Genomic DNA, 57671 nt, shown 5'->3' with positions numbered 1-57671 from the left:
TTGATGATGTGATGTCATACGGCCCCCTCCGCTGGGGCCGTTTTTGCATATGCTACATTTCAGCGCTTCACGTTGACGCGATACCCCTCGCACGATGGCTCGCGCCATGCCACCTCCAAGCCATGAGATACCTGCCCGCGCTGCTCGCCCCCGCCGTTCTTGCCGCCTTGGCCTATGCGTTCAACCTGCCTCAATCGCTGGGCGCCCATCCCTGGTGGTCACAAACGGTGACTGTTATCGGGCTGATCCCCGGCCTCGCCCTGGCCGCTATCCTGAATCGGATAGGTCTCTCGCGTGTAACCGCTATCGCGGGGACCGGCGCTGCCATGCTTGCCGCTGGTGTCATCGCCCGCACAGGACAGACGCGCTTTGCGGCCTCCTATGCCGAGGACACGCTGGCCGGTCAGATGTGGTACTTTGGCTGGATCGCGACCTGTGGCCTTGCCGCCGCACTGGTGGCCGCCGCCCTCTGGCCCGCGCGCGCCAACCATTGATTTTCGCACGGTTTCGGTAAGAATAGAGAGCCGAAACCGCCCTTTCATGTGAGGCTCCCCCATGCTGTCCCGCCGCAATTTCCTGACCACAAGCGCCGCTGCATCGGCGGCGCTGGCCCTGCCCAATCTGGTTGAGGCCGAAGACTACATCTTTGATCCGACACCACAGGAGGTGCGCATCAAAAAGGAGTTTCTGCCCGGTGAAATCCTTGTACTGCCGAGGTCCTATTACCTTTATTGGGTGACCGAGCCACGCAAGGCGCTGCGCTATGGCGTAGGCGTGGGGCGCGCGGGCCTCGAATTCACCGGAAGCGCCACGATCGACCGAAAACACGAATGGCCCACATGGCGGCCCACTACTGAGATGATCGAACGCGAGCCACACCGCTATACCGAATTCATCGACAACAGCTACATCATGCCCGGCGGACCGGGTAACCCGTTGGGCGCACGGGCGCTCTATCTATACCAGAACGGGATCGACACCTATTTCCGCATCCACGGCACCACGCAACCCAACAGTATAGGAAGCTCTGTCTCGAACGGCTGTATCCGGATGCTCAACGCGCATGTCATTGATCTTTACGACCGAGTTCCCGTCGGCACCAAGGTCACTGTTCTGTGACGCGCCGCCTCAGAACACCACCCGCCACAGCAGAAGGCTTGGCAGCAAGAACGCGAACCCGATGCAAAACATCGCTGCCAGCTTGCCACCTCGCATATAAAGATCATCCTCGGTCATGCCACCCTCGGCCGCGATACGGGCACGCTGTTGGTCCTGTTGCAGCCTGAGCTCGGCGTCGAGATCTTCCATCCGGGACATGTCGTCTCCCCCTCTTGTCGTGTCGTCTTTGAGATGGGTCCGTTTCGACAAATGTCCACGCGACAGGCGATGATTGGCCTATGGGTCCTCCCAGTTCACGTTGGTTGCCTCCTCAACTCTCAGTGATCCATCGGGCCAGGGCCGCATCAGCGCGGCCACGTCCTGCGGTGATCCGCTGAGCCAGAGCGGGATGCGCACCGTTTCCAGAATGACCGCCATGCGGTGATGAATGTCGCGCACATCCGCACTGGGCTCGCAGGTCACAGCCGCCAGTTGATGCAGACGCGTCCCTCCCGGCGCCGTCCAGATGTCGGTTATCGCGGCGAACCACAAGAACCCACCGTCCTGTGGCGTGATGCGCCATGGCGTTTTGCGCCGCCGCTCCCCGGTCCACTCGTACCAGCCGTTAACGGGCATCACCGCGCGTCCGGTTCCGGCATAGGCCGACTTATCGAACAGCGTTTCAGAGCGGGCGTTGATGATCGTCTCCATCACCGGGCGACCGCGTGCGTTGACCCGACCCACCGGGATCATCCCCCAACGCATGCGGCTTAGACCTTCGGATGTCAGCGCGACAACCTCCTGCCCGGGTGCGATGTTCTGGCGGGGCGCTTCATCCGCGACCGGCGCGGGCGAAACACCCAAGGCCGCGGCCAGCTCCGCGATCGGCGCGGTGAGAAAAACCCGCCCGGGCATTCACCCCTCCCCGGTGCGCGTGATCAAGTCCAAAACAGAGGGTCCGATCCCTTCGACGATCCGGGCCACCCCCGCGGCATTGGGATGAATGCCATCGCTTTGCATCACATCGCCCAACATCGCCGGGTTATCCGCGGCCTCGCCAAGGCCCACAAAAAAGCTAGCCAGGTATAGCGTTCCATAAGCCTTGGACAGTTCCGGGTAAATCGCGTCGAAAGCGGCCTTGTAGTCAGGTCCGTAATTGTTCGGGGCCTCGATCCCGACCAATAATACCTCGACGCCTTGCGCCTGCGCAGTGCGAAGGATCGCCTCGATGTTGGCGCGGCTCGTCTCCGGGTCGACCCCGCGCAACAGGTCATTGCCCCCCAGCGCCACGATCATCGCATCGACATCGGGCGTCAGTGTCCAGGCCACGCGGGCCGCGCCACCTGCGGTCGTATCGCCCGACACACCTGCGTTGATCAACGTGACATCCACCTGCCGCGCGTCCAGCCAGCGTTGCAGTTGCGGCACGAACCCGTCCTCTTGCACCAACCCATATCCCTGGGTCAGACTGTCACCCAATGCGGCGATTGTGACACCCTCTGCCCGGGCCGCGACGGCCGAGACCAGCAAAACAATCAAAACCCACGCCTTGCGCATATCGTGTCACGCTCCATATCCATCAGCAACGCGGACCCGAAATATGGACCCATGTCTGAAATTATACTCTCCCTTAAAGATGCCTCTTTATCGCTGGATGGCAATGCGGGCCGTGTGGATATCCTCCACCGCATCACCCTGGATGTGACGCGCGGCGACACGCTGGGGCTCATCGGGCCGTCCGGCTCTGGCAAATCCTCGCTCTTGATGCTGATGGGCGGGCTGGAGATGGCCACGAGCGGCACGATCACCGCACTGGGGCACGATCTGACGGCGATGGATGAGGATGCCCTGGCGCGGTTTCGCCGCGATCATATGGGCGTCGTGTTCCAGTCCTTTCACCTGATCCCGACGATGACCGCTTTGGAAAATGTCGCGACGCCGCTGGAATTGGCCGGTCACGCCGATGCCTTTGAGCGGGCCGAGGCCGAACTGGAGGCCGTTGGCCTGGCGCACCGCGCGGGCCACTATCCCACCCAGATGTCGGGCGGCGAGCAACAGCGCGTGGCGCTTGCGCGCGCTTCGGCGCCGCGCCCCGACATCCTGCTGGCGGATGAACCCACCGGCAACCTCGATGCGGCCAACGGATCGGCGATCATGGACCTGCTCTTTGATCTGCGGGACAGGCACGGCGCGACCCTGGTTCTGGTGACCCATTCGCGCGCTCTGGCCGCGCGCTGCAACCGCGTGATCCGCCTGCGCGATGGCCGGATCGACGATACCGCCATGCCAGAGGCCGCCGAATGAGCCTGCGCATCGCCGCCCGGTTCGCCCGGCGGGAACTGCGCGGCGGTCTGTCGGGCTTTCGCATCTTTCTGGCCTGTCTCGCCCTGGGCGTGGCCGCCATCGCTGCGGTGGGCACCGTGCGCGCCTCAATCGAGGCAGGATTGGCCCGCGAGGGGGCCTCCCTTCTGGGTGGCGACGCGCAGATGGAGTTCACCTATCGCTTTGCCTCCGAGGCCGAGCGGGCCTGGATGGCCGACACCGCGCGCACCGTCTCGGAGGTGACCGATTTCCGCTCCATGGCGGTGGTCGACAGTCCCGACGGTCCCGAACGTGGGCTCACACAGGTGAAGTCCGTCGATGACGCCTATCCGCTGATCGGAGAGGTCGGACTGTCGCCCGATATCCGGCTCGACACCGCACTGGCGGGCGAAGACGGCCTGCCAGGGGCCGTGATTGAGCGGGTCCTCATCGACCGGTTGGGCATGGAGATCGGGCAGACCTTTCGCCTGGGCACCCAAGAGTTCATCCTGATGGCAGCCCTGGTCCGCGAACCTGACAGCGGCGCCAGCGGCTTTGGTCTGGGCCCGCGCAGCATCGTACGAACCGAGGCGCTTGCGCAATCGGGGCTTTTGGAGCCGGGCACGCTCTTTTCAACACAATACCGCCTGGATCTGCCGCCGGGCGCGGATCTGGCTACCCTCGCGGCCGAGGCACGGACCCGGTTCGAGGAAAGCGGCCTGCGCTGGTCGGATGCGCGCAACGGGGCGCCGGGGATTTCGGAATTCGTCGACCGGCTGGGCGCATTTCTGGTGCTTGTCGGCCTGTCAGGACTGGCTGTGGGCGGTGTCGGTGTCTCTGCGGCCGTGCGGGCCTATCTTGCGCGCAAGACCTCTGTCATCGCCACATTGCGCACGCTGGGCGCGGATCGGGCCACGATCTTTCAGACCTACTTCCTGCAAATCGGGGCGCTGTCTTTGGTCGGGATCACAATTGGCCTGATCCTGGGGGCAGTGATCCCGGTCCTTCTGTCACCCATCATCGAGGCGCGTCTGCCCATACCGGCGGCCTTTGCGATTTATCCTGCCCCACTGTGGGAAGCCGCGATCTATGGCCTTTTGACCGCGCTGATCTTTACCCTCTGGCCATTGGCCCGCACCGAAGAGGTGCGCGCTGCCACGCTGTTCCGCGATGCGCTGTCGACCGCGAAACTGCTGCCACCTCTGCGTTATCTGCTGGTCACAGCGCTGGGGCTGGCACTGCTGATCGGGCTGGCGGGACTGTTCAGCGAGGCGATGACGCTGACGCTCTGGACGGCTGGCGGGATCGCCGGGTCGCTGGCCCTGCTGGCCGTTTCGGCCATCGGGATCCGCGCCCTCGCCCGCCGCTCCGGCCGGGCCGCGCGGGGCCGCCCCGCCTTGCGCTGGGCGCTAGGCGCGATCAGCGGCCCGCGCGAGGGGGCCGCCTCGGTCGTGCTGTCGCTGGGGTTGGGCCTCTCGGTTCTGGCAGCGGTGGGTCAAATCGACGGCAACCTCCGAAACGCCATTTCCGGCGATCTGCCAGAGGTCGCACCGTCGTATTTCTTTGTCGACATCCAGCGCGACCAGATGCCTGGCTTTACCGAGCGGCTGACAAACGATCCCGCCGTCTCGCGCGTTGAAAGCGCGCCGATGCTGCGCGGCATCATCACCCGAATCAACGACCGCCCCGCGCGTGAGGTGGCGGGCGGGCACTGGGTCCTCGAAGGCGATCGCGGCATCACCTATTCCGAAGAGATGCCCGACAACACCCGGCTGACCGCTGGGCAGTGGTGGGAACCGGGCGACCAAGGCCCGCCACAGATCAGTTTCGCCGCCGAAGAGGCGCTGGAGATGGGCATCGGCGTCGGCGACACGCTGACGGTCAACATCCTGGGCCGCGATATCACGGCCGAGATCACATCCCTGCGCGAGGTCGATTTCTCCTCCGCCGGTATCGGGTTTATCATGTCGATGAACCCCGCAGCACTTGCAGGCGCGCCGCACAGCTTTATCTCGACCGTTTACGCCGAAGAGGCGGCGGAGGCACAGATCCTGCGCGATCTGGCCGGGCAATTTCCCAATATCACAGCGATCCGGGTTCGGGATGCGATCGACCAGGTGACCGACCTGCTCGCAGGTCTGGCCGCGGCAACATCCTATGGCGCGGCCGCTACGTTATTGACGGGCTTTCTGGTCTTGATCGGCGCGGCTGCGGCGGGCGAAGGCGCGCGCACGTATGAGGCGGCCGTGCTCAAGACCCTGGGCGCGAACCGGGCCCGCATCCTGCGCAGCTTTGCGCTGCGCGCCGCAATTCTCGGCGCGGCGGCAGGCCTCGTGGCGCTGGCCGCGGGGATCGGCGGCGGCTGGGCAGTGAGCTATTTCGTGATGGATACCGGGTTCGACATCATCTGGCCGTCCGCCCTCGGGATCGTGGGAGGCGGCGTGCTGGCCACGCTGCTGGCTGGCCTGGCTTTTGCCTGGAGGCCCCTGGCCGCACGGCCCGCCCAAGTGCTCCGGGCGCGCGAATGATTTAGCGCGTGCAGACCACGGGATTGAGGATTTTCAGCAACGCACCGTTGTCGCAAACCAGCGATTCCAGCGTGATCTCATCCAGATGCGCGTAAAATGCCTGGGCTGCATCGGCCAGAGCCAGCTTGAGTCGGCATGCGTTGACCAGCGGACAGGTATTGTCGGCATCCGCAAAACATTCGGCAATCGGAAGATCCCCTTCGACATCGCGAAATACATTCCCGATGACGATATTGCTGGCGTCGCGGGCCAGGGTCATACCCCCGTTCCGCCCCCTTTGCGTATGAAGATAACCTAATTGACTCAATTGGTTAATCACTTGAGCGAGGTGGTTCTCGGAAATGTTGCAGATCTTCGCAATCTCTGATTTGGTCACCAACCGATCCTGGTTGGCGGCACAAAACATCAGCAGTCTGACGGCTATATTGGTTCGTTTGGTAATGCGCACGAACGTTGTCCTCTCTCCGACCGGATGGAGTACGGTTGCATATTCACAGAAATGATTGTTTGACATACATCAATACAGCGCAAGGAAAGATTTTGCATGTCCGCCCCTTATTTTTTTGGCTATGGCAGTCTTGTGAACCTGGCCACGCATGATTTTCCCGGCCCTCACCCGGCCCGGCTCACGGGCTGGAGACGTGCGTGGCGGCACACTGATTTGCGCCCGGTGGCCTTTTTGACGGCAATCCCGGATCCCGATTGCGAGATAGACGGGATGATCGCGCATGTACCGCACGATGACTGGCAGGCACTGGATGCGCGCGAATGGGCCTATGACCGGGTCGCGGTGACGGAGCGCGTCGCACATCCCGTCAAAGACCCGGTCGAGATCGCGGTCTATGCGGTGCCCGAAGACCGCCACACGCGGCCAAGCGAGGAGTATCCGATCCTGATGAGCTATCTCGATGTGGTCATCCAGGGCTATCTCCGCGCTTTTGGTGTGGAGGGTGTAGAGACGTTTTTTGACACGACCGACGGCTGGGGGTCGGTCATCGTGAATGACCGCGCGCGCCCGCGTTATCCCCGGCATCAGGTGCTGAGCGCCGAAGAAACCGCCATTGTTGACGACCATCTGGCGCGGCTATCTGCGGTGATAAAACATCTGGAATAGGCGAGCCTGCGGAAATCCAGGGGCGGCCTCGTCTGACGGGCCGATGCCGCGCATGACACGGGCGGCCAGGATCATGCTGAACACGCCAAAGATCACCCCACCCACCGCCTGACCGATCAGAACGCCGGGCGCGCCCAACCAGGCCGAGAATGCAATCACCAGAGGGATCGTGCCCAGCGTGTGCCGTCCCCAGTTGATCCAGGTCGAATAGAACGGCTTGCCCAGGTTGTTGAATCCGGCATTTCCCACGAAAATCACCCCGTTGAAAAAGAATACCAGCGCCAGCGGGCCACAGAACAAAAACACCAGCTCACGCGTGATACCGGTCGCACTGAAAAGCGCGGCAATCGGCTCGCGCAGCACAAACAACGCCCCCGACATTGCCAACACCACGATAGCCACAAAGACGAGCGCCGCCCGGTAGGTTTCGCGCACCCGCGCCGTGTCATGCGCTCCGTAATTTTGGCCGATGATCGGTCCGACCGCGCCCGAAAGCGCAAAGATCACGCCAAAAGCCACCGGGGTCATCCGCGCGACAATGGCCAGGCCGGCCACCGCCGCCTCCCCATATTCGGCCATGGCGCGAGTGACATAGGCCTGCCCGACCGGTGTGGCAAGCTGGGTCAGGATCGCGGGTACGGCGATGGCCAGAATCGGCCGCAGATCCAGCGCCATGCCCGCAGGGTTGGGTCTGGAAAACCCACCGTGATGCTTGAGGATCGGCAACAGCGACGTGGCCGCGATCACCAGCCGCGCCGCGACCGAGGCAAGCGCCGCCCCGGTCAGCTCCAGATCCAGACCAAAGATCAGGATCGGATCTAGGACGGCGTTGACCCCTCCGCCATAGATCGTGGCCATCATCGCGCGCCGCGCATCGCCATGCGCGCGCAGGATTGCGCCCCCCATCATGCCCACCAGCAGGAACGGCAGCGAGGGCACGATGATCTGGAGATACCAGACCGCAAGCGCGGCGGTCTCTCCGGTGGCGCCCAAAAGGCTGACCAAGGCTCCGAGGTTCAGCCAGACCAGCCCAGAAAAAAGGATGCCGAAAACCACCCCGAAGATCAGCGCATGCGTCGCGCGCTCCCGTCCCTGCTCAAAGCGCCCGGCGCCCAGTGCGCGCGCCACCAGAGCGCCTGCGGCGATGGCCATGCCGATGCCAAAGGAGCTGGTGAAAAACAGGATCGCACCGGCATAGCCCACCGCCGCTGCGAGCTCGGACTTGCCCAGCATGGAGATGAAGATCATGTCGACAAAGTCGACCAGAAACACCGCCATCAACCCGACCGAGGCGGTCAGCGACATGACAGAGACGTGCCGAAAGAGATTGCCCGTCAGAAACTTGGCATTGGCCTGGGTGCTCACCCTGCCACTCTAGTCGCGGGCTTTGACCACCTGCAAGAGCGGCATCACCGCACTCATATCCGGACCATGGCTCTGACCGGTGAGCGCTTTTCTGAGCGGCATGAAGAGGCCCCGGCCCTTTCGGCCGGTCGCCTGCTTGACGGCAGTGGTCCAAGAGGCCCACGTATCGGCGTCGAAGGGACCATCGGGCAGTAGGGCCAGCGCCTGGGCCACGAAGTCCTTGTCTTCATCGTCGATCACCGGATCGGCCCCGTCGCGAAAGAGCGTCCACCACCCCGCCAGATCGTGCAGCGTGGTGATGTTGTCGCGTGTCACGGTCCAGAATTGTGCGGCCAGATCGTCTGGCACGCCAACCTCGCGGATCTGATCGGCGACGGCCTCCAGCGGCAGGCCATGCAGGTAGCGCGCGGTGAGCGGGAAAAGATCGTCCTCATCGAATTTCGTGGGCGCCGACCCGAAGCGGGAGATGTCAAACCCGTCGATCAACCCGGCCATCTCGGTCCTGAGCTCCACCGGGTCCGACGATCCGAGCCGCGCCAGCAGGCTGAGCAGTGCCATCGGCTGCACGCCGCGCTCCCGCAGATCGCGCAGGGCAAGCGTGCCCAGCCGTTTCGACAGCGCCTCTCCCTGCGGGCCGGTCAGCAGCGAATGGTGGGCAAACCGGGGCACGGTGCCGCCCAGCGCCTCGATGATCTGGATCTGCGTCGCGGTGTTGGTCACATGGTCCGATCCGCGCACCACATCCGTCACGCCCATCTCGGTATCGTCAACCACCGAAGCCAGCGTATAGAGCACCTGACCATCCTGGCGGATCAGCACCGGATCGGAGACGGAGGCCGCGTCGATGGAGATATCGCCCAGAATACCGTCGGCCCAGTCGATGCGCGCGTGATCGAGTTTGAACCGCCACACGCCCTGTCCCCGCTCGGCCCGCAGGGCATCGCGTTCCGCCTCTGATAGCGCAAGGGCGGCACGGTCATAGACCGGCGGCTTGCCCATGTTGAGCTGTTTCTTGCGCTTGAGGTCCAGTTCGGTCGGGGTTTCAAACGCTTCGTAGAACCGGCCCATCTCGCGCAATTTATCGGAGGCCTCGGCATAACGGTCGAGGCGGTCGGACTGGCGCTCGACCCGGTCCCAGGTCAGGCCAAGCCACTCGAGATCGGTCTTGATGCCGTCGACATAGTCTTGCTTGGAGCGGTCCGGGTCGGTGTCGTCGATACGCAGGATGAACGTTCCGCCCGCTTTTCGGGCAATAAGATAGTTCATCAGCGCCGTGCGCAGGTTGCCGATATGGAGATATCCGGTAGGCGAGGGCGCGAAACGGGTGGTGGTCATGGGGGTGTCTCCTGTTGGCGCGCTCTTGTCACACGGGGGGGTATTTGTCCAGCGACGGGGGTGAGGGGCCAGCCCCTCACACTCCCCGGGAATATTTTTGGCCAGAAGAAGGATCAGGTCGGGTCTATCCGCCAACGGGTTGCCAAATCGTCAAGGCCCACGCGGATCAGTTCGGCCAGAACGTTGGTATCCACATCCGTGAGCCTGTTGATGTAAAGGCAGGATTTGCCGGTCTTGTGTTTGCCCAGGCGTGTGAGAATCTGCGAGAAATCGGCATAGCCGGGCAAGATGTAGATGCTCAGCGCCGATTTGCGCGGCGAAAAGCCGGTGGCCAGAAACGACCCCTCGCGCCCGCTTGCGTAGCGGTATGCGTAGCGGCCGTATCCCACAATGGACGGCCCCCACATTTGGGGCTGAAAGCCGGTCACGGACTGAAAGAGCCTATCCAGCGCCAGCCCATCAATGCGCCGCCGCTCGGGCGTGGCGGCATTGAGGAATGCCGTCACATCGGCACCGGTCGGAAAGGTATTGGCTTGGCTCATCGCGGGAATATTACCATGAGCCGGGGCGTTTTGGGGCCCATTTCTTGCCCCCGCGTGGCATAGATCGTCACAGGGGCTAGTTGCCCCGTCAGAATTCATGTCCAAAGGGAGATCACCGATATGACCGACGCACCGAAAATGACCCGCCGCACTGCGCTGACTGGTGCGGCTGCCCTGCCGCTGGCGGCAACCGCCGGTTTCGCCTCGGCCGGGGCGCCGATGCTGGGGATGGGCACGGCCCCGTTCAATCGCATCGTGATGGGCGACTACGAGGTGACGACCCTTTTGGCTGGCACCCGGTCGGTCGAGAATCCGCAGACGATCTTTGGCATGAATGTCTCGGAAGAGGCTTTTGCCGAAGCCTCCGCCGCGGCCAGGATCCCGTCCGATGCTGTCCAGTTCTTCTTTACCCCAACCGTGGTCAATACCGGGTCTGAGCTGGTTTTGTTCGACACAGGCCTGTCCGGCGAAAGCATCACCGGTGCGCTCAATGCGGCGGGCTATACCCCCGATCAGGTGGATGTGGTGGTGATCACCCACATGCATGGCGATCATATCGGCGGGCTGATGACAGATGGCGCGCCGACCTTTCCCAATGCGCGCTATGTCACCGGCCGGGTCGAGTTCGACGCCTGGCAAGGTCAGGGCAATGAAGGCTTTGACGGCATGGTGAACCCGCTGGCCGAGCAGATGACGTTTCTCGACGATGGCGGCAGTGTGGCCAGTGGCCTGACGGCGATGGCCGCATTCGGCCACACGCCGGGGCATATGACCTATATGATCGAGGCGGGCGGCAAGCAGGTGCTTCTGGGTGCCGATTTCGCCAATCACTATGTCTGGTCGCTGGCCTATCCCGACTGGGAGGTGCGCTTCGACATGGACAAGGACGCCGCCGCCGCCACGCGCCGCCGGGTTCTGTCGATGCTGGCCACCGACAACATCGCCCTGATCGGCTATCACATGCCCTGGCCCGGGATCGGCTTTGTCGAGACGCGGGGCGACGGGTTTCACTATGTGCCCCATACCTATCAGCTGATGCTTTGACAGACCGGTCTGGCCCGGGCCATATCCGGGCCATGACCGCCTCGCTTGCCGATATCGAACGGATCGCCCTGCGCACCGTTGCCGCCTTGCCCGCAATCTTCCGGGGGGCGGCGTCGGAGGTTGTGATTCAGGTCCAGGACTGGCCGCCGCTGGATCTGCTCGCGGAGATGGAGATTGACGATCCGCTGGATCTGACCGGCCTCTATGACGGCATCCCGATGACCGAGAAATCGGTCATGGACAGCGGGTTTGGGCCCGATATCGTCTGGCTTTTCCGGGAGCCGATCCTGGATGAATGGCGCGCGCGCGAGGTGACGTTGGAGGACTTGGTGGCGCATATCACCATTCACGAGTTTGCCCATCATTTCGGCTGGTCCGACGCGCAGATCGCGGCGATTGACCGGTGGTGGGAATAACCCCTCAGAACCCGCTTTCGGGCCTGACCGGGCTGCCATCGCTGAACCGAGACAGGCGAAAAGCATGCGGATCGACAACCGGCGGGTGGCCCGTGACCAGATCGGCCAAGAGCTGTCCGGCACCCGGCCCGATGCCAAAGCCATGACCGGAAAAACCGGTGCCCATAAAAAGTCCCGGCAGATCGTCCACCGGAGAGATCACCGGGATCGCATCAGGGGTCACGTCAATCATCCCAGCCCAGGCCTGCGCGATCTCGGCGCTTTCCAGCACCGGAAAGGCCCGGCGGGCGGCGGCCCAGCTGGATTTGACGATCTTTCGGACCGGTTCAGGGTCGAGGATACGGCTCCGCTCGAACGGGGTGATGTCGGCGGGTGTCCAGCGGCGTGCCTGGGCGCTCTCCTGCCTCCAGCGATCCGAGACGCGAAAGCGCAGCGATTTCCATTCCGTTTTCAGCGCGGGCAGAAACTGCCGCATCAGACGGAAAGTGTCAGGCACCAGATCGACGATGTTGTAGGTGCCATCGGCAATCGTGTAGCCGCCATCGGCGCGTTTGCGGATCGCAAAGCCCGGAGCCCATGCCGCGGCCTCGGGCCCGCCATCGACCGGCGTGGTGCGCATCACGGTGTTGAGCACCTTCAGCTGCGGCAGCTCGATCCCGGCATTCCCGGCAAAAAGGCGCGACCAGACGCCGCCCGCCAACACGACGGTATCGCAACGAATGCGACCCTTCTCGGTGATCACTCCGGTGACGCGGCCCCCTTCGGTATCCAGTGACCGGACCGCGCAGCCCGTGTGGATCGTGGCCCCTGCGGCACGCGCGCCCTTGGCGATGCCAGGGGCGGCCCATTGCGGTTCGGCCCGGCCATCCATCGGGGTATAGAGCGCGCCTCTGGGCAGCTGGGCATGCCCTGGCAAAAGGGCGCCCAGCTCAGCCCCCTGGATCAAGCGGCATTCGATTTGATGAGGCTGGAGGTGTTGGCTCCACCTGTCATACTCTGCCTGCTCCCGCGCACTGGCAGCGGCAAAGAGGATGCCGGTCTGGGTGTACCCCATACGGTGGCCGGTGCGTGCCTCCATTCCTTCCCAGGCGCGGATCGCGCTGATCATCAGTGGAATTTCCCGGGGATCGCGGCACGAGAGGCGCACCCAGCCCCAGTTACGCGAAGACTGCTCGGCACCGATCTGGCCCTTTTCGCACAAGGCCACCCGCAGGCCCCGTTCGGCCAGTTCCAATGCGGTCGAGGTGCCAATGATCCCACCGCCGATCACCACGCAATCGACGCGGTCAGGCAGATTAAGATCGGTGGGAACAGGATCGAGCGTCGGGCCGGGCATGCGGCACAGTTTGCCCTTTATCGGCGGGGCGTCCAGCCCAATTCAGCCTGCCACCCAGACGTATTTGCAAGCCGGACCCGGCCCGGTCAACCTGGATCGCGCCAGCGGTTCACAATTGGATATCGGCGGTCGAGCCAGAAAGCATGTTTGGTCAACCGTGCCCCTGGTGCCGACTGAAAGCGCTTGTACTCGCTGATATAGATCAGATGCTCCACCCGTTTGGCGGTTTCGACATCGAACCCGGCGGCAACGCAATCGGCGATAGAACCGTCCTGATCGATCAGGATTTCGAGGATCGCGTCAAGCTCGGGATAATCGGGCAGTGTGTCGCTGTCCTTTTGATCCTCACGCAGTTCGGCACTGGGCGGTTTGGTGATGACCCGGTCGGGGATCACGGCACCTGCCGGACCTTGCATCCAATTGCGATGGACCTCGTTGCGCCAGCGGCAGGTTTCGAACACGCGGGTCTTGTAGAGATCCTTGATCGGGTTATAGCCGCCCGCCATATCGCCATAAATCGTGGCATAGCCCACGGCGACCTCGGATTTGTTGCCGGTGGTCAGCAGCATCTCTCCGAATTTGTTGGAGAGCGCCATCAGCAAGAGGCCGCGCAGCCGCGACTGGATATTCTCTTCTGCCAAATCAGGCTCGGTGTCTGCAAAGAGCGGGGCCAGCGTTTCGGTCACCGCCACGCGCGCCTGAGCAATCGGAACCGTGTCATAGCGGCAGCCCAAAGCCTCTGCCACGGCGGTGGCATCCTCCAGGCTCTCGTCGGAGGTATATTCCGAAGGCAGCATCACGCAGCGCACATTCTGCGCGCCCAGCGCATCCACCGCGATCGCGGCAACAAGGGCTGAATCGATGCCGCCCGACAAACCCAGAAGAACCCGTTTGAAGCCGGTCTTGGCCAGGTAATCGCGTACGGCCATCACCATCACATGGTAATCCTGCTCCCACTCATCTGGGTGGTGCGCCTTGGCGCCGTCGACAATCTCCCAGCCCTGCGGCCCACGGGCGAGATCGACATGGGCCAGGGCCTCTTCAAAGACCGGCAGAAGCTGCGCCAGCCTGCCCCCGGGATTGAGCGCGAAAGACCCACCGTCAAAGACCTGGTCGTCCTGCCCGCCCACCATGTTGAGATAGATCAGCGGCAGATCGGTTTCGATCACGCGCGCAACCATGTGATTGAGCCGGGTTTCGAATTTACCCCGGTAATAGGGCGAGCCATTGGGCACCAGAAGGAATTCTGCCCCTGTCTCGACCAATGTCTCGGCGACGTCCTCATGCCAGGCATCTTCGCAAATCGGCGATCCGACGCGGGTGTTGCCGACATTGTAGGGCCCACCCAAAGGGCCTGCGTCAAACACCCGCACTTCGTCAAAGACTGTCTCATTGGGCAAATGATGCTTGAGTTGCGTGGAAGCAATGCGCCCGCCCTTGAGGATATGGTAGGCGTTGAAAAGCTGGGTTCCTTCCGCATAGGGCGCCCCGATGGCCAATGCGGGCCCATCCGCACAATCGCGGGCCAAGTCCTCAACCGTTTTCTGGGCGGCCACATGAAAGGCGGGCTTCATCACCAGATCCTGTGCATTATAACCTGCGATAAACATCTCCGGCAGGGCCACCAGATCGGCACCTGCCGAACGGCCCACGGCCCACGCGTCGCGCGCCTTGGCCGCGTTGCCCCGCAGATCGCCCACCACCGGGTTGACCTGTGCGATTGTGATGCGGAAACGGTCAGCCATGCTGCCCCCCTGGCCCGAGTTTGCCCGGATCATTTAGCAGATCACCGCCGGAGGGAAAGAGAAGACCGTCAAAAGGCGTTGAAGGCCTCGGCGGCTGCGCCTAACCTTTGGGCCAACCCACCGACAGGTCAGGCGCAGATGTACAATCCAATTACACATAAGATCCCAGTCCGCGCAGTCGTCATGGCGCTGGCATTAGCCGCCACACCTGCGATTGCACAGGTCCAGACCAAACAATATGAGGATGGCGGCGTCTATGAGGGGGAGTTTAAGGGCGGGCTCCAGCATGGCACCGGTACCTACACCTTGCCCAACGGCTATGAATATACCGGCGCGTGGGTGGACGGAGAAATTGTGGGCCAGGGCGTCGCACGGTTTCCGAACGGGTCGGTCTATGAAGGTGCGTTTGCCAAGGGCAAACCCAATGGCATCGGCAAGATCACCTTCTCGGACGGCTCGACCTATGAAGGGTCCTGGGTTGACGGGGTGATCAACGGCCAGGGCGTGGCGATCTATGCAAATGGCGTGCGGTATGAAGGGACGTTCCGTAATGCCCAGCATGACGGGAAGGGCGTGATGACCAGCCCGGGCGGTTATGAGTATCGCGGCGATTGGGTCAATGGGGTGAAACAGGGCATGGGCACGATCACCTATCCCGATGGCGCCATCTATGACGGTCAGATCGTCGGCGGCAAGCGTGACGGCCAGGGCACGCTGACCCTGCCCGACGGGCTGACCTATGTGGGGCTCTGGGCCGACGGCCAGATCAGTGGCACAGGCACGCTGACCCAACCCAATGGCGATGTCTACCAGGGTGAGCTTTCCGGCGGACAGCGGCAGGGCCAGGGCCGGGTCGTCTATGCCAATGGCGATGTCTATGAAGGCAGTTTCGAGGATGACCTCCGTCATGGTCAGGGGGTGTTCCAGGGTACCGATGGCTATCTCTACGAAGGCGGCTGGATCGCGGGCCGGATCGAGGGTGAGGGCCGCGTGACCTATCCCGACGGCTCGGTCTATGTCGGCACGTTCCGCAACGATCTGGCCGATGGGACGGGAACGATCACCTATCCCGATGGCTCCACCTATGAGGGCGAATGGAGCGCCGGTGTGATCGACGGTCAGGGGATCGCCACCTATGCCAACGGCGTGACCTACGAGGGCAGCTTTCGCAATGCCCAGAACCACGGGCTGGGTGTGATGACCTATGCCGATGGCTACCGCTATGAGGGCGAATGGCGGGACGGGCAGCGCCATGGCCAGGGGACGGCCACCTACCCTGACGGATCGGTCTATACCGGCGGCTTTGTCGCCGGGCAGCGCGAGGGTGAAGGCCGCATCGAAATGGCCACGGGCTTTGTCTATGAAGGTGAGTGGCAAAGCGGAGAGATCAACGGCCAGGGCGTGGCGACCTACGCCAATGGCGATGTCTACGAAGGCATGTTCCAGGACGGCAAACGGCAAGGCAGCGGCACGATGCGCTATGCCACCGGCCAGGAAGAAAGCGGCACCTGGGAAAACGGCGCGCTGCAAAGCGACGGATGATCCCGCGCGACAGACGCGTTTCGAGGCGCGGTCCTTTTGTTACGGGCGCCCGGCCCGCGCGGCCCGAGCGCAAAAACATCGCGTGCGGCGCAGCCACGCCTTTGGATCGGAGCCCATGTGCTGAGTAGGGGCTTTCCTTGCGGCGGGCGCGCAACTACGCTGCCCTGATCCCGGACCAAAGCGAGACCTCAGTGCGCCTGCCCATCCTGTTCATTGTGATCACCGTGATGCTGGATGCGATGGGGATCGGATTGATCGTGCCCGTCATGCCCGATCTGCTCTTGGAGGTGCAGGGCGGCACGCTGGCCTCGGTCGCGTTATGGGGCGGCGTTCTCTCGACCGTCTTTGCGGTGATGCAGTTCATCTTCGGCCCGCTTCTGGGGGCGCTGTCGGACCGGTTCGGACGCAGGCCGGTTCTGCTGGTCTCGCTTGTGGTGATGAGCCTCGACTATCTGGTGATGGCTGTGGCAGGCTCGATCTGGCTCTTGCTGGCGGGCCGCATGGTGGGTGGGATCACGGCGGCCACCGGCTCGACCGCGGCGGCCTATATGGCCGATATCTCGAAGCCCCATGAAAAGGCCGCGAATTTCGGCCTGATCGGGGCGGGCTTTGGCATCGGGTTTGTTCTGGGACCGGTGATCGGTGGCATGCTGGGCGAATATGGCGCGCGCGCGCCGTTCTATGCGGCAGCGGCACTTTCGGCGATCAATGCGGTCTTTGGCTATCTGGTGCTGCGCGAAACGGTCACCGACGAGATCCGCCGTCCCTTTGACTGGCGGCGGGCCAACCCGTTCGGCGCGTTTCGGCACCTGGCGCGGCTGCCGGGGATCGGACCGCTCTTGCTGGTCTATTTCATCTACCAGGTGGCATTCTATGTCTATCCCGCAGTTTGGGCCTATTTCACGCAGGAACGGTTCGACTGGGGTCCGCAGACCATCGGGCTGTCGCTGGCGCTCTTCGGGGTTATGATGGCGGCGGTTCAGGGTGGGCTGATCCGGTTGATCCTGCGCCGCTGGGGCGAACGGCTGACGGTGATCTATGGCCATGTCTTCGACATCGTGGCTTTTGGGATGATCGCCTTCGTCACCACCGGAACGCTGGCGCTGATCCTCACACCGCTCGCCGCACTGGGCGCTGTGATCACACCAGCGTTGCAGGGGATCATGTCCCGCGCGGTGGGCGATGACGCGCAGGGAGAGCTTCAGGGCGTGCTCACCAGCCTCAACGCATTGGCGATGATCATCGCTCCGCTGGCAATGACCTCGGTCTTTGCCGCCTTCACCGCGCCCGGTGCGCCGGTCTATCTGCCCGGCGCGCCGTTTCTTGTCTCGCTGGTGCTGATGATTGTCGGTCTTGTGGTGTTTTTGCGAAAAGGCAGTGCGTTGGCCGCGCCACGCGGCGATACCGTGGCGTAATTGACCCCGCGCATGGCGGTTTCATGCTTGCAGCGTTTATCCGGTGCGGTAACCCTCTGACAAAACAAGGGAGGCTGCACATGCAGACCATCAAAGCCGCCGTCTGTCATACATTCGGAGAACCGCTCAGCATTGAGGACATCCAGATCTCCGCCCCCGGGCTGGGCGAGGTCGAGGTCACCCTTGATGCCGTCGCGATCTGCCATTCGGATATCTCCTATGCCGAAGGGGCATGGGGAGGATCGCTGCCGGCGGTCTACGGCCATGAGGCGGCAGGTATCGTCACGGCCGTGGGTGACGGGGTCAGCACAGTGCGCCAGGGCGATAGCGTTGTCGTGACCCTGATCCGGGCCTGCGGCACCTGTCCGTCCTGCGCAGGCGGCAAGCCGACGATTTGCGAAACGCCCTATGACGGGGATCAGGGTCCGATCAAGACAGCCGATGGCGGCAAGCTGCATCAGGCCATGGCCTCGGGCGCCTTTGCCGAAAAGGTCGTTGTGGATCAAAGCCAGGTGGTGGCGATTTCTCCCGATATGCCCAAGGATGCGGCCAGCCTGGTGGCCTGCGGCGTGATCACCGGCGTGGGCGCCGTGGTCAATGCCGCCGGTCTGCGCGCGGGCCAGGATGTTGTGGTGATCGGCGCGGGCGGTGTCGGCCTGAATGCCATTCAGGGCGCGCGGATCGCGGGTGCCCGCCGGATCGTGGCCGTCGACATGACCGAGGAAAAGCTGGAAATCGCGCGCAGCTTTGGCGCGACGGACGGGGTGCTGGCCACTGCCAAACGGCCTTGGCGCGACGCGATGAAGGCGATGGGGCGCGGCGCGGATGCGGTGATTGTCACCGTCGGCGCGATCCCCGCCTATGATCAGGCACCTCTTTATCTGGCGCGCGGCGGCAAGGTGATCATGGTGGGCATGCCCCATTCGGGTGCCCAATCGAGCTATGAGCCGGTTATCCTGTCGTTTACCGGTCAGGGTATGGTCGGCTCAAAGATGGGGGACGTGGTCATTCAGCGAGATATCCCATGGATGGTCGACCTTTATGATCAGGGGCGGCTGAAACTGGATGAACTGATCTCCAATCGCTGGAGCCTGGATCAGATCAACGAGGCAATTGCCGATACCAAGACAGGATCTGCCAAGCGCAACGTGATCGTGTTCGACAGGTAACTGCTGGCCGACATCTTGGCCCGATGCGGCGTGCGCTCGGAGGTTGCCGGACCAAAGAGCGGAACGCCGCCGCATACCGGCAGACCGCTCGGATCGGCGCGTTGTCGGCTGTGCTGCCGCTTTCGGGCAGACCCCACACTCGGTGGAAACCGCCACGGACGGTGAGCGGCGGAACCCGGTAAGGTGCCGAACCCTGCATTTTGCGCGGCCAATCTGGCGCCGTCCTGACTGGTACGGTGCCCGCAGAGTGTTTCTGCGTCGGTGTGGACCGCCGGCTCAAAGATCGAAGCGTGTCGATGGCTTCCGCTTCGGCCCCTTGGCTCCCACGGATGCGATCGGCGGCCACTGCCGACCCAAAGCGGCACACAAAGGTCGGTTTCCGGCTTGCCGCGCCCTGCATCGGACGGCAGGGTGGCGCGACCTACCCAAGGAGACGCCCGATGAAACTTGCTGATCTTGATGTCATCATCACATCCCCTCCGGCACCCGGTTGGGGCGGGCGCTATTGGATCCTTGTCAAGCTGACGACCGATACCGGGATTGTGGGCTGGGGCGAATGCTATGCCTCCTCCATCGGGCCCGGGGCGATGACCCATGTGATCCGGGACGTGTTTGCGCGGCATATGGCGGGCGAAAACCCCGAGAATATCGAACTGATGTTCCGCCGCGCCTATTCGTCTGGCTTTACCCAGCGCCCGGATCTGACCGTGATGGGCGCGTTTTCGGGGCTGGAGATCGCCTGCTGGGACATTCTGGGCAAGGATCGCGGGCGGCCCGTGCATGCGCTGATCGGTGGGCGGATGAATGACCGCATCCGCACCTATACCTATCTCTACCCGCTGGCGCATCATGACATGGCCACGTTCTGGACCTCGCCCGAGCTTGCGGCAGAGGCAGCCGCGGACTGCGTCGCGCGCGGCTATACGGCAGTGAAATTCGACCCCGCCGGTCCCTATACACTGCGCGGCGGGCATATGCCTGCGATGTCGGATATCTCGCAATCGGTAGCGTTCTGCAAAGCCATTCGGGAAGCTGTGGGCGACCGCGCCGATCTGCTCTTTGGCACCCATGGACAGTTCACCACCGCAGGCGCCATCCGGTTGGGTCAGGCGCTGGAGCCCTATGCCCCGCTCTGGTTTGAAGAGCCCATCCCCCCCGATGCCGTCGAAGAAATGGCCAAGGTGGCGCGCGCCGTGCGGATCCCCGTGGCCACGGGTGAGAGGGTGACGACCAAGGCCGAGTTTGCGCCGATCCTGCGGTCGGGTGCGGCCACCATCCTGCAACCGGCCCTCGGTCGCGCAGGGGGTATCTGGGAGATGAAGAAGGTCGCCGCCATAGCCGAGGTTTACAACGCGCAAATGGCCCCCCATCTTTATGCGGGTCCCGTGGAATGGGCCGCCAACATCCAGCTTGCCGCCTCCATCCCGAACATCCTGATGTGCGAAACCATCGAAACACCGTTTCACGATCGGCTGATCAAGGGCACGATCCGGGTCGAAGACGGGTTCGTGACACCGCCCGACACTCCCGGTCTGGGCATTGAGGTGGATGAGGCTCTGGCTCGCGCGCACCCCTATACCGGCGACGGTCTGCACCTGCAAATGCAGGAGGCGCCCTGCGACTATGTCAATGGCAATGCCTTTGAAGGCGGTGCACCGGCATACGAGCCTGGCCAAGAAAGGTGAGCGCGGCCGACAGGGTTTGGGCCAGAAGGGCCCGCGCCCCATAGCTCAACCCGAGACATAGCCGGACACCACCTGCAACAGGCGGAACGCGGTCTGCGCGTCGTTCTCGACAACCGCCAGGAATTCCTCTGCGCCGATCCGCAGGCATTTCAGCTCGGTCTCGGCCTTCATGTCCAGGGCGCGGGGTACGTTGCGGATCAGACCCAGCTCACCCACGAGCGTGCCTGGGCCAACCTTGGCGATCAGCTGATCCTCTGCACCATCTCTGGGCTGATAAAGACCCGCTTCCCCCTCGATCACCATATAGGCGCCGTCATTGGGCGGATCGCCTTTGTAAAAGACATAATCCCCCGCAGGGGCATCGTACCAGCGTGCGCCAAAGGCCAGAAGGCGCAATTGCTTGCGGCCCAGTCCCGCAAAGAGGTCGCTTTGCTCGAGCGCGCGCAGCTTGCGCGACAGATCGGCACTGGCCGCGCCATCCTGTTCGGGGCCAGCAACGTCGCCCTGAGAGACCAGCCGCCCTTGTTTGAGATCAAGATGCTGCTCAAACGCCGCGTCCTCGGCAAACCCATCGGCAAGCACCACCAGCGTGGTCTGTGGCAAAAGCGCATGCAGCGCCTCATAGGCGCGCTGGCGATCCTCCCGGTCGCGACTGGCCAGCGCATTCTCCAACACCAGCACATCAGGCTTTTTGACCGCAGCCCGTGCAACCGCCAGCGGTTCGGTCAGCAGTGCCGGCATATTCGCCCCGCCCAAAGGCACAGAGCTGTCGAACACCAGCGCCACCACCAGATCGCGCAGCCCCGCGTCGGCCAGACACTCCGCCACTTTGCGGCGCACCTCATCGGCGCGGGCACCGGCATTGTCCGAGATCTTGCCGAAAAGGGCATTCTCAAGAACGCTCAACCCAGGTGCCCAGGCCGTCTCTGAGAGCGGTGCGTAAAGCTCATCCAGCTTGGCGCGCATGCTTTCCCCGTGGCTGGCGCGCAATTCCAGGATCTGCTTTTTCATCGCGTCCGGGAAGGCCGGGCCGATCTGTTCGGCGGAAATCCCAAAGGGGATCGTCATCAACAGCGCAAGGTTCTCGTCGCTCAGCGCTTCGCCCTCGCGGTAAGCCGACACGAGAGCCGCGACTTCCTCGAACGTGCCCGCCTCAAGACCCAGCTTGTGAAACAACGGATGGTCCGTGCCATCCATACCGAAAATCTGACGCAGCATGTCGATCACATCCCGCGAGAGGGCGATCAGCCCGGCGTCGATTTTCTGGTCTCTGAGAAAGGCCAGAAAATCGGTTTGCTCTGCCAGCACGGTCGATGTGATCGGTTTGCGCGGCGAAGCATAGAGCAGGTTATCGCCCACAGGCAGCGCCGGGTTGTAATGCTCGGCATCCAACCTGTGAACCGCGCGATCAAGCCCCGCCTCTTTCAAGGCCGACCAGAGTTCCGGGCGGGTGGCCACGATCGCCTCGGCCAGCTCCGGCGTCTCGGCCCGCATATCCAGACCGCGCAGGAAGAACGGCGCGGCACTGCCGACCGCATCCAAAATCCGCAGCATCCACTGTTTGAGTGCTGCTTCATCCTCGAACCCGGCACGCCGTGGGTTGAGCCAATCGGCCTCCAGCGGATCGCCGCTGTTGCCCGCACGCTCTGCATCGCGGATCACAGCCTCCATCCCGGAGATGGAGAGAGGCTGAAATTTCAGCGGCATCAGGACATTTTCAAGAAACGTCCCCTGAAACAGGACCGGCCGGGCGGTTGCGTGACCCATCCGTTCGGCCACCACCGATTGGTGCAGCCCGATCAGCGAATGCCCAGCCACCGTGACGGTGCCGCTTGCCGGCTGCACCTCCCGCACCAGCAGTTGCGCCAACGCGCGACGGTCCTCTTCGCTGGGTGCAGTGACCCCGATCAGGCGGCCAGGGGGCATGGTGACGTTGAGGTCCTCCAGAACGCTGTTGCCATCCGCATCCCGCACCGTGACGCCCTTGAGCTCGATCGGCCCGGTCAGGGCCGGTACCTCCTTTGGGTCATCCCTGAACAAGGTTTCATCGGTCATGCCATCCGGGGCAAAGCGTTCAATGATGATCTCCCAGCGCAACGACATGTCCTGCACCTGGTTGTAATAGGCCAAGAGCTCCTTCCAGGGGCTGGCGATATCCTTATAGGCCGCCAGCGCCGCAACCAGCGCGCCGACGGTAATCTCGCCCTGAATCGCCAGATATCCGCCCACCAGATAAAAGAAGAACGGGGTGAGCTGATTGATGAAGTTGTTGAGAAACTTCATGAAGAATTTCTTCTGGTAGATGGCAAAGCGGATCTCAAAGAGACGGGCCAGACGATCAGTGATCATCGCCTGCCGGAACCGCCAGCCACCGTTGGACCGCAAGGTCGAGGCACCCTGCGCCGTTTCGCCGATCTCGGCGGCCAGAGCACGGACCTGGATGATACGTTTCTTATTCAACTGGTTGATCTGACGTTGCAGCATCGGGATCAGCCAGGCCTGCAACGGGATCAGCGCGACCGCCGCCAGACCGAACCACACGGATTGCAAAAACAGAAAACCGAGGATGGTCAGCATCTGACCGGCCTGCAACACCGGCTGGCTGATCGCATCGCCCATCAGCCCACCCATCGGCTCGGCCTCGGAGGTGACCATCGAGACCAGCTCTCCCTGGCTGGTGCGCTCGAAATAGGGCTGAGGGAAGCGCAGCACCCGCGCGATCAAGGTATAGCGGAACCGGCGCAGCATCCGTTCGGCCAGAACGCCCTTCATCGTGTTGATGCGCATTTTCAGCAAACCATGGACAAGAACCGCCAGCAAAAACGCACCGCACAACATCACCAGAAGCGTGACCTGATCGACGGTATAGCCCATGAACTCAACCGGGCTGCGACCTGCGCCAATGGCATCGTTGATGATGCGTTTGGGAAGCTCCAGCGTCAGGTACAAAAGCGGAAACAGCGTCGTCGTCACCGCCAGCAGAACCAGTTGATCCCGTTTGGAGTATTTCCAGATGAATGAAAAAAGTGTGCGTTCTATTGTCTTTATCCGGGTCTTTCTTGGGCCTTGCTCCGGCCCGGTGCTTGGGCCTTGCGACCTCCGCGCGTGCAACGAAATGAACTCAGCGTAACCATGCCGTGCCCTTGCAATCAATCCAATAACATCAAATAGTCAGATAAGGGGGGTCCTCGCGCCCTGCAAACCATGAAAGGAAGCCCGGCGCGTGACCGACTTGGTCCAGTCCGTTCTGATCCTGCTTTGCCTTTTGCAGGTCAAGCATATGTTTGCCGACTACTACCTTCAGACACCAAAGATGCTGGAGGGGCGTGGCGCCTATCTGCATAGCGGACGGGCCCAACATGCGGCGGTGCACATTTTGGGCAGTTTGCCGTGCTTCCTGATCGTAGGCACCCCATGGCCGTTGCTGGCGGTATTGCTGATCGGCGAATGGGTGGTTCATTTCCATATCGACTATGGCAAGGCGCGGTGGTCGGCCACGCATGGGCACACGCCCGCCGATGCCGGGTTCTGGCGCGCGGCCGGGTTCGACCAGGCACTGCATCAGCTCAGCTATGTGGCGATGGTCTGGATCTGGGTGGTCGCGACCTGAGGCGGGCGCGCTAGGCCTTGACCGTTGCGGGTTTGCGGGCGGCAGCAAAGACAGGTACAGGCTCGGCATAGCCTTTCAGCGGGATCGGCGGCAGCTCCTTGAGGGCCAGATCCCCCACCGACCGCGCAGCACGGTAACTGGTGGCGTCGATCAGTACCTGATCGGGCTCGGCCTTGCTGCACAGCCGCGCGGACAGGTTCACCGTGGATCCCAGAACGGTATAGTCCATCCGTTCCCGCGCGCCCATTGCCCCCATCACCACCTCGCCCGACGCCACCCCGATGCCCAAATGCAGGTCGTATTCTGGCTTGTCTCTGAGAAGCGAGACAAGCGCGTCGATGATCTCGACGCTGGCGCAGACCGCACGGTGTTCCTTGTCCGGGCCGTCGAACACCGCCACCAGGGCATCACCGATGAACTTGTCGATATCGCCGCCGTGCCGTTCGACGATATCGCTTTGCAAATCGAAATAGTCGTTGAGCACCTCGACCACCTGTTCGGGCGGCACCTTTTCGGAGAACTCGGTATAGCCGCGGATATCGGTAAAGATCACGGCAACGTCGCGCCGTTCGCCCACGCGTTGCATGCCCTGCTCATCGGCCTGTTGAATGGCAGACATCGTCCCACGTGAGACGAATTTCATCAATTCGAGCCGCTCGGCCAGCTCAGAGATCATCTGATTGATCCGCCGTGACAAATCGCCGATCTCATCGCCTGTGCGCACATTCTCGACACGGGCGTTGAAATCGCCTTGCCCGACCCGTTCGGCCACCGCTCCGATGCTGAGGATCGGGCGGGTCAGGCGCCGCGCAAACAGCAATGCGCCCGCCGTCGCGATGGCAAACCCGATCATCGCCACGATCACGATCTGGCGGGTGATCGCGTTGACCACGGCATAGGCCTGCGCCTCGGAAAGCTCGGTGATCACCGCCCAGGGGAACCGGTCGGGAAAGGCATAGGCGCCCAGAACCGCCGTCCCGTCAGGGCGCGTATAGGGCACCAGCGCATCGGCCCGTGCGCCCGCCACGATCAGCGGCATGGCCAGGCCGACGATCTGCCGGTCTCCCAGCCCCTCGATCTGCCGCCCCAGTACGGTGCGACCGGCCTGGTCGACGACCGTAATCGAGCCACGCGAGGCGAAAGGATGATTCTCGACCATGCGGGACAGATCCGACAGCTCGATCTTGGCCGCGAAGGTCACCTGCCGACCCGCGATCCGGGTCTCCAGCGGCAACGCCAGGGTCGCCAGCCAATCGCCGGTCTCGGGCACGCGGGAGATCAGGGGGCGGCCAAATTGGCCTGTCGCTTCGATAGAGCGGATCACATCAGGCCCGGTCTTGAGAACCTCTACCCCATCCAGCCCCGATTGCGTCAGCCGCGTCTGAAACGCCTCATCCGTTGCTATGATCGGCAGGTCTGACCCTTCGATAGAGAGTTGCAGCGACACGACACTGGGAAGTTCCGACAATCCCAGCGTCAGCAGGGATACTTTTTGCGGCACGTCCAGCTCGGGGCTGTCCAGCCCGTTGCGGATCACCATCAACGGAGACAGCCAGCGCCCCTGAAAGGTGCTGTCGAATTCGGTGCGGATCTGGGCGGCAACATTGGTCAGATCTTCATTGGCGGCGCTCTTCAGCTCGTCCCGCGTCATCTGTTCGAGGTTCACACCCACCAGCGCCAAGGGCGCCACCGCAAGAAGCGCCGCAAAGACAAAGAATTTCAGGCGCAGGGGAAATCGCATTTTTAGACCTATCTACTCCCGGGCCTGCGCATCGACAAACGCCGTGTCTGTGCTGACCCCGCAAGCCAGGCCGGTGCTGTCGCGCGCGGTCACGGTCACGCTGTAGCGGCCCGGGGTTGCATAGCTGTGGCGCACCTGCGCGCCTGTCGCCTGCCCGCCATCGCCAAAACTCCACCCGAGTGCCACACCCTGACCATCGGGATCGCTGGCTGCCGTTGCGTCGAATTCGGCCGCATCGCGTGCCGCGCCCACCGGGACCGTCAGGTCCGGGCCGGCGCTGACCATTGGCGGTCGGTTGACCAGAATGCGCGCGGTATCGGTGCCCGTGTCACAGCTCGTGCCTGTGCCATCGCGCACGGTCAGGGTCAGATCGACCGGCCCGCCCTCGTCGAACGTCCGCTCGACCACCGGACCCGACAGGGTCACACCGTCTGAAAACCGCCAGATCCATTCGCTGATCTGCCCATCGGGATCGGCAGAGGCCCCGGCATCGAAGCTCAGCGTGTCACCGGGACAGATAATCCGGTCGGGTCCTGCTATCGCCACCGGAGCAGCATTCACGCGCTGGTAGATCTCTTCGCTGCGGCGCGCATTTGGCAGGCCCGATCCGTCATCCATCGTAACCGTCACGGGATAGAGCCCGGGCCGATTGAAACGATGCTGCACCGCCGCACCGCTGACACCCACGGTATCGCCGAACTGCCAGGTGACGCCCAGCGCCTCTGCCCCGGAAACCGCCCAGTCGGTGGGCTGGCCCGGACAGACCGGACCAGAGCTGCGCAGAGCTGCAACCGGCGCCGCGTTAACCACGATCTCATGCACGGTCTGCGCACGGGAATTGGCCACACCCGCTTCGTCGCGCACGCTGAGTGTGACATCGTAGCGGCCCGGCGCGGTGTAGCGATGCGTTGCAAAGACGCCCCGCGCGGTGCCGCCATCGCCAAAGTCCCACAGATAGTCGATAATCGCCCCGTCCGTGTCGGTCGAGCCGCTGGCGTCAAACACCACCTCGGCCCGGGCAGCAACGGCGTCGGGCGCCTCGACCACCGCCGAGGGCGCCTCGTTCACCGTGATCTTCTTGACCGTCACCAAAGATCCGCAATCGGCATCCACACCTTCAAGCGTCGTGGTCAGCGTCACGGAATAGACACCCGGTTCGGCAAAGCTGTGCGAGATGGTTTCGCCCTGGGCGGTCGCGCCATCGCCCAGATCCCAGCTGTGCCCGATGACCGTGGCCCCGGCCAGATCCACGATCTGAGCCGACAGGGACAGCGGAACACCGGCCGCGGCCCGGCTTTCTGTCGCGATCTGCTGGCTGGGCGCCTGGATGACCTCGACCACGGCGCTGTCACGATCCAGGGGCGAACACTGCCCTTGGGCATCGCCGGTGATCGTCAGGGTCACGGTATAGGTGCCCGCCCGGGCAAAGGAATGAACCGGATCCTCCCCGCTGCGGGTGTTGCCATCGCCAAAGCTCCACTCAAAGGCGTTGACCGCACCATCGGTATCGGACGAGCCCGAGCCGTCAAACCGCACCTCCTGATTGGTGCAGACGCGCAGATCGGGACCTGCATCGGAAATCGGCCCTTCGCGCACAAGGGCGGCGATCCGGTCCGCCGAGGTGGCCCGCCCCTCCCCGCTTTCGTTGCGCACGGTCAGGGTCACGGGATACACGCCGGGGCGCTCATAGGTCTTGGTGGGGTTGACGATGTCGGATGTGGTGCCATCGCCGAAATCCCAGCCATAGAGCAACGCACCCCCGTCGGGATCGACCGAATCCGAGGCATCAAAGAGGATGGGTTCACCTGAACAGACCTCTCGATTGCCGCCCGCATCCGCCAGCGGACGTGCCCGGATGCGCACCACCGTCGCATCGACCGATGTGGCATTCGACACCCCCGTGCCATCGTCGACCCGCAGCGTCACCGGAAAGCGGCCCGCTTCGGCAAATGCATGCGTCACCACCCGCCCCGAAACCATGGGTGAGCCATCGCCGAAATCCCAAGTGTAAATCAGGCTGGGATCGTCGGCGTCGCTCGACCCGCCGCCATCCAGCGTGACCAGCAAACCATCGCTGACGATATCCGGTCCGGCCTCGGCCACGGGGGGATGATTGACCCGTATCGTCAGTTCGTCGGTGTCGGTGCCGTTCATGACGCCGCTGTCATCTGTAACGGTCAGCTGCGCTGTCCAGACGCCCGCCGTCTCAAACTGACGCTCGGCCACTAGACCTGCCACAGGCTCTGCCTGATCGCTGAAATCCCAGCGTGCCTGCGCAATCGCGCCATCGCGATCAAAAGATTGGCCTCCATCGAGGCGCACTGTATCCCCAGGCGCGATCAGGACATCGGCACCCGCGACCGCGACCGGCTGATCGTTGACAGTGATCAGCACATCGGCGCTGGCGTGCGCGCCGCCACCCCGGAACGTGTCGGTCACCTCAAGCGTATAACGATAAAGCCCCGGCTCGGAGAGGGTGAATGCCGCGCGCTCGGCCTCGACGCTTTGCCCATCGGGCGTAATCCAGCGATAGCTGGCAAGGCTGCCATCGGGATCGACAGACCCGCGGCCGGACAGGACAAATTCCTCCCCCGGTGCCACGGTCAATGGCGGACCCGCATCGGCGATGGGTGCGGCGTTGATCACCACCGTCATGGTATCGCGATCTGTGTTGAGCGGTGCGCCGCTCTTATCCCGTACGGTCAGAGCCACCTCATAGACGCCCGGGCGTGCATAGGCATGGCGCGGACTACGGCCCGTCCCGGTGGCCCCGTCACCAAATGCCCACTGATAGGTCGAGATGTCGCCTTCGGCGTCACGCGAACCGCCGCCATCAAAAAGGACATCGGATGTGTTCACGAACTGATCCGGCCCCGCGTCCGCGACCGGAGCGTCATCGACCAGCACAATCTGGGTCAGGGTCTGGGTTGCCGTCGCCGTGCCGCTGTTGTCGGTCACGGTCAACGTGACCTCATAGGTGCCGGGCCGCGCCCAAGCATAGTTGACGCGCTCCCCGTCGCCCATGGCGCCGTCGCCGAAATCCCACCGATAGGACAAGATCACCCCGTCAGCATCGGCGGAGCTTGTGGCGTCGAGCTCGCCAACCTCGGCCACCGCAAGCGGCCGGTCCGGGATGGTGAACGCGGGAACCGGCGGCGCGTTGACCGCGATGGTCAGGGTATCGCGGGCGCTGTTATTGGCCACACCGCTGTCGTCGGTAATCCTCAGCGCGACGGTATAGGTGCCGGGCTCCTCATAGCTATGTGCGACCTCGACCCCTGTCAGGCGGGTGCCGTCCCCCATGTCCCAGACATAGTCTGACACCGTGCCATCCACGTCATAGCTGGCCGCGGCGGAAAGGTTGACCGTCTGGCCCACGGTACTGTCCTGATTGACGCCCGCTTCGGCCTGAGGCGGGGTATTGACCACAACCTCACGCGTTGCGACGCCAAAATTGCACGGGTGATCAATGCCATCCTCGACCCGCAGGATCGCCCGGTAAAGCCCCGGTGCATCAAAGACATGGCTGGCCCGGGGGCCTTCGGCGGCGGCGCCATCGCCGAATTGCCACAGATAGCGGGTGATCGGGCTGTCAGAGGGCTGAGAAGCCGATCCGTCAAACGCCACCTGATCGCCCGGGGCCACGACGATGCGCGCGCCCGGCATCGCGACCGGGGCGTCCCGCACGTGGACCGGCAGCGTCACCTCGGCCCCGCGACCGGGACCGTCGCCCGCCTCCAGAACCCGCAGACGGACCGCATACCGCCCCGGCGCATCGTACCGGTGCGAGATCACATCGGCGTCGCTGCCTTGCCCATCGCCGAACTGCCAGCCGAAACTCAGCGGCACACGGCCCGTCGTGGCGCTGGCATCAAAGCCGACGCTGCGGCAATCGGCCAAGGGCCGCGCCAGCGCCGCGATCACCGGGCGGGTGGGCAAGGGTGCGCTGCGCGGCGGCATGATAAAGGGCACAAAGGCGTCCTTTTCATCGAAAAGCGTCAGCGTCACGTCATTGGGTGTCTCAAACCCGCCCTCCAGCGCCAGGGCCATCAGCCCTGCGGGAGCCTCGAACCGGTCCACCGTCCAATTGTCCTGGCCCGAAGCGCGCAGGCCGATATCGGCAAAATCGGTTACTACAGACAGATCCGCGCGCGCACCGTCGAAATTTTGCACGGTATAGCTCTGGTCCGTTTCACCTTCGAACCAAAGCCATGTCGCGGGATCGCCCTGACGCCAGCGGATGGTAGGCTGATAGTTGAACATCGACAGATCTTCGGGCGGGCGCGACCGATCCCGGGCCAGGCTGACATCCACCGAAAACCCATTGCCGTCATTGCCGCCAACGCCGAGCGCATCGATGCGGAAATAGCGCTTGTTCCCGCGCTCCTCGCCCTGCGATGCGCGCACCGATCCCAAAGTCACCCAACGCCCGTCGGTCGCGGTGTCGCTTGCAAAAACCCGCTCGGCCAGCACGTCACCGGCGCCGGGCGTAAGCGGCTCTTGCAACAGGCTGGGTTCGCGGGCGCCGTCGGTCTTCTGGGTGAGCCACGCAGAGCCGCTGAAGACCGCATCGCCGCCCAAGATCTGAAAGAGTGTTTCTGAACCGCTCGGGCCGCCGTAGGTGAAATCGTTCTCTCCACCGACTTCCGGATCGAAGATGCGGACATAGATCCGGCCTTCGGTCCCGGCCGGAACGCTGAAAAAGATCTGCTCGCGCCGGTCCACATCGCCTTCGCGGCTGGGCGCGAGCTGGCCATAGACCACCAGCAACGCCTCCGGGTCGGAGCGGGTTTGCGCGCCAAGGCTCAGTGGCCCCCCCAGCAGCCCCGCACAGCCCGCGGCAATCGCCCAACGCAGCAGTCTCACCATTCCAACGTCCTCCTTGCGGAGCATCGCGTCCGCTCAGCGGAACGCGATGTTCCCGGCATAATCTTCCACTGCCAACTCCACGAGGCGCAGGTCGCCCAGCTCGGCCGGCAGCGTTGCGCGGCACAGACCGGCCTGCGCGTCACATTTCAGGTACCCCGTGCGTTCGGTTCCGCCGACCGAAATCACATAGGACGCGGCCTGTCTGAGACCGCTTTGATCTTGCGCCTCGACCGCGATCTCGATCGCGCCCCCGGCCCCGTCAGGGCGCGCCAGACGCACCGCCCCCAGTTCCGGCGGCGTCAGATCCAACCGGGTCGACACGCGCAAGACGCTCACATTTCCCGCAGCATCCGTGGCACTTAGCTCAAAACTGTTGACACCTTCATCCAACTCCAGCTCCAGCGCGAAGGCCCCTTCCCGCAGTGCGGCGGGCATGCCGTCGACCAGCAGCGTGGCGGGCTCGTCGATCTGGCCGGTCAGGTCCAGAACGGCCGCATCCGTGGCCCTTGGCGCGGGCTGATCCAGCGTGATCGTGGGCGGCTGCGCATCGCGGCGCGCCGAAAAGCGCAGCTGCCCTTCGACCGCACCATCGGGCGCCAGCACTTCGACCATGAAACTGGCTGCCGCCGCATCCACCGGGACGTTAAAGGTCAAAAGACCCGCGTCCTGCACATTGACCTCGGACAGAACGGTGCCGCTGGCGTCGGACACCCGGGCATCGCGCCCGGCCTCGGCCGTGGTCATCGCGGTCAACGTCAGCACCTCGGACCGGGTGACCAGATCCGCCCCCTGGCGGGGCAGGTTCAGATCGAGCCGTATCTCAACCTCCTGCGCGGGACGGTACGTCACGCGACCCTGGCGTTCGCTAACATTTCCCGCCGGATCGATGGCGCGCAGCGATAACGTGTTTTCACCGGGCTTGAGCGTGACACCCGCACGAAAGGATCCGTCCTGCTCGACCGTCAGCGGCGTGTCGTTCAAGGTCAGCGCAACATCCGCTTCGGAGAGGCCCAAAACCTCGATCACCGGCGCACTGACCACCGTCTCCGAGGCCGGGGCCAGAAGGTTGAGATAGGGCGGCGTCGCATCGGACTGCACCGTGAAATCCTGAGGTGTGCTCCACCGACCGGGCAGGCCCAACTGATCAAGGGCGGCGACCCGCCAGTGATATGTCCCGGGGTCCAGCGGCCCGGCCTCGAACACCAGATCCCGGATCCCCCATTCCGACACCCGCATCTGGTTGAACCCGGCATCCAGCGCAACCTCCAGCCAATAGCCCTCCGCCCCGTCAAACGCGACCCATTCAAGGCCCACCAGCTGCCGGTACACCGTCATCCCCAGCGCCGGGGCCCGCAGGATCGGTGCATCCAGAACTTCGGTGCGTTGCACAGCCCCTTCCGACAGGACAGCCCCCTCGTTGGCGTTCAATGCAATACTTTCTCCATCGCTCTGAATTTCCAGCGCGGCATCGTCGAAATTCACAAAGCGCGCGCTATCCCCATCGCTCTTGATCCAGAAATCGCTGGAGTTGGTGGTCGACTCCACACCCGGCACCTCGATCTGGAAACTGGATCTGTCGGAGAGCTGATTGAGCAGCGCATAGAAATCCCCGTTCACCAGACTGACCTTGGTGACCTCTCCGCCGGTGATCGGGTCCGAGCGCATTCGCTGGATCGTCGCGTTGGAATTGGGGTTGAGCCGCAACCGGCTCAGGTCGCGGAACGTCACCTGTGTAGTGCTGTCCGACAGGGTGCGCAGCCGCTCGAACTCGACCAGAACGTCATCCACGGCCCGTCCCGACCAAATGGGTTCAGCGGGGTTGCGGCCTTGCACGCTGCCATGAACATCAGACACGATCGCCTCGGCGGACCGGTCCCGCTGGTCCAGAGAAATCTCCAACGCCTCCTTGGCCAGCCCGGTGGCGGAGGAGGCCAGATCGACCACCTGCTGCCATTGCCCTTCGATACGTTTGGCCGCGGCCTCTTCGCGCTGGCCAATCGCGGTTTCGATCTGCCGCGGCGCAAAGATCCGGGCACCTTCGGCGGTGGCCTGCTGGATCGTCAGCAAGGCCTCTGACAGCGCGGTGTCGACAATCCGCACCTGTCTGACCGGCAGCCTCAGTTCGGTCCCGGGCACCACGAGGGCGGGCGAGGCGATGTCGTTGAGATCCAGAACCGCAGGCCAAAGATCGGGATCGCCCAGGGTGCGGCCCACCACGCCACGCAACGTATCGGAGGCGGTAAACACCACGACCTCCAATGGAGCGTTCAAATCGCCTTGCTGGGCTTGCGCCGTACCGAGCCCAAACATCGGCACGAATGCCAAAAACAGCCCGGCAAACGCACAGCGCGTGCCGTGCAACGCCAGCTCAAAATCCCACCAATTCCGCATGTCTGATTCAGACCAGTTATTATTACTTTAAGCCTATAGCACAATCATTCAGAATTTAACAATTATTTAACAGATGTTTAACCATGAACTCTAACGTAACGCCACCTATCAGCCGACCTGTTGACACCGGACCTGTTCATGGGCTGAGCACAGTCGCCCGCTTTATGCTCCGCAAGACGACGTTTGTCTGCGCGCTGGACACAGCAGGCAATCGAAAGAGGAACCCTTCAAGAAAGCGGTTGAAGGCGTCAATATCGGCGGTTAGCACGCGCAGGTGATAATCGGCCTGACCCGTGGTCGCGTAGCACTCCTGCACTTCTGTGCTGGTTTCGACCGCACGGATGAAATCCACAATCTTGTCGGGGTCGTGCCGGGTCAGTTGTACATGTACGATGGCATGGAACTGCAAACCCAGCTTGGCCGGGTTCACATGCGCGGCATAGCGGTCGATCACACCGGCCTCTTCCAGCGCGCGCACCCGGCGCCAACAGGCCGATGCCGACATTCCTACTTTCTGAGCCAGATCAGCATTGGCGATGCGGCTGTCGGTCTGCAAAGCATTCAGGATGTGCAGGTCCTTGTCGGAGAGAGGGATCATCGTGAAACACCATTTCTTCGAATCGTAATACATTGGTGAGAAAAACCATAAACCAGTAGCATACTGGTCAAATCTGAAAAGTCTTTTCAGTTCTGTGATGATAAACAGGGATCACCGCCAGTCCCGCAATCCAGCCCAGAGGCCCGCCGTGACCCAGCCAAATCCGGATTTCACCACCTATCAGCTCTCCGATCGCTATACCCGCCAGACCGGCCGGGTGTTTCTGACCGGCACCCAAGCTCTGGCGCGGATCATGATGGATCAGGCACGGCGGGATCGGGACGCCGGCCTGAACACCGCCGGGTTCATCTCGGGCTATCGCGGCTCGCCCCTGGGCGGGCTGGATCTGGAGCTGTGGCGGGCGCGCGACCGGCTCAACGAGGACCGCATCACCTTTATGCCCGCGGTGAACGAAGACCTTGGCGCCACCGCCGTGCTGGGCGCGCAGCAGGCCAGCCTCGATCCGCATGCAGAGGTCGAGGGGGTCTTTTCCATGTGGTATGGGAAAGGCCCGGGCGTGGACCGGTCGGGCGATGCGCTCAAACATGGCAACGCCTATGGCAGCGCGCCCAAGGGCGGGGTGCTGGTGGTGGCGGGCGACGATCACGGCTGCGTCAGCTCATCCATGCCGCATCAGTCCGATGTGGCCTTCATGGCCTGGTTCATGCCGACGCTCAACCCCGCCTCGGTGGACGAGTATCTGGCGTTTGGCGAATACGGCATCGCGCTGTCGCGGTTCTCGGGCACCTGGGTGGGATTCAAGGCGATCTCGGAGACGGTGGAATCGGGCCGCTCCGTCGCGTTGCACCCGGACCGCACCTTCACCCTGCCTGCGTTCGAAGCGCCGCCCGGTGGGCTGCATGTGCGTCGCGCCGATTTGCCGTCGCCCGAGATAGAGACGCGGATCGAGCACAAGCTGGAGGCCGTCCGCACCTTTGTGGAGGCCAACCCGATTGACCGGCGTATCTATGATATCGCGGAGGCGGGCTTTGGCTTTGTCACCACCGGCAAGGGGCATCTGGACCTGATGGAGGCGCTGCGCCTTCTGGGTCTGGATGAAGAGAAATGCCGCGATCTGGGCATCGACATCTACAAGGTCGGCATGGTCTGGCCGCTGGCGCGCCGCGATGCGCTGGCCTTCATGAAGGCCAAGCGCGAAGTGCTGGTTGTCGAGGAAAAGCGCGGCATCATCGAAAGTCAGTTCAAGGAGTATTTCTATGACTGGCCCGGCGACAAGCCCGAGCGCATGGTCGGCAAATATGACGAGGACGGCGCACCCCTGATCCCCTGGACCGGAGAGCTGAACCCCCGCCTGCTGATGCCGGTCATCGCGGCCCGGCTGGACCGGTTCTTTCCCGCAGAAAACCTGCCCGAGAAAGCGCGCCTGCTGACGCAGACGGAACCGCCTGTTCTGAACGTCCCGGGCGCAACGCGCACGCCCTATTTCTGCTCAGGCTGTCCGCATAACAGCTCCACCAAACTTCCCGAGGGATCGCAGGCCGCCTCCGGTATCGGATGCCACGTGATGGCCAGTTGGATGGATCGCGATACGGCCGGTTACGCCCAGATGGGAGGCGAAGGCGTGCCCTGGGTCGCGGCGTCGAAGTTCAACGGGGGCAAGCATATTTTCCAGAACCTGGGCGAAGGGACCTGGTATCACTCCGGCTCGCTGGCGATCCGCCAGGCTGTCGCGGCGGGCACGAATATCACCTACAAGATCCTTTACAACGACGCGGTCGCGATGACCGGCGGTCAGCCCGTGGACGGCCCCGTGAGCGTCAGCGGCATCGCCCAGACCTGCCGCGCCGAAGGGGTGGAGCGGATCGCGATCGTCTCGGACGATATCTCGAAATTCACCCGCTCGGACTTTCCCGCCGCGACCACATTCGACGACCGCGGCCAACTGGACGTTATCCAGCGCGAGTTGCGCGAGATCCCCGGTGTCACGGTGCTGATCTATGAACAGACCTGCGCCACCGAAAAGCGCCGCCGCCGCAAGCGCGGCACGATGGAGGATCCGGCCAAATTCGTGATGATCAACGATCTGGTCTGCGAGGGCTGCGGCGACTGTTCGGTGGAGTCGAACTGTCTGAGCGTGGAGCCGAAAGAGACCGCACTGGGCCGCAAGCGCAAGATCAACCTCAACAGCTGCAACAAGGATTTCTCCTGCCTGGGCGGGTTCTGCCCGTCCTTCGTCACTGTCGAGGGTGCCACACGGCGCAAGAAAGAGGGTGCGGGTCTGGATGTGCCACGGCTGCTCAACGATGTGCCCGCGCCTGGGGTTCGACCACTGGACACACCCTTTGACCTTTTGGTCACCGGCGTGGGCGGCACTGGCGTTGTGACCGTGGGCGCGCTGATCACCATGGCAGCACATCTGGAGGGCAAGGGCTCCAGCGTGCTCGACTTCACCGGGTTCGCGCAGAAATTCGGCACTGTTCTGAGTTACATACGGCTCTCGGCCAGGCCGGAGACCCTGCATCAGGTCCGCATTGGCGAAGGCGCAGCGGATGCGGTAATCGGCTGCGATATCGTTGTCTCCTCCGCTCCCAAGGCCAGCGCGCATTACCGGGCAGGCAGCCGGGTGGTGCTGAACCGGGCCGAGATGCCGACGGGCGACCTGGTGCTGCACCGCGACGCGCAGCTCAAGGTCGATGAACGCGAGGCGGTGATCGCGCGCGCGGTGGGGCCCGACAATCTGGCGGCGATAGATGCCAACACGCTGGCCGAGGATCTTTTGGGCGACAGCGTGTTTGCCAATGTGATGATGCTGGGCTTCGCGTTCCAGAAAGGGCTTGTGCCGGTGAGCGAACTCGCCTTGCAGCAGGCCATCATCCTCAACGGGGTCGCGGTTGAGAAAAACGCCACCGCCTTTGGTCTGGGCCGGGTGATGGCCGCCAAACCCCAGGCGGTGGAGGCGCATCTGCGACCCGAGGTCATGCTGCCGAAGGGGCTGGACGAGATCATCGAGCATCGCGCGGCGTTCCTGACCGAGTATCAGAACGCGGCCTATGCCGAAAGCTATCGCGCGCGTCTGGCACGGCTGCGCGGCACACTGCCCGAGGAGGTGGCGATTTCCGTGGCCAAAAACCTCTTTAAACTCATGGCGTTCAAGGATGAATACGAGGTGGCGCGCCTGCAAACCCGCACCGGGTTCGAGGCGCAGCTGAAGGCCGAGTTCGAGGGCGATTTCAAACTGCATTACCATCTGGCGCCGCCGTTTCTGGCCAAAAAGGCCGATGCACGCGGACGGCCCGGCAAGCGCAGCTTTGGGCCCTGGATGGGGCGCGCGATGGGGGTCTTGGCCGGGCTTAAAGGGCTGCGCTCCACCCCGCTCGATCCGTTCCGGTTCACCGCCGACGGTCGGCTGCACCGGGAGCTTCTGAGCTGGTATCAGGAGATCCTGGATGCGGCGCAAACCGGCTGGTCTGACGACAGCGCCGATATCTGGGCAGAGGTTCTCGACCTGCCCTCGGCAATCCGGGGGTATGGGCCGGTACGGGACGCCTCTGCCGAGACGGCACGGGCACGATACACCGAGCTGATGGCTGCGCTTGATCGGTGAGAGCGACGGCCAAGCGCCGAAGTCTCAACCGTCTTTGCCATGAGATCAGGCAATCGCCAGTTTGACATCTGACCTTCTGGAAGGTCCGCCGGTATCGGCCTTTTGCAATGGATGCATTCGCGCTGCGCGGGCGTGCCTAAGTGACTGTGAAACGCGGCTTACCCGGCGGCCAACACTTCCTGTACCAGCGGATTGGGAAAGCGGCGCTCAAGCGTCACCGCAAAGAAGGTCTCGGTGATGCGGGGATGTTCTTGCGCCTCGACAAGGCGGCCCGAGGCCAGTTCATCCTGCACCACGATCGGCGGGACCAGGGCAAGCCCGATATCCTCGCGCGCCAAAAGGCGCATCATCGCCATGTCGTCCACCTCGGCGACGATCTGGGGGCGGATACCCAGACGGTTGGCAAGCGCGTCAAAGGCCGCACGCACGCTATTTTCAGGCGTCGGCAGGATCACCGGCTGATCGCGCAAAAGATCGGCCAGCGGGCGGGCGGGATCGAGCCGGTCCGGTGTACCCACCAGACCAATGGCCTGTTCGGCCACACGGTGGGCAACATAGGGCGTGAGGCTGTCGCTGGGCGGCTCGCGGTTCAGCAGAACCAGATCAAGGCTGAGCGTGGAGAGCCCTTCCAGAAGTTCCGCGGGGCTGGCCGAGCGCAGGATCACCTCCACATCCGGGCGCGCCAGGATCGGACGCAGGAACCCGATCTGAAAGTTGCGCGACAGGGTGGCCAGCGCGCCGACGCGCAGCGCCTGGCGGGTGCGCCCGGTCTCCTCCAGCGTCGCAAGCAGCTCCTGCCCGGTGGAAAAGATCGCGTCCGCATGATCCAGCGTGATGCGGCCCGCCTCGGTCAGATGCAGCTGGCGACCACGGCGATCGAAAAGCGCATGGCCCAACCGCCCTTCCAACTGCTTGATCTGAACCGACAAGGCCGATTGCGACAGATTGAGCCGCTGCGCGGTCCGGGTCAGGTTGCCGTCATGAGCCACGGCCCAGAAATAGCGCAGGTGATGATAGTTCAGAGGCATATCGTTCTATTTATGTGAACGAATCCAAAGATACAATGTATTTTTCTTCTGCTTAGCGCCGGTCTATCTCCGCTCAAACAACTGCGACAATCTGACCTTGGGCGAGGGACTCTGCCAATGTTTTATCTTTTTTTGCCATTTCTGGCACCACTGATCCTGCTGGGCGTGGCACTTCATGCGAGCCGCAATGACAGGGTTCGGCCCGGCGCCGTGCCAAAACTGGCCGAAGGGGCCGCTTTCGGGGCCTTTGTGATCTCGGTACTGGCGGCGGGGTTTCTGGTGGCATACGGTCCCGGCACTTCGGCTTTGGTGGGTGTGGCGGGCATCGGGTTCTCGGCCCGCCTGGATGCGGTCAGCGCGATCATGTTGGTTCTGGTCAGCTTTATCGGCTGGATCGTGATGCGCTATTCGGCCACCTATATGGATGGTGAGCCACGGCAGGGCGCCTTTACCGGCTGGATGTCGGCTGCCCTTGCGGCAGTGTTGCTGCTGGTGATGTCGGGCAACCTGGTCCAATTGCTTCTTGCATGGGCCGCGACCAGCCTGGCGTTGCACCAATTGCTGCTTTTCTATCCCGACAGAACCACCGCCGTGCGTGCGGCGCGCAAAAAGGCCGTGACCGCGCGGGTCAGTGAGATTGCCCTTCTTTTGGCGGTCGTGCTGTTGTCGCGGGCCTATGGTACCACCGACATCGCCACCATCCTGGGCGCGGTGCAACCCGATGCGATGACCGCGGCCGCGGGTCTGTTGATTGCGGCGGCGGCGGTTTTAGCCTCGGCGCAGTTTCCGGCCCATGGCTGGCTGACCGAAGTGATGGAGGCGCCCACTCCGGTTTCGGCCCTGCTGCATGCGGGCGTGATCAACGCCGGGGGCTTTTTGCTTATCCGCTTTGCCGATGTGATGCTGGCCGCGCCCGGCGTGATGGCGATTCTGGTGATGCTGGGCGGGTTTACGGCGCTGTTTGGTGGGCTTGTGATGCTCACCCAGCCGGCGGTCAAAACCTCGCTTGCGTGGTCCACCATCGCGCAGATGGGGTTCATGGTGCTGCAATGCGGTCTGGCGCTTTTCCCGCTGGCCTTGCTGCATATCGTGGCGCATTCACTTTATAAAGCGCATGCCTTTCTCAGCGCGGGCGAGGCCGTGGGCAATGTGGCCGCCATCCGCAGGCCCGGCCCCGTCGCCGTGCCCGGCATGGCCAAGGTGCTGCAAGCCTTTGCGGTGGCCATCGCGATCTACGGTGTCGTTGGCCTGATCTTTGGCTTTGACGGCAAATCGGTGCAGGCCATCGCATTGGGCATGATCCTGATCTTCGGGGTAGCCTATCTGCTGGCGCAGGGCTTTGCCGATGCCGCCCCCGCGGCGCTGACCCGGCGCACGGCGATCTATGCCACGGCCACCTCGGTCAGCTATTTCGTGCTGCAAATGGCGGCCGATTACCTGACCGCAGGCACCCTGCCCGCGACCCCGGCACCCGGCGCGCTGGAATGGGCACTGATCATTCTGGCGCTGATCAGCTTTGGCGCGGTGGCGCTGGCGCAGGCCACCTTCCCGCTCTGGGCCTCGCACCCGGCGGCGACAGGTGTCCGCGTGCATCTCAGCAACGGGCTTTACGCAAACGCCATCTTCGACCGCCTGCTGGGCGGATGGTCGAAACGGTCTACATCCTGATCTGACGGGAGATATCAGAAATGTTCATGCAACATGAAACCTACCCCGCCGCCCTGCTGGAGCTTGTGGCCGAAGTCGATGCAGCCACCCGGGCAATCCCGCCGCTCTTTCCGCTGGCCTCCAGCGTTGCGGTCAACCCCTTCCTGGGTCAGACGGACGAACCGCTGGCCGTGACCGCTGCGCGACTGGCACGGGTCGCGGGCACCCGGATCACGCCGGATCGGGCGATCTGGGCCGCCAAAATGGACGCGGGCGAGATCACCGACGAGGATCTGAGTGCGGCGCTGGCCGCAGCGGGCGGCACCTTTGACCGCCCCACGATGCAGGATCTCAAAGACGCGCTCGACACCACACCGGAGGCGCCGCGCGCCCTGCCAACGGTGGCCGAGCTGGCCTCCGAAGTGTCAGGCATTGACTGGTCCGGGCTGATCGAGGACCGGATCGGGGTTTGGGCGGCCAGCCATTTCGACGAGGGTCAGGCACTGTGGCAGCCCTATCGCGCGGGCGGTGCCTTTATCGCCTGGCGGGAGTTTGCCGCGCGGGATCTGACACCGGAAATCCATGGGCTGAAGGGTTTTGGCGCTTTTGTCGCGGCCACCTCCCGCTCTCCCTGGCGGACAATCGGACGCGCATCCGAGACACTGGGCCTCACCACCCAGGCCGCTGGTACCGCCTTCCACCGGATTCTGGTCGATCTGGGCGGCTGGGCGCAATACGCGCGCTATCTGCTTTGGCAGGCCGAGCTCTATGGCGACAATGACAGCACCCCAGCCGAGCTTTTGGCGATCCGGATGGTCTGGGAAGAGGCGCTCTTCGACCTCTACAAGGACAAGATCGCCGCCCGCTGGGCCGAGGTCGTCAAAAACCACGCCTTGCCCGTCACTCCGACCAAGGATCATGTGATCGACGCGGTGCTGCAAGAGGCCGCCGAGCGCGCGCAGCAACGCAAGCTGGGTCTGGCCCTGGCCGAGGGGACGCCCCGCAAGATCGAAGGGCGCCCCGCATTGCAGGCCGCCTTCTGCATCGACGTCCGCTCCGAAGTCTATCGGCGGGCGCTCGAATCGCTCGACAGCAGCATCGAGACCATCGGATTTGCGGGTTTCTTCGGGCTAACCACAGCGCATAAGGCCGCCGGGTCGGATGTGGTCGAGGCGCGCGGGCCGGTCTTGTTGCAGATGGGCCTGAACACCACAGTCGCCGAAAGCGAGGAGGACGACCTGACCCGCCGCTATGCCGCCCGCGCCAGCCGCGCCTGGGGCCGCTTCAAGCTGGCCGCCGTGTCTTCATTCGCCTTTGTCGAGGCAACCGGACCGATCTATGTGGGCAAGCTGGTGCGCGATGCGCTGGGTCTGGGTCATGGTCCGGCCTCAGCCGAACCCACGCCGAAGCTGGATGCCTCGGTCGATCTGGAGGCGCGGATCGGCATGGGTGTCACGGTGCTGAACGCGATGTCTCTGACTTCGAACTTCGCGCGGGTGGTGATGATCGCGGGCCATGGCGCCAATGTGACCAACAACCCGCATGAGAGCGGGCTGCATTGCGGGGCCTGTGGCGGCTATGCCGGTGATGTGAACGCGCGGCTGCTGGCGGGCGTGCTGAACGATCCGCAGGTGCGCGAGGGGCTCAAGGCCAAGGGGATGGAGATCCCCGACGACACTCTCTTTGTGCCCGCTTTGCACGACACGACCACCGATCAGGTGACGCTTTACGATCAGGACTATCCCGCGCCTGACCGCAAGGCGGATCTGGATCAGCTGCGCAGCTGGCTTGAGGCTGCGGGCCGTCTGGCGCGGACCGAACGGGCGGGCCGTCTGCCGCGAGCGGAGATGGACAAAGACGTCGCCCGCCGGGCCTCGGACTGGTCCGAACTGCGCCCCGAATGGGGTCTGGCGGGATGCCGGGCGTTTATCGCGGCCCCGCGCGGGCGCACAGATGGCACGTCACTGGCAGGCCAGTCGTTTCTGCACAACTATGACTGGCGGGCCGATGATGGCTTTGGCGTGCTCGAGCTGATCATGACCGCCCCGGTGGTCGTGGCAAGCTGGATCAGCCTGCAATATTACGGCTCGACCGTAGCGCCGCGCCTTTTTGGCGGTGGCAACAAGCTGTTGCACAATGTGGCCGGCGGTATCGGTGTGCTGGAAGGCAATGGCGGATCGCTCCGCCCCGGCCTGCCCTGGCAGTCGATCCATGACGGCGAGCAGTATCAGCACGATCCGCTGCGCCTGGCCGTGGTGATCGAGGCCCCGCGCGAGGCGATGACGGATATCCTCAAACGCCATGACGGGGTGCGGGATCTCTTCGACAATGGCTGGCTGCACCTGATCGCCATGGACGACGATGGGAAACTGGGCTGGCGCTATGACGGCGATCTGGAATGGTCGCCGATGGATGGGACAACCTCGCAGGGATCGGCGATCGCTGCGGAGTAAACAAGGTAGCCGACGGGAGCGGGGCGTGCCGGGTCTGACCTGGCGCGCCCCATCTCTCCTACATCCGGTGGCGCCTCAGCCAACTGTTGGCGACGCGCGCGATCACCCTCTCCTCATCCGTGCCGATCACCAGAACAGGTGTCGGACCCGCGCCGATCTCACGCGCGTTGCGGGCGTTTGCCTCGGCATCGACCGCAAGCCCCAGAAATCCGGTTTTTTCCAGCACGCGCGTGCGGATCGGGGCGGCGTTCTCCCCCACTCCGCCGGTAAAGACCATCGCATCGACACCGCCCAGAACGGCGGCCATGGCGCCCAGCTCGCGCCGGATGCGGAACGTGTAGTAGTCCAGTGCCTGGACCGCATGCGGATCGTCGCTGGCCAGGAGCGTCCGCATATCATGGGTCAGCCCCGAGAGCCCCTTGAGCCCGCTTTCCTTGTAAAGCAGCGTGGTCATCTCCTCGATGTCCATACCCTGATCCATCAGATAGAGCAGCACGCCCGGGTCGATCTGGCCGCAGCGCGTCCCCATCGGCAATCCGTCGAGCGCGGAAAACCCCATCGAGGAGCCGACAGACCGTCCACCCTCCATCGCGCACATCGAGGCGCCATTGCCCAGATGTGCCACCACCACCCGCCCTTTGTGCAGATCCGGGTAGTCGCGGCGCAGCACTCCGGCGATGTAGTCATAGCTCAGCCCGTGAAACCCATAGCGCCGCACACCCGCCTCATAAAAACGGCGCGGCAGGGCAAACGCGTCGGCCACAAACGGACGGTTGTGGTGAAAGGCGGTGTCGAAACAGGCCACCTGAATGGCCTCAGGGAAGGCCGCGCGGGCGGCATGTACCCCGGCCAGATTATGCGGCTGATGCAGCGGGGCGAGCGGGATCAGCCCCTCAAGTTCGGCAATCGCGGCATCATCGAGATGCACGGGCGCAGAAAACCCGGTGCCGCCATGCACGACACGGTGGCCCACAACCTCAACCCGGCGCCCGTCCAGAACGGGCTCAATCGCGCGCAAGATAGCGGCGACGGCCACCGCATGGTCGGCGGCGCCAATCGCAATCTCTGTCTCACCGATCTCCAGCAAGGCCGCCTCGCCCAGGTTTTCGACCTGCCCATCGATCAGCGCCTGCGGGTCCGCCCCGGCAACGTAGACGCCGAACTTGATCGAGGAACTGCCCGCATTCAGCGTCAGGATCGCACTCATGCTCGCTCCCCCAACGCAGCCAGAGCGGCCACCGCGGCCGAGGCGAGCCGCGCCTTTTCATTATCCGCGCGGCTGTTGAGGATCACCGGGCATTTCGCCCCCATGACGACACCCGCCGCCTCGGCATGGGCGAGATATGTCAGTTCCTTGGCCAGCATATTGCCCGCCTCCATATTCGGGGCGACGAGGATTTCCGCACGTCCAGCCACCAGCGAGCGAATGCCCTTGGTCGCCGCAGCCTCCAGATCGATGGCGTTGTCCATGGCCAGCGGACCGTCCACCAGCCCGCCAGTGATCTGACCGCGATCCGCCATCTTCGACAGAATTGCGGCATCCAGTGTCGACGGGATCGCAGGGTTCACCTTTTCAATCGCAGAGAGCACGCCAACCTTGGGCTCGGCTATTCCCAGCGTCTGGGCCAGATCGATGGCATTCTGGATGATATCGGCCTTGGTCTGAAGATCCGGTGTTATGTTGATTGCCGCATCTGTCACCATCAGCAGATGGTTCAGACCCGGCACATCCATTACAAAGACATGGCTGAGACGGCGACCTGTGCGCAGTCCGCCGTCTTTCTTTAGGATCTGGCCCAGCAGCACATCTGTGTGCAAATGCCCTTTCATCACCGCCTGGGCCTGCCCCTCATGCACCATGCGCACAGCCTGGGCTGCCGCCAGTTTGTGATCGGGCTGATCGATGATTCGATACGGCGAAAGGTCGATCTCTTCAGCCTCGGCGGCGTCAGCGATCTTGGCCGGATCTCCGATCAGGATCGGTGTGATCAACGTATGCTCGGCCGCCAATATGGCGCCAGACAATGCATCTGGCTCCTCGGGCGCCACAACCGCGGTCAGGATGGGTGGCAACGGCTCGGCCAGGGCCAGCAGACGGTCGAAGTGCTGATGGCGCTGAACCGTCAGACCGGGGATGTCATCGGCATCGAAATGCAGCTCTCTTTCGGGCGCCTGGACCTGCGCCTCCCCTTCGACGATTGGCATACCATCGGCATCCTCAACCCAGGTCTCGAACGTCACAAGACGCCCGGGTCCCTTGGCCGTCAGGCGCACCCGCGCGGTCAGCGTATCGCCCGCATGCGCGCGTCCGGGAAACCGCAGCATCTGCGAGTGATAAAGCGTGCCCGGCCCCGGCAGCTTGCACCCCAGTACCGCCGAAATCAGCGAGGCCACCCACATCCCCGGCGCCACGGCCTCTGGCGCGCCATCCCCATCGCCATCCTCCTTGGGCAGGTGCATCGGGTTGAGATTGCCCGACGCATTGGCAAAGACATAGAGATCGTCGGCCCGGCAGGTGCGCGTCTCGGACGCCTCCATCCCGATATCAAGCCGCTCAAAGGGAACATTGTCGATGCGGTGGGTCATGGGTGCTTTGCCTCGTAGCTTGCTTGCTGGATCATGCGCTTGGGATCTCCATATCGCGCATCTTGCGTAACAGCGCGATGAACCCCTCAACCTGATGGGCGCAGGTGGCGCGGCCTTTCTCTGCGGTGGCCAGATGCGCCTCCCCCACCGTACCTTCGGGATTGAGATCGGACGATATCCAGCCATATGAGACCGGACCGGTGGGCGAGATCGGCGAGCTCTCGGCACTGGAGCGGAAATCGCGCGCCTCTTGCATGTCGACGGCATGCGGCTGAAATGCCAGCATGAGAGAGGTTTCCACATCCCCGCCATGGATGCCAAAGCGGCCTTCGCGGTCCGAAAAAAGCCCTGCGGGATAGCCAAACGCGCCCCATTGGCATTTCACCGCCAACATACCGGCCTCGACCCTGAGTTCGCGTGCCAGGATCGAGATCAGGTCGAGGTTACCACCATGCGAATTGACGATGGCGATCCGGCGAATGCCCGCCCGCGCCACCGAAAGACCAATCTCGATCCAGACTGCAAGCGCTGTCTGCGCACTCAGCGTCAGGGTGCCGGGCGCATAAAGATGCTCATTCGATTTTCCGACCGCCTGCATTGGCAGAATGCGCATATCCAGATCGTCGGGACAGGTCCGGCGCAGCTCGGCCAGCATCCCCTCGCCGATCATGGCGTCCGTGCCAACCGGCAAATGCGGCCCGTGCTGTTCGATGGCGGCGGTGGGCAGAACCGCAATGGTTCGGCTCAGATCCGAGGACTGGAACTCTGTGGTGCGATACTCGGCCCAATCTAGGCGGCGGGACATGGCGAACCTTTCATATTCAACTTGGCGCGAAAAAAAGCGGTTTGACCAAGCGCTGGCAAACATGTGGGTCACAAAGGGGGCTCTGCCCCCGGCCTGCGGCCTCCCCCGGGAATATTTTTGGCCAGAAGAAGCCGTAAGCGGATCTTGTGCTTCTTCTGGCTCTAAATATTCCCAGGGTTTGGGACAGCGTCCCAAGGCCCGTGCGGCCGCGCACAAATAGAATAGAATGCGGCGCAGCCGCTCCGATCAGGATGGGCGTTTGTAGATAAAGCATCGGCCCTCGACCGCTGTATCTGGCAGGGGATGGTTCTCCAGCCTGTCAAAGAACATTCGGTCGCTCGACACCATCAGACCGCCCGGCGCCAGCAAGGGCTCGATCAAGGGCGAGGCAAGCCGCGCGAACGCAACGTTCTTTTCGGCGTTATGCCCGCCCAGATCCGCATGGATCAAGCTTGCGCTGGCCCCGAACCTGGCCAGCGCGGCTGGCAGTGTGTTCCGCACATCGCCCAGAATGGTCATATCCTTGGGCGGCGTGCTGTCGGGATGCGAGGCGACGGCCCGCTCGAAGACGTAGATATCCCGCCCGGTGATACGATGGCTCATATGGTGATATGTGCGACCATTGCCCAATCCCAGCTCGAACACAGGTCCGGCCATATCTGATGTGAGCGCGATCGCGTAATCCAGACAGGCGCGTTGCGACACCATCCGGTCGATAAAGAGGTCCAGTCGGGTCATCGCTCGTCCTTTTTTTGATCCCTGCACCGGCGTCATGCCAAACCACGCCGGGAAAGTGTAGTCATCCGTGGCCCCGATGCATTGACGAAACACATATGCCATTGCCAAGGTGTCACAAGACCAGAATCCCTGCCTGCGACGGCAAAGGGACCCACGATCGCCACCGGGGACGAAAGAACGCGTTATGTCTGCATTGCTGAGCGTCGAGGATCTAGGGATCGCATTCGGCACGTCCGACCCTGTGGTCAGCGGCGTCAGCTTTGAGGTTCATAAAGGCCAGACGCTGGCCCTTGTGGGTGAGAGCGGCTCTGGCAAGACGATCAGTTGCCGCGCGATCCTGCGCATCCTACCCAAAAAGGCGCGGCTGTCGTCGGGACGGGTCGTGCTCAACGGGCGCGACGGCCGACAAGAGCTGCATCATTTGACGGAACGGCGCATGCGCGGCATCCGGGGCAATGCGGTTTCGATGATCTTTCAAGAACCGATGCGCTCGCTTTCACCGCTGCACCGGGTCGGCAATCAGGTGATCGAAGCCCTGGTCCTGCATCACCGGGTCAGCGCCGCCACGGCCAAGGCCGCGGCCATCGAACAGTTCGAGAGGGTTGGCTTTCCCGACCCCGAACGCGCGTTCCGCGCCTATCCGTTCGAGCTGTCGGGCGGCATGAGGCAACGCGCGATGATCGCGATGGCGATGATCTCCAAGCCCGAATTGCTGATCGCGGACGAGCCGACCACAGCCCTTGACGTCACGACACAGGCCCAGGTGCTGGGTCTGATCAAGGAGTTGCAGAAAGAAACCGGGACCGCGGTCATTCTGGTGACCCATGATCTGGGCGTGGTCGCCAATATGGCCGAAAGCGTGGTGGTGATGAACAAGGGCCGCGTGATGGAAGCGGGCCCCGCCTCGGCGGTGCTGCGCGCGCCCGCGCATGGCTATACCCAAAAGCTCTTTGCCGCCGCCCCGCAAATCCCCGATGTGGCGCGGGCCGCCCCGCCGCTGCCGCGCGAGGATCTGATCCTAACGCTGAGCGATGTGTCCAAGACCTATCACGTGCGCGGCAATTCACGCTGGAAGCCCGAGATGCTGGTACGGGCCTGTCGCGGAGTCGATCTGGCCGTCACGCGGGGCAAGACGCTGGCCATCGTCGGCGAAAGCGGCTCGGGCAAGACCACGTGTGCGCGGATCGCTCTGGGCGCTGAGCCGCCGGACCCGGGCGGCAAGGTCGCGTTTCGCGCCAGCGCCGATGCCGACCCGATCAAGGTCCACGCAATGTCACGCGCCGCGCGCACCGCGTTTCAGCGCCAGGCCCAGATGGTCTTTCAGGACCCCTATTCTTCGCTCAGCCCGCGGATGCGGGTGATGGACGCGCTAACCGAACCGCTGGAGATCCACGGAATCGGGACCTGGTCGGAGCGGCGCGAGAAGGCCGCCGAGATGCTGCAATGGGTCGGGCTGAAACGCGAGATGCTGTTTCGCTATCCACATGCGTTTTCGGGCGGCCAGCGTCAGCGTCTGTCAATTGCACGTGCGCTGATGCTCAACCCGTCGCTCTTGGTCTGTGACGAACCGACATCGGCCCTTGATGTGTCGGTCCAGGAACAGATCCTGACCCTGCTCGAAGACATCCGCGACCGGGCTGGGCTGTCCTATCTGTTTATCAGTCACGATCTGGCGGTCGTGGCGCGGATCGCCGATGAAGTGGCGGTGATGCGTCAGGGGCTGGTGGTGGAACAGGCCCCGCCCGAGACGCTGTTTTACAACCCCCAGCATCCCTATACCAAGGCGTTGATCGCCGCCCAGCCCGAGCCCGATATCAACAAGCCGATTGATCTGAAACTGGTCGCCAATGGGGCGGGCGCGCCCGAGAGCTGGCCAGAGAGCTTCCGATTCACCCCAGATATCGTTCCGTCCTTGACCGAGGTGGAACCTGGCCACAAGGTAAGGTGTCATGCATAAGCTCTTTCGCAGCCTTACCTTGTCTTGTGCGCTTGTTGGCGCGTCTTTCGGCATGGCCCTCGCCGCTCCGGTCCTTCAGGAGAGCACGTTCTGGGGAGCAGAGGTCGAGCGGGGGGACATGCCCCCCATCGCGGACCGGCTGCCCGAAACGCCGCTTGTCGTGGATCTGACCGCCAAGGGGCGCGAACCTGGGGTGCCGGGTGGAACCCTGCGGACGATGGTCTCACGCTCCAAGGATATCCGCCAGATGGTCGTTTATGGCTATGCGCGGCTGATCGGGTATGACGAGACTTACGTGCTGCACCCCGATATCCTGCTGGATTTCGAGAATGAAGAGAACCGCCGGTTCACGTTCCATCTGCGCCCCGGGCACAGGTGGTCGGACGGCCATCCGTTCACCTCGGCGGATTTCGAGTATTACTGGCGCTACATCGTCAATAACGACAAGCTGACACCGGGCGGACCGTCCGAGCTGCTGATGGTCGATGGGCAGCCCCCAAGGGTGTCCTTTCCCGATCCGCTGACCGTGGTCTATGAATGGGACAGCCCAAATCCGCAATTCTTGCGCGCACTGGCCCAGGCCAATCCGCCCTTCATCTATCGCCCGGCGCACTACCTCAAGCAGTTCCATGCCGATTTCGCCGAAGAGGCCGACCTCAAGGCCAAGATGCGCGAGAAGCGGGTGCGCAGTTGGGCCGCGCTGCATAACCGGCTCGACAATATGTACAAGTTCGACAACCCGGACGAACCCACATTGCAGCCATGGATCAGCGCTTCGACCCAGATGGGGACACGGGCGCTCTTTGTCAAAAACCCCTATTATCACAGGATCGACGAGAACGGCGTGCAACTGCCCTATATCGACGTGGTCGAGATGAGCATTGTCGCAGGCGGCCTGATCGCCGCCAAGACCAACGCGGGCGAGGCCGACCTTCAGGCGCGTGGGCTCAGTTTCCGCGATATCTCGATCCTCAAGAAAGGCGAGACGGATCACGGTCTCTACCGCACGCATCTGTGGGCCAACGGCGCCGCAAGCCAGATCGCGATCTATCCCAACCTCAACTTCAACGATCCGGTCTGGCGCAATGTCCTGCGTGATGTCCGGGTGCGCCGTGCGCTGAGCCTGGCCATTGATCGGCGCATGATCAATCGTGCGTTGTATTTCGGGCTGGGCAAGGAAGGTGGGATGACCGTTCTGGCACGCAGCCCGTTTTTCGATCCCCAGAACCTGGCCGCCTGGGCGCTCTACGAACCGGGCCTGGCCAATCAGCTCTTGGATGAGGCCGGTCTGACCGACCGCCTGCCGGACGGTACCCGCCTCTTGCCCGACGGGCGTCCGATGGAGCTGGTGATCGAGACTGCTGGCGAGCGCCAGGAGGTTGAGAACACCCTCCAGATCATCACCGACACATGGCGCGATGTGGGTGTAAAGCTGGTCATGCGGCCGCTCGACCGGGATATCCTGCGCAACAGGGTGTTTACCGGCGTGACCATGGCGTCGGTCTGGTTCGGTTGGGACAATGGCATCCCCACTGCCAAGACACCGCCCGACTATCTGGCGCCGAAACATCAGGAATTCCTGGCCTGGTCCAAATGGGGCCAGCATTACCAGACCCAAGGCAGCGCCGGAGAGGCGCCCGACCTGCCCGCCGCCCAGCGCCTGATGGAGCTGTCGCATAGCTGGGAGCAAGCCCAGACCGACGAAGCCCGCAGCGCTATCTGGCGCGAGATGCTGGATATCCACGCCCAGCAGGTCTTTGCCATCGGTGTGCTGGCCGAGGCGCCGCAACCTGTCGTTGTCTCGCATAACCTGCGCAATGTGCCCCAGGTGGCCACCTGGGCGTGGGAACCGGGCGCGCATTTCGGCATTCACCGTCCGGATGAGTTCTGGTTCGACCCCCAAGCGCGGGTGGGGGCCAAGACCTCAAGATGAGCCTACTGAAATACGCGGCCTACCGGTTCATGACGATGCTGGTGACCCTTTGGGTCGTGTCGATCATGATCTTCTTCATCATCAACCTGCCCCCCGGCGACTATCTGTCGAACCAGATCGCCGAGCTGCGCGCCACGGGACAAAGCTCGGCCGTGGAACAGGCCGAGTTTCTGCGCCGGGAATATGCGCTCGACCGGCCCCTTTGGCAGCAATACTTCATCTGGGTCGGGTTCATGCCGGGGCCCAACGGGTTTTCGGGGCTGATCCAGGGCGACTTCGGCTGGTCGTTCGAGTTTGACCAACCGGTGGCCGATATCGTGGGCGATGCGCTTTGGATGACGGTTCTGGTCAATCTGGCAGCGGTGCTTTTCGTCTATATGGTGGCCCTGCCCCTGGGGGTCCTGGCGGCGGCGAAATCCAAGACCTGGGTCGATTACACCGCGGCGTTTGTCGGCTATCTGGGGCTGGCCACGCCGAACTTCCTGCTGGCGCTGATCCTGTTTTACTATGGCAACCGGTATCTGGGTCTGCCCATTGGCGGGTTGATGGACCCGGTCTATGAGGGCCAGCCGATGAGCTGGGACAAGGTGAAATCGGTTCTTTTGCATCTGATCGTACCCACTTTCGTGATCGGCACCTCGGGCGCTGCGGCAATGATGCAGCGGCTGCGTGCCAACCTGCTGGATGAACTGGGCAAACCCTATGTTGAGACCGCGCGCGCCAAGGGGATGGCACCCGCCAGGATGCTGACCAAATACCCGTTGCGCATGGCCTTCAACCCGTTTGTGGCCGATATCGGAAACCTGCTGCCTGCGATGGTGTCGGGCTCGGTTCTGGTATCGGTGGTTCTGGGCCTGCAAACGATCGGGCCTGCGCTGCTGGCGGCGCTAAAAAGCCAGGACCAGTTTCTGGCGGGCTTCATCCTGATGTTCGTGGCGCTGCTGACGCTGATCGGAACGATGGTGTCGGATGTCCTTTTGATGCTGCTCGACCCACGCATCCGCTATGGGAGGCGCGACGTATGAGCAAACTGCCCGACGGACGTTATGTCGATGACGCGCCTTACGACCCGGATGAAAACATCAACCGGATCGAACGTGCGGACATGGATGCGCCCAACTGGCTGTTGGTCTGGCGCAAGTTCCGTCAACACAGGCTGGGTCTGATCTCGGGCCTGTTTCTGTTGGCCTCATATCTGATGCTGCCTTTCGCCGGCTTTATCTCACCCTACACACCGAATGAGCGTAATGCCGATCACCTTTATGCCCCGCCACAAATGGTGCGGTTCTTCCACGAAGGCGATTTTGTCGGGCCCTTCGTCTATCCGCGCACAGCGGTGCCCGATCTGGTGAATTACCGCTGGACCTATGAGACCGATACCACCCGGCCCATGCCGCTGAGGTTCTTCTGCGAAGCAGGCACGTATCGTCTGGCCGGGCTGATCAAAAGCGACACCCATCTCTTCTGCGCCTCCGAAGGGTCGACCGTGTTCCTGTTTGGCTCGGACAGGCTGGGGCGCGATGTGTTCAGCCGGATCCTTTACGGCGCGCAGCTGTCGCTGACCGTGGGGCTGATCGGGATCACCGTGTCGTTCATTCTGGGCATCGGGTTCGGGTCAATCGCGGGCTATTTCGGCGGCAAGATCGATTGGGTGATCCAGCGCACGATCGAGATCCTGCGCTCCTTGCCCGAACTGCCACTCTGGCTGGCGCTGTCGGCGGCGGTGCCCTCGAACTGGGGGCCGGTGGCGGTGTTTTTCATCATATCCGTCATATTGGGGATATTAGACTGGCCCGGGCTCGCGCGTGCGGTCCGGGCGAAATTCCTCAGCCTCCGGGAGGAGGAATATGTGCGGGCGGCCGAGATGATGGGCGCCTCGTCGGGTCGGGTGATCCGACGACATCTCTTGCCCAATTTCGTGAGCCACCTCATCGCCTCGGCGACACTGTCGATCCCGGCGATGATCCTGGGCGAGACCGCTCTCAGCTTTCTGGGGCTGGGGCTGCGGGCGCCCGCGGTCAGTTGGGGCGTGATGCTGGCGGATGCCCAAAACCTCGCCTCGATCGAGATCTATCCCTGGACGGCCATTCCGATGCTGCCGATCATCGTGGTGGTTCTGGCCTTCAATTTCCTCGGCGACGGCCTGCGAGACAGTCTGGATCCCTACGAGGATTGATCGGGCCCTGCTTGCGGAGCATTGCCGCAAAGCCACACATGTGAACGGACCAGGTGCAACCACGGCTGGCGCGTTTACGCCCCGGCGATCCGGGGAACGGATGTCGGCTTCGGGCCCAACCGAACTGACGCCGCAGGCCGCGCGAACGATGCGTACGGCAGGCCAAAGGCCACGATCACCTCACTGTGTGCATCGCTCTCCGAAACGCGCCCGATACGCGGTCGGCAAGGTGCCCAGTAGCTTGAGGAAACTCCGGCGCATCCTCTGTTCGGTTACAAAGCCGGACAGAAAGGCGATCTCCTTGATGGGTTTTCTGCTGTTCTCAAGATATCGTCGGGCGATTGCGAGCCGCCGTTCCTCGACGAACCGGCTGGGGTTTTGCGAAAACTCTCGTTTGAAGTCCCGATGCAAGGTGCGTTCTGTTGTGCCCGCAATCTCGGCCATCTTCCGAACACTCCAAGGCGCCGCGGGATTGGCCTCGATACGGCTATAGAGGTCATTCAGACGCTTGCTGGTTGTGGACTGTGCCCTGAGCGGCGCGGAGTATTGCGACTGGCCGCCTTGTCGCTGCATGAAGACAACCATCTCACGCGCGACACCCAGGGCGGCGCGCCGTCCGTGATCGAATTCCACAAGTGCCAGCGCAAGGTCAATGCCGGTCGTCACACCCGCAGAGCAATGGAATTTGCCGTCTTGCGTGAATATCTCGTCAAGGTGCCAGTCAACCCTTGGGAACTTGCGAAAGGCCAGATCCGTCCGCTCCCAGTGCGTCGTCGCCTTTCTGCCGTCCAGCAACCCCGCCGATGCGGTCAGCAGGCTGCCGGAACAGATGGATATGAGCCGATCGGTTTCCGGCTGAATCCGGGTCAAGAAACGCTGAAGCCCGAGATCGTCCAAGCGCCGATCTATGCCCGGACCACCTGGAACGATCATGTCAGACGCACCAGCCACATCGGCAAACGACGTGTCAGCACGCATGCTTAGACCGGTATCGGTTACGAAATCCCGGCCGTCTTCCGTCGCGGTCGCGATCCGGTAGGCATCCCAGCCAAGGATCTTGTTGGAGGAGCCGAACACTTGCGCGGGACCGGCCACATCCATGAGCAGCACGTCATCGAACCCAAGGATAATCACATGACGACGGCGATCTGTCTGATTTTGAGGGTAGATTGACATTCCAGACATGCACCACGGGGCCTAGGCTGCTGTCAACAGAACCCGCAAAACGAAAGCCAAATCATGTCACGTACCTTTATCTCTGACGTGCCCGGCGTGCCCGCTTCGCCGTCGCCGATCTCGCATGCTGTCGTTGTCGGCAATACCTGCCACATCTCCGGTCAACTCGCCGTCTATGACGAGGGCTATCGCGCGGGCAGTGCGGGCCAAGAAGCCGGTCGCGCCTTTGATCTGGTGTTTCGGGTCGCGGACGCTGCCGGCTTTCACGCCGACGATATCGTCTATGTCGATATCGCTTTTGCCGATATCGAGCGCGACCTTGCTGAGGTGAATGACGTGTGTCGCCAGCGATTCCTGCGGTATCCAGCCCGCACCGTTTATGAGGCCGCGAAACTGCCCTTCGGGGCGAAAATCAAGATTCAGGCGGTGGCGATGAAGGACTCGTGACGATGAAGCGCGGCAAAGCGTTCCGCAACAAGCAGGTTGCCGTATTCTGCGGATCGGCCTCGGGCCGACGATACCAGTACCAGTCCGACGCCTTCTCAGTTGGGCGGTCGGTGGCGAAAGCAGGGCACGGGCTGGTCTATGGCGGCGGTCACGTCGGGCTTATGGGTGCTGTTGCGGACGGATGTCTCCAGGCCGGGGGGCAAGTCATTGGTGTCATGCCGCGTGCGCTTGTGGATCGCGAGATTGCCCACACGGGCCTGACAGAGCTGATCCTTGCCGGAAAACATGCACGAACGCAAAGCCAAGATGGCCGAGCGGGCCGGTGCGTTTGTTGTTTTGCCGGGGGCGGCGGAACGATGAAAGAGTTCTTCGAGCAATGGACCTGTACCCAGATTGGCTACCATCAAAAACCGATTGGGTTGCTCAATCTGAATGGATACCTTGACCCGCTATTGACGATGTTCGATGAAATGGTGCGTTTCGGGTTCTTGTCTCAAGCACATCGGGAGATGCTGTTCCATGCGCCGCGCATAAATGACCTTTTGGCTGGATTCTCGACCTACTTGCACCCGCCCAGCAAGGCATATGACTGCGGCAAATGACGCTTGAATAAGGATCAAAGACACGGTTTAGAACACCCTGCAGACGATCACCGGCCGCGGCAGAGATTGACCTGAGGAGTTCGCATTGACGTCCCGATCATCGGACATGCGCGGGATCATTTTGATGGCCATTGCAATGCTTGGCGTGCCGTTGGTGGACGGCATCGCAAAGTACCTCAGCGCGGATTACTCACCGTTGTTCATCGGATGGGCGCGTTATGCGGTTGCCTGTCTGATCGTGATACCGCTGGCCTATAGATATCATGGGATGCGCATGTTTCCGGACGAGCAGCGTTTTGCGCATCTGGTCCGCACGGCGTTTCTGGTGACGGCCATGACACTTTACTTTCTGGCCATCGCACGTATTCCAATTTCGCTCGCGGTCAGCGCCTATTTCGTCGGTCCGGTTGTGGCTGTCGCCCTGTCGGTGCTGTTTCTGAAAGAAACGTTCACGTGGTGGAAACTGCTTAGCCTTGTGTTGGGGTTTGTGGGCTCCATCGTCGTATTGCAGCCGTCCGGTGATATCGAGATCGGCCTTATCATGGCCTTTGGCGCGGGCCTTTTCTTTGCGCTTTATCTGATTGCCACCCGCCAGACCTCTCAGAACAGCGACCCGATCAAGACACTGGCCTTCCAATGTGTCATTGGCACTGTCTTGCTCAGCCCTCAGGCGGCCTTCACCTTCGAGGTTCCGCAGCTCAACGTGCTGTGGCTTTTTGCAGGGCTCGGGATCATCTCCGCCATTGGGCATTTGATGACCATTCTGGCCTTTCGGCTGGCGGACGCGTCAACGCTCTCGCCGCTGGTCTATCTGGAACTGGTCGGCAGTGCGGCCATCGGGTTCATGATTTTTTCCGAGATACCGACATTGTCGACAATTGGCGGTGCGGCACTGATCATCATCTCTGGACTGGTTCTTCTGAGGAAACCTGCATCTGACAACAAAGGAGGCACATAGAAGTGAAAGACGCCATCGACATCGTTAGCTGCACTGATTTGAGCGCGGCTCAGCTTGAAAGCCTGCGCGCGTTGCGCGTTTCGAAAGACCAGGCGGAGTTTGGCGGCACCTTTCCACACTCGTTGGAGGCCAGTCTGGCAGAGAGCGACGGCGCGGTTCAGGGTTACTGTTTTGTGACAGACGATATACCCATCGGGATCGTCGTTCTGAAACGCGCACCCGCCACCGCGGAGTGGGTGCCAGAAACCGCCGTGTCCCTGCACGGATTCAAGATCGATGTCAGATGGCAGGGGAAGGGTCTTGGCAAGGCAGCGTTCCGGCTTGCCGTAGAGGCAGCCGCCCAGAAATGGCCCGATGCGGAGCAATTGGTGTTGGCGGTCGATGCCGGTAACAGCGTAGCCCTCGCCGTCTACCGAAGCTTTGGCATGACAGACAGCGGGCCGATTTACTCCGGGCGGGTCGGCCAAGAGCATCGGCTGTCGATGCCGATTGTCGGATCGGATATCGTTCAGACACTGGATTGAGATCGACATGGATCCAACGGCGTTTCCTTTCACAAAGGCTTAGGGCAATGGCATTCACTTTCCCCGACGGATTCGATCCGCAACCAATCCTTCGGGACCGCGGACTGACCTTGTCGCCGCTTAGCGAAGACGATCGCACCGGCCTGGCAGGAGCCGCCGGCGATCCGCTGATCTGGAGCGGACATCCGGCGCGTAACAGGCATGAAACCGCGGTGTTCACCCCGTATTTCGATATGTTGCTGGCCTCGGGGGCCGCATTGACCATTCGGGGCAAGGATGATCGCATCATTGGCTGCACGGTCTACTACACCGATACCAATGCGCCCTCCCGTCTTTCGATTGGCTTTACGTTTCTGGTGCGCGCGCATTGGGGCGGCGACACCAATCGGATCGTCAAACGGCTTACACTGGGGCATCTGTTCGCGACCACCAGCGAGGCATGGTTCCATATCGCACCGGACAACCTTCGGTCTCAGACCGCAACCACCCGACTTGGCGCCGTGTTCACCCACGAAGCTTGTATTGACCTTGCAGGCGGCACAGCCCGGTGGCGCTGTTACTGCCTGACGCGCGAAAGCTGGAACGCCAACGACGCCGCATTCACGTCGGCTTAGTTCCGACCACAACGCTTGCCGCGACGAGTGAACGTCAGAAGATGGACTGTCGCAAGGGCAGTTTTATCGTTGCCGCGAACTCGTCCTCGAGGTCGCGCCAGAACCTGTCCCGCAGCACGTCCGGAAACACGTGACCATCCGGCAATGCGTCCTTAGAGAACCATCCGGCGTCCACGGTCATTTCACCTTTGGCGGGGTTGGCGCTGACGTCTATCTGGCCGGAAACATACTTGGCCACAAACCAGAACTTCACCAATCTGCCGCTTTGATCAATGAGTTCGTCGATATAGGCAAGGCTCTTTACCTCAATGACGATACCCGTCTCTTCAAAGGTCTCGCGCTTCGCCGCATCTGCCAGCTCTTCTTCATTCTCGACACCGCCACCGGGCGGGGCCCAGAAATCAAAGCGGCCCGGGTCGTGATGCCGAACCAGCAGCACCTGCCCGGCTTTGACGACAAGGGCACCTGCTGAGATGTAGTGTTTCAATCCAACCTCCCGCGCCAGACGCGGTGCACGTTCTAGGGTCTGTTGAGATTCAGGATTCCCAAAACCAGTGAGTTCTGATTCAAACTTCCAAAAGGGAGGATTGAATGGACACGGGCAGGTTTATCATCACA

The 57671-nt window shown here is 62.9% G+C and carries 45 protein-coding genes; 24 read left to right on the top strand and 21 right to left on the bottom strand.

Annotated features, from left to right (window positions below):
- Positions 1-122: 122 nt before the first annotated feature.
- Both HEP69_RS15620 and HEP69_RS15615 read left to right on the top strand, forming a co-directional pair.
- Complete coding sequence (locus tag HEP69_RS15620; RefSeq protein WP_290559451.1) at positions 123-494, top strand: hypothetical protein; 372 nt, start codon at positions 123-125, stop codon at positions 492-494.
- 61 nt (positions 495-555) lie between these two features.
- Positions 556-1119 (top strand): L,D-transpeptidase, encoded by a 564-nt coding sequence (locus tag HEP69_RS15615; protein WP_290559450.1) that lies wholly within the window; start codon positions 556-558, stop codon positions 1117-1119.
- Positions 1120-1128: 9 nt separating this feature from the next.
- On the opposite strand, the gene HEP69_RS15610 is transcribed toward HEP69_RS15615, so the two are convergent.
- From HEP69_RS15610 to HEP69_RS15600, 3 genes are all read right to left on the bottom strand, one after another.
- The gene (locus HEP69_RS15610; protein ID WP_290559449.1) at positions 1129-1317 is read right to left on the bottom strand and encodes a hypothetical protein; all 189 of its coding nucleotides are present in this window, start codon (positions 1315-1317) and stop codon (positions 1129-1131) included.
- Positions 1318-1395: 78 nt separating this feature from the next.
- The gene (locus HEP69_RS15605) at positions 1396-2013 is read right to left on the bottom strand and encodes an SOS response-associated peptidase (protein ID WP_290559448.1); all 618 of its coding nucleotides are present in this window, start codon (positions 2011-2013) and stop codon (positions 1396-1398) included.
- Entirely contained in the window at positions 2014-2655 is a 642-nt protein-coding gene (locus HEP69_RS15600) for an arylesterase (protein ID WP_290559447.1), read from the bottom strand.
- Positions 2656-2706: 51 nt separating this feature from the next.
- Here HEP69_RS15600 and HEP69_RS15595 point away from each other — a divergent pair, with 51 nt between their 5' ends.
- Positions 2707-3402: an ATP-binding cassette domain-containing protein gene (locus tag HEP69_RS15595; protein ID WP_290559446.1), complete on the top strand. Its 696-nt coding sequence runs from the start codon at positions 2707-2709 to the stop codon at positions 3400-3402.
- The gene (locus HEP69_RS15590) at positions 3399-5927 is read left to right on the top strand and encodes an FtsX-like permease family protein (protein ID WP_290559445.1); all 2529 of its coding nucleotides are present in this window, start codon (positions 3399-3401) and stop codon (positions 5925-5927) included. Before HEP69_RS15595 ends, HEP69_RS15590 begins: the two co-directional genes overlap by 4 nt.
- A 1-nt stretch (position 5928) precedes the next feature.
- Here HEP69_RS15590 and HEP69_RS15585 read toward each other — a convergent pair whose 3' ends face one another.
- Positions 5929-6375, bottom strand: coding sequence for an Rrf2 family transcriptional regulator (locus HEP69_RS15585; RefSeq protein WP_290559444.1), 447 nt, complete (start codon positions 6373-6375; stop codon positions 5929-5931).
- Between the two features lie 96 nt (positions 6376-6471).
- Here HEP69_RS15585 and HEP69_RS15580 point away from each other — a divergent pair, with 96 nt between their 5' ends.
- On the top strand, positions 6472-7041 hold the full coding sequence (locus tag HEP69_RS15580) for a gamma-glutamylcyclotransferase family protein (protein ID WP_290559443.1): 570 nt from the start codon (positions 6472-6474) through the stop codon (positions 7039-7041).
- Here HEP69_RS15580 and HEP69_RS15575 read toward each other — a convergent pair.
- The 3 genes from HEP69_RS15575 to HEP69_RS15565 form a co-directional block, all read right to left on the bottom strand.
- Entirely contained in the window at positions 7012-8346 is a 1335-nt protein-coding gene (locus HEP69_RS15575) for an MATE family efflux transporter (protein ID WP_290559474.1), read from the bottom strand. The two genes, HEP69_RS15580 and HEP69_RS15575, sit on opposite strands and share 30 nt — an antisense overlap.
- A 69-nt stretch (positions 8347-8415) precedes the next feature.
- On the bottom strand, positions 8416-9741 hold the full coding sequence (gltX, locus tag HEP69_RS15570) for a glutamate--tRNA ligase (protein WP_290559442.1): 1326 nt from the start codon (positions 9739-9741) through the stop codon (positions 8416-8418).
- A gap of 113 nt (positions 9742-9854) precedes the next feature.
- Positions 9855-10283: a DUF1801 domain-containing protein gene (locus tag HEP69_RS15565; protein WP_290559441.1), complete on the bottom strand. Its 429-nt coding sequence runs from the start codon at positions 10281-10283 to the stop codon at positions 9855-9857.
- A gap of 120 nt (positions 10284-10403) precedes the next feature.
- Between HEP69_RS15565 and HEP69_RS15560 the strand changes: the two genes are divergently transcribed.
- Positions 10404-11327 carry an MBL fold metallo-hydrolase gene (locus tag HEP69_RS15560; RefSeq protein WP_290559440.1) on the top strand — a complete coding sequence of 308 codons (924 nt, stop codon included), beginning with the start codon at positions 10404-10406 and terminating at the stop codon, positions 11325-11327.
- 32 nt (positions 11328-11359) lie between these two features.
- Positions 11360-11743, top strand: a complete 384-nt coding sequence (locus tag HEP69_RS15555) for a metallopeptidase family protein (protein WP_290559439.1) — start codon at positions 11360-11362, stop codon at positions 11741-11743.
- Between the two features lie 4 nt (positions 11744-11747).
- Here the strand turns inward: HEP69_RS15555 and HEP69_RS15550 are convergent, their stop codons facing one another.
- Together HEP69_RS15550 and HEP69_RS15545 are read right to left on the bottom strand one after the other, a co-directional pair.
- A complete protein-coding gene (locus HEP69_RS15550) occupies positions 11748-13079 on the bottom strand; it encodes an FAD-binding oxidoreductase (protein WP_290559438.1) in 1332 nt (443 codons plus the stop codon).
- An 86-nt stretch (positions 13080-13165) separates the two neighbouring features.
- The gene (locus HEP69_RS15545) at positions 13166-14824 is read right to left on the bottom strand and encodes an NAD+ synthase (RefSeq protein WP_290559437.1); all 1659 of its coding nucleotides are present in this window, start codon (positions 14822-14824) and stop codon (positions 13166-13168) included.
- Between the two features lie 183 nt (positions 14825-15007).
- On the opposite strand from HEP69_RS15545, the gene HEP69_RS15540 reads away from it, so the two are divergent.
- From HEP69_RS15540 to HEP69_RS15525, 4 genes are all read left to right on the top strand, one after another.
- Positions 15008-16366 carry a 2-isopropylmalate synthase gene (locus tag HEP69_RS15540; RefSeq protein ID WP_290559436.1) on the top strand — a complete coding sequence of 453 codons (1359 nt, stop codon included), beginning with the start codon at positions 15008-15010 and terminating at the stop codon, positions 16364-16366.
- A 191-nt stretch (positions 16367-16557) separates the two neighbouring features.
- Entirely contained in the window at positions 16558-17781 is a 1224-nt protein-coding gene (locus HEP69_RS15535; RefSeq protein WP_290559473.1) for a TCR/Tet family MFS transporter, read from the top strand.
- Between the two features lie 80 nt (positions 17782-17861).
- Positions 17862-18950, top strand: coding sequence for a Zn-dependent alcohol dehydrogenase (locus tag HEP69_RS15530; protein WP_290559435.1), 1089 nt, complete (start codon positions 17862-17864; stop codon positions 18948-18950).
- Between the two features lie 440 nt (positions 18951-19390).
- Positions 19391-20635 (top strand): mandelate racemase/muconate lactonizing enzyme family protein, encoded by a 1245-nt coding sequence (locus HEP69_RS15525; protein ID WP_290559434.1) that lies wholly within the window; start codon positions 19391-19393, stop codon positions 20633-20635.
- A gap of 45 nt (positions 20636-20680) precedes the next feature.
- Here HEP69_RS15525 and HEP69_RS15520 read toward each other — a convergent pair whose 3' ends face one another.
- Entirely contained in the window at positions 20681-23617 is a 2937-nt protein-coding gene (locus HEP69_RS15520) for an ABC transporter transmembrane domain-containing protein (RefSeq protein WP_366111510.1), read from the bottom strand.
- A 241-nt stretch (positions 23618-23858) separates the two neighbouring features.
- Between HEP69_RS15520 and HEP69_RS15515 the strand changes: the two genes are divergently transcribed.
- Positions 23859-24245, top strand: coding sequence for a DUF3307 domain-containing protein (locus tag HEP69_RS15515; protein WP_290559433.1), 387 nt, complete (start codon positions 23859-23861; stop codon positions 24243-24245).
- 10 nt (positions 24246-24255) lie between these two features.
- On the opposite strand, the gene HEP69_RS15510 is transcribed toward HEP69_RS15515, so the two are convergent.
- From HEP69_RS15510 to HEP69_RS15495, 4 genes are all read right to left on the bottom strand, one after another.
- Positions 24256-25986 carry an adenylate/guanylate cyclase domain-containing protein gene (locus HEP69_RS15510; protein ID WP_290559432.1) on the bottom strand — a complete coding sequence of 577 codons (1731 nt, stop codon included), beginning with the start codon at positions 25984-25986 and terminating at the stop codon, positions 24256-24258.
- A gap of 12 nt (positions 25987-25998) precedes the next feature.
- The gene (locus HEP69_RS15505) at positions 25999-30855 is read right to left on the bottom strand and encodes a PKD domain-containing protein (protein ID WP_290559431.1); all 4857 of its coding nucleotides are present in this window, start codon (positions 30853-30855) and stop codon (positions 25999-26001) included.
- 33 nt (positions 30856-30888) lie between these two features.
- Entirely contained in the window at positions 30889-33246 is a 2358-nt protein-coding gene (locus tag HEP69_RS15500; protein ID WP_290559430.1) for a FecR domain-containing protein, read from the bottom strand.
- Positions 33247-33382: 136 nt separating this feature from the next.
- A complete protein-coding gene (locus HEP69_RS15495; protein WP_290559429.1) occupies positions 33383-33844 on the bottom strand; it encodes an Lrp/AsnC family transcriptional regulator in 462 nt (153 codons plus the stop codon).
- 148 nt (positions 33845-33992) lie between these two features.
- Between HEP69_RS15495 and HEP69_RS15490 the strand changes: the two genes are divergently transcribed.
- Complete coding sequence (locus HEP69_RS15490; RefSeq protein WP_290559428.1) at positions 33993-37409, top strand: indolepyruvate ferredoxin oxidoreductase family protein; 3417 nt, start codon at positions 33993-33995, stop codon at positions 37407-37409.
- A gap of 158 nt (positions 37410-37567) precedes the next feature.
- Here HEP69_RS15490 and HEP69_RS15485 read toward each other — a convergent pair whose 3' ends face one another.
- Positions 37568-38437: a LysR family transcriptional regulator gene (locus HEP69_RS15485; RefSeq protein WP_290559427.1), complete on the bottom strand. Its 870-nt coding sequence runs from the start codon at positions 38435-38437 to the stop codon at positions 37568-37570.
- 117 nt (positions 38438-38554) lie between these two features.
- On the opposite strand from HEP69_RS15485, the gene HEP69_RS15480 reads away from it, so the two are divergent.
- Both HEP69_RS15480 and HEP69_RS15475 read left to right on the top strand, forming a co-directional pair.
- Positions 38555-40105: a proton-conducting transporter membrane subunit gene (locus HEP69_RS15480; RefSeq protein ID WP_290559426.1), complete on the top strand. Its 1551-nt coding sequence runs from the start codon at positions 38555-38557 to the stop codon at positions 40103-40105.
- 20 nt (positions 40106-40125) lie between these two features.
- Complete coding sequence (locus HEP69_RS15475) at positions 40126-42537, top strand: DUF2309 domain-containing protein (RefSeq protein ID WP_290559425.1); 2412 nt, start codon at positions 40126-40128, stop codon at positions 42535-42537.
- A 58-nt stretch (positions 42538-42595) separates the two neighbouring features.
- On the opposite strand, the gene HEP69_RS15470 is transcribed toward HEP69_RS15475, so the two are convergent.
- The 4 genes from HEP69_RS15470 to HEP69_RS15455 all read right to left on the bottom strand — a co-directional run bounded on the left by HEP69_RS15470 (position 42596) and on the right by HEP69_RS15455 (position 46666).
- Positions 42596-43744, bottom strand: coding sequence for an acetate/propionate family kinase (locus tag HEP69_RS15470; protein WP_290559424.1), 1149 nt, complete (start codon positions 43742-43744; stop codon positions 42596-42598).
- Positions 43741-45123 (bottom strand): bifunctional enoyl-CoA hydratase/phosphate acetyltransferase, encoded by a 1383-nt coding sequence (locus HEP69_RS15465; RefSeq protein WP_290559423.1) that lies wholly within the window; start codon positions 45121-45123, stop codon positions 43741-43743. Before HEP69_RS15465 ends, HEP69_RS15470 begins: the two co-directional genes overlap by 4 nt.
- A gap of 31 nt (positions 45124-45154) precedes the next feature.
- On the bottom strand, positions 45155-45928 hold the full coding sequence (locus tag HEP69_RS15460) for a creatininase family protein (protein WP_290559422.1): 774 nt from the start codon (positions 45926-45928) through the stop codon (positions 45155-45157).
- A gap of 246 nt (positions 45929-46174) precedes the next feature.
- Positions 46175-46666: a class I SAM-dependent methyltransferase gene (locus HEP69_RS15455; protein WP_290559421.1), complete on the bottom strand. Its 492-nt coding sequence runs from the start codon at positions 46664-46666 to the stop codon at positions 46175-46177.
- 184 nt (positions 46667-46850) lie between these two features.
- On the opposite strand from HEP69_RS15455, the gene HEP69_RS15450 reads away from it, so the two are divergent.
- Genes HEP69_RS15450 through HEP69_RS15435 form a run of 4 tightly spaced genes read left to right on the top strand, consistent with a single transcriptional unit; the run spans position 46851 to position 52732 of the window.
- Positions 46851-48623: an ABC transporter ATP-binding protein gene (locus HEP69_RS15450; protein ID WP_290559420.1), complete on the top strand. Its 1773-nt coding sequence runs from the start codon at positions 46851-46853 to the stop codon at positions 48621-48623.
- The gene (locus tag HEP69_RS15445) at positions 48616-50556 is read left to right on the top strand and encodes an ABC transporter substrate-binding protein (protein WP_290559419.1); all 1941 of its coding nucleotides are present in this window, start codon (positions 48616-48618) and stop codon (positions 50554-50556) included. The genes HEP69_RS15450 and HEP69_RS15445 overlap by 8 nt, the downstream gene beginning before the upstream one ends.
- Positions 50553-51581 carry an ABC transporter permease gene (locus HEP69_RS15440; RefSeq protein WP_290559418.1) on the top strand — a complete coding sequence of 343 codons (1029 nt, stop codon included), beginning with the start codon at positions 50553-50555 and terminating at the stop codon, positions 51579-51581. The genes HEP69_RS15445 and HEP69_RS15440 overlap by 4 nt, the downstream gene beginning before the upstream one ends.
- Positions 51578-52732: an ABC transporter permease gene (locus HEP69_RS15435; protein WP_290559417.1), complete on the top strand. Its 1155-nt coding sequence runs from the start codon at positions 51578-51580 to the stop codon at positions 52730-52732. Before HEP69_RS15440 ends, HEP69_RS15435 begins: the two co-directional genes overlap by 4 nt.
- 180 nt (positions 52733-52912) lie before the next feature.
- Here the strand turns inward: HEP69_RS15435 and HEP69_RS15430 are convergent, their stop codons facing one another.
- Positions 52913-53908, bottom strand: coding sequence for a helix-turn-helix domain-containing protein (locus HEP69_RS15430; protein WP_290559416.1), 996 nt, complete (start codon positions 53906-53908; stop codon positions 52913-52915).
- Between the two features lie 63 nt (positions 53909-53971).
- On the opposite strand from HEP69_RS15430, the gene HEP69_RS15425 reads away from it, so the two are divergent.
- From HEP69_RS15425 to HEP69_RS15405, 5 genes are all read left to right on the top strand, one after another.
- Positions 53972-54355: a RidA family protein gene (locus tag HEP69_RS15425; RefSeq protein ID WP_290559415.1), complete on the top strand. Its 384-nt coding sequence runs from the start codon at positions 53972-53974 to the stop codon at positions 54353-54355.
- A 2-nt stretch (positions 54356-54357) separates the two neighbouring features.
- On the top strand, positions 54358-54957 hold the full coding sequence (locus tag HEP69_RS15420; RefSeq protein WP_290559414.1) for a TIGR00730 family Rossman fold protein: 600 nt from the start codon (positions 54358-54360) through the stop codon (positions 54955-54957).
- A gap of 106 nt (positions 54958-55063) precedes the next feature.
- The gene (locus HEP69_RS15415; protein WP_290559471.1) at positions 55064-55915 is read left to right on the top strand and encodes an EamA family transporter; all 852 of its coding nucleotides are present in this window, start codon (positions 55064-55066) and stop codon (positions 55913-55915) included.
- A 2-nt stretch (positions 55916-55917) separates the two neighbouring features.
- Positions 55918-56439 (top strand): GNAT family N-acetyltransferase, encoded by a 522-nt coding sequence (locus HEP69_RS15410; protein ID WP_290559413.1) that lies wholly within the window; start codon positions 55918-55920, stop codon positions 56437-56439.
- Positions 56440-56486: 47 nt separating this feature from the next.
- Complete coding sequence (locus tag HEP69_RS15405) at positions 56487-57053, top strand: GNAT family N-acetyltransferase (protein ID WP_290559412.1); 567 nt, start codon at positions 56487-56489, stop codon at positions 57051-57053.
- Positions 57054-57087: 34 nt separating this feature from the next.
- On the opposite strand, the gene HEP69_RS15400 is transcribed toward HEP69_RS15405, so the two are convergent.
- A complete protein-coding gene (locus HEP69_RS15400) occupies positions 57088-57540 on the bottom strand; it encodes an NUDIX hydrolase (protein ID WP_290559411.1) in 453 nt (150 codons plus the stop codon).
- Positions 57541-57671: the final 131 nt, after the last annotated feature.

The organism is Aestuariivita sp., assembly GCF_021404545.1.
GTDB lineage: Bacteria > Pseudomonadota > Alphaproteobacteria > Rhodobacterales > Rhodobacteraceae > Aestuariivita.
The sequence above is the reverse complement of the archived record's forward strand: the minus strand, read 5'-3'. Positions and strand labels throughout refer to the sequence as shown.

Bases quoted from the DNA above. Each gene is read 5' to 3' on its own strand.
- gltX (WP_290559442.1), bottom strand. From the start codon at position 9,741: ATGACCACCACCCGTTTCGCGCCCTCGCCTACCGGATATCTCCATATC.
- HEP69_RS15505 (WP_290559431.1), bottom strand. From the start codon at position 30,855: ATGGTGAGACTGCTGCGTTGGGCGATTGCCGCGGGCTGTGCGGGGCTG.
- HEP69_RS15435 (WP_290559417.1), top strand. From the start codon at position 51,578: ATGAGCAAACTGCCCGACGGACGTTATGTCGATGACGCGCCTTACGAC.
- HEP69_RS15540 (WP_290559436.1), top strand. From the start codon at position 15,008: ATGGCGCTGGCATTAGCCGCCACACCTGCGATTGCACAGGTCCAGACC.
- HEP69_RS15445 (WP_290559419.1), top strand. From the start codon at position 48,616: ATGCATAAGCTCTTTCGCAGCCTTACCTTGTCTTGTGCGCTTGTTGGC.
- HEP69_RS15555 (WP_290559439.1), top strand. From the start codon at position 11,360: ATGACCGCCTCGCTTGCCGATATCGAACGGATCGCCCTGCGCACCGTT.
- HEP69_RS15595 (WP_290559446.1), top strand. From the start codon at position 2,707: ATGTCTGAAATTATACTCTCCCTTAAAGATGCCTCTTTATCGCTGGAT.
- HEP69_RS15530 (WP_290559435.1), top strand. From the start codon at position 17,862: ATGCAGACCATCAAAGCCGCCGTCTGTCATACATTCGGAGAACCGCTC.
- HEP69_RS15415 (WP_290559471.1), top strand. From the start codon at position 55,064: ATGCGCGGGATCATTTTGATGGCCATTGCAATGCTTGGCGTGCCGTTG.
- HEP69_RS15510 (WP_290559432.1), bottom strand. From the start codon at position 25,986: ATGCGATTTCCCCTGCGCCTGAAATTCTTTGTCTTTGCGGCGCTTCTT.
- HEP69_RS15550 (WP_290559438.1), bottom strand. From the start codon at position 13,079: ATGCCCGGCCCGACGCTCGATCCTGTTCCCACCGATCTTAATCTGCCT.
- HEP69_RS15495 (WP_290559429.1), bottom strand. From the start codon at position 33,844: ATGATCCCTCTCTCCGACAAGGACCTGCACATCCTGAATGCTTTGCAG.
- HEP69_RS15525 (WP_290559434.1), top strand. From the start codon at position 19,391: ATGAAACTTGCTGATCTTGATGTCATCATCACATCCCCTCCGGCACCC.
- HEP69_RS15600 (WP_290559447.1), bottom strand. From the start codon at position 2,655: ATGCGCAAGGCGTGGGTTTTGATTGTTTTGCTGGTCTCGGCCGTCGCG.
- HEP69_RS15465 (WP_290559423.1), bottom strand. From the start codon at position 45,123: ATGACCCACCGCATCGACAATGTTCCCTTTGAGCGGCTTGATATCGGG.
- HEP69_RS15475 (WP_290559425.1), top strand. From the start codon at position 40,126: ATGTTCATGCAACATGAAACCTACCCCGCCGCCCTGCTGGAGCTTGTG.
- HEP69_RS15610 (WP_290559449.1), bottom strand. From the start codon at position 1,317: ATGTCCCGGATGGAAGATCTCGACGCCGAGCTCAGGCTGCAACAGGAC.
- HEP69_RS15590 (WP_290559445.1), top strand. From the start codon at position 3,399: ATGAGCCTGCGCATCGCCGCCCGGTTCGCCCGGCGGGAACTGCGCGGC.
- HEP69_RS15575 (WP_290559474.1), bottom strand. From the start codon at position 8,346: ATGTCGCTGACCGCCTCGGTCGGGTTGATGGCGGTGTTTCTGGTCGAC.
- HEP69_RS15560 (WP_290559440.1), top strand. From the start codon at position 10,404: ATGACCGACGCACCGAAAATGACCCGCCGCACTGCGCTGACTGGTGCG.
- HEP69_RS15580 (WP_290559443.1), top strand. From the start codon at position 6,472: ATGTCCGCCCCTTATTTTTTTGGCTATGGCAGTCTTGTGAACCTGGCC.
- HEP69_RS15565 (WP_290559441.1), bottom strand. From the start codon at position 10,283: ATGAGCCAAGCCAATACCTTTCCGACCGGTGCCGATGTGACGGCATTC.
- HEP69_RS15620 (WP_290559451.1), top strand. From the start codon at position 123: ATGAGATACCTGCCCGCGCTGCTCGCCCCCGCCGTTCTTGCCGCCTTG.
- HEP69_RS15615 (WP_290559450.1), top strand. From the start codon at position 556: ATGCTGTCCCGCCGCAATTTCCTGACCACAAGCGCCGCTGCATCGGCG.
- HEP69_RS15440 (WP_290559418.1), top strand. From the start codon at position 50,553: ATGAGCCTACTGAAATACGCGGCCTACCGGTTCATGACGATGCTGGTG.
- HEP69_RS15405 (WP_290559412.1), top strand. From the start codon at position 56,487: ATGGCATTCACTTTCCCCGACGGATTCGATCCGCAACCAATCCTTCGG.
- HEP69_RS15480 (WP_290559426.1), top strand. From the start codon at position 38,555: ATGTTTTATCTTTTTTTGCCATTTCTGGCACCACTGATCCTGCTGGGC.
- HEP69_RS15430 (WP_290559416.1), bottom strand. From the start codon at position 53,908: ATGTCAATCTACCCTCAAAATCAGACAGATCGCCGTCGTCATGTGATT.
- HEP69_RS15450 (WP_290559420.1), top strand. From the start codon at position 46,851: ATGTCTGCATTGCTGAGCGTCGAGGATCTAGGGATCGCATTCGGCACG.
- HEP69_RS15425 (WP_290559415.1), top strand. From the start codon at position 53,972: ATGTCACGTACCTTTATCTCTGACGTGCCCGGCGTGCCCGCTTCGCCG.
- HEP69_RS15455 (WP_290559421.1), bottom strand. From the start codon at position 46,666: ATGACCCGACTGGACCTCTTTATCGACCGGATGGTGTCGCAACGCGCC.
- HEP69_RS15605 (WP_290559448.1), bottom strand. From the start codon at position 2,013: ATGCCCGGGCGGGTTTTTCTCACCGCGCCGATCGCGGAGCTGGCCGCG.
- HEP69_RS15485 (WP_290559427.1), bottom strand. From the start codon at position 38,437: ATGCCTCTGAACTATCATCACCTGCGCTATTTCTGGGCCGTGGCTCAT.
- HEP69_RS15460 (WP_290559422.1), bottom strand. From the start codon at position 45,928: ATGTCCCGCCGCCTAGATTGGGCCGAGTATCGCACCACAGAGTTCCAG.
- HEP69_RS15500 (WP_290559430.1), bottom strand. From the start codon at position 33,246: ATGCGGAATTGGTGGGATTTTGAGCTGGCGTTGCACGGCACGCGCTGT.
- HEP69_RS15420 (WP_290559414.1), top strand. From the start codon at position 54,358: ATGAAGCGCGGCAAAGCGTTCCGCAACAAGCAGGTTGCCGTATTCTGC.
- HEP69_RS15545 (WP_290559437.1), bottom strand. From the start codon at position 14,824: ATGGCTGACCGTTTCCGCATCACAATCGCACAGGTCAACCCGGTGGTG.
- HEP69_RS15470 (WP_290559424.1), bottom strand. From the start codon at position 43,744: ATGAGTGCGATCCTGACGCTGAATGCGGGCAGTTCCTCGATCAAGTTC.